Here is a 57,671-nt window from a genome sequence, read left to right on the forward strand (position 1 = left end):
AGTTTACCTATCAACAAGATTTAACAGCGTTACTTGATGCAGATCAAAAAGCGTTTGATCAAAATAAGCTCAATGAAATTGTGCTTTGGAAAGTTAATCGGTATGCTGCTTTTGATGACAAATTAATTGCGCTGATAAACTCTGTAAGGCCTACGGATACTGAAATAGACTTGGATAAAACCAGAGAGCTTTTAAAGCTTCTATTAAAAACAAAAGGAGTACAGCTGGCAATGGCTTCGACAATATTGAGGTTTAGAAATAAATTTATTTATCAAATCATTGATCAGCGTGTGTATCGAATAATATACCCTGAGCAAACATTAAAAATTAGTAGCTACCCTAGTGAAACTAATATTGATAAACAAATAGACCTTTATATCAAATACTTAAAGGATTTACATTCGGTTTGTGATAATTTAAAAATACCTTTTGAAGAATCAGATCGTATACTATTTATGGCAGATAAGCGAGTAAATAAAAGGCATAGGTTAAGTAATTATGGAAATTCTAAATCTTGAAAAACAGGACTTAAACAATCTTTTTCCTAAAGGAGACATCCGTCACCTTGAGCTTGTCTCAGGGTCTCATAAGCAGCGTTTTGCAAGCATGTTTATGGGATGCTGAAACTCCCGATAGTATCTCTCCCGATAGCTATCGGGATGCGCTCAGTGTGACACGCTCGACAGCAAACAGTAAACCGAAAACTACAACTTTGAATTTTAGCCTTTGAATTTTAGCCTTTGAATTTAGCATAGCGCAATACACCACCCCGTCATTCGCTTAACGCCTTTAGGCTTTTAAGCGCCTCCCACCCCTCCTCCGTAAGGAGGGGAGCTTTTTGTTTTTGTTGGCTTTTAGTCTTGAATTTTAACCAGCATCTCTCCCGATAGCTATCGGGATGCGCTCAGTGTGACACGCTCGATGTGACAGGTTCAACAGAAAACAACAACCAAAAACAACAAACCGAAAACCGTATTAGCCCTGAACCTTCAACGCACTCGCGCGTTTCCTTAGGTCGCGTTTTTTAAAGTAGCGTAGCGAAAAGAAGATCACAACAGCCAGTGGGGCGGCGATGAGCAGGTAGCGAAGGGCCATATCTAAGGTGTTGGTGATGCTTCCGGAGTGGGAGATCACAAAACTACCCATCGAGGTAATGATGTACAGAAGCCCGCCCATGAGTCCACCGGCGATGCCTGCGTTTCCGGGAAAGAACACCATATTCTGCGTAAAGTAGTTAGTAAACAAAAACCCGGAACAGATGTGCACGATAAAGGCAAAACCTACGAGCAATACGAGGTTGTCGATCATACTTCCTAAGCCGATAAAGAGGACCATCAATACAAGTTGCGTCAGTGACACCAGACGGATCTTTTTAGTAAAGTTCACCGGTGTAAAGCGCTTGCTTAAGATTCCACCGATCATCCAGGCAAAGCCTAAAACGAGGGTGCAATACCCAATGATCACGGCGTTGTAGTTAAAATGCTGTTCTACCACAAACGGCCCTGCGATGTTAAACACCATCACTACCGAATAGGCGCAGCCCAATACCGCGATGCCTAAGATAAAACCGGGGTTCTTAAGCATTGCCATATACAGCAAGCCGGTTTTCTTGAGGTTGAATTTCTTGTAGTTGCGTATGGTCTCCCCACTGAATACGAGTTCGCCTACAAACAAGATGGCCGCATAGATCGCGAGGAAGTAAAAGTTAGACTGCCAGCCCAGATGCTCTTCGAGGAAACCACCCAAAAAAGGCGCGATGATAGGTCCGCAGCTCCAGACGATGGTAAAGTAGCTGAGGTAGTGTTTACGTTGTTCATCATCAAAAAGGTCTACAAAATAGGCGCGTTTGGCCACGACAATAAAGGCGGTAGCGATCCCTTGTACGATACGCAGCAGACTGATCACCAGCACTTCGCCGGTAAAGGTCACGGCAAGGCTGCTCAACAGCAATACCGCCAGCGAGATCAGCATAGGTTTGCGCCGGCCTACACTATCGGCTACGGGGCCTACAAACAATTGCGAGAACCCGTAACTCAGGAAAAAACAAGTGAGCGTTAATTGAATACTTTGTTCTGAAACGCTGAGGTTACGTGCCATTGACGGAAACGACGGCAGGTAAATGTCGGTCATAAAGCCCGAAAGCGGAATCGACAAAAAGGTAAGTATCGTAGCGATCTTTTTACGTTGGGGTGAAGCGTCGCGTAAATGCATGAATAAAGGGTGTATTGACGTTAGGGTGCCACAAAGCTACTACATAAAGAAGAAGGAAGTGTTGATCGTCTTAAGCTTTGTAGGCTTTTGGAGGACTCGCCTCGTGCCTGTCTGGCGGTGCCATTACACTACCTCAGGGCAGACCTATGAGGCGTTGGTTGGAAACGAATTTTTAAATTCGACATAAGCCTCGGAGTATTAAACCCTTTGGCGGCGCCAATCAAAAAAGCCCTATCAGTGTAGAAAGGGCTTGGGTCTTCTTTTTCTTCTTCATAGTTCAGCCTAGTGGCTGTTAGCTTTTAAAAGTTCGGGGAACTTTGCTTTAAATCGGTTTAAACGGGGTATCGACACGTTTTGGATATACGGGTTTTCCGGATGCTGCACCTCGTAGTTTTGGTGATAAGCTTCCGCGATCCAGAACTTCTCAAAAGGCTTGACCTCAGCAGCTACCGATTCGCCTAATTCTTTTTCAAGTGCCGCTTTCTTTTGCTCAATGACCTCCTTTTCAGCATCATTCTGATAAAAGATGATCGAGCGGTATTGCGAACCTTGGTCCGGTCCCTGACCGTTTACCTGTGTTGGGTTTTGTGAACCAAAATATACATCTACGAGTTGGCTAAAGCTGACCACGCTAGGATCATAGATCACCTTAACCGATTCGGCGTGCCCGGTACGGCCGGTGTTGCTGTCTTCGTAGGTTGGGTTTTTGGTATGCCCTCCTGCGTAGCCCGAAACGGCTTCGTCAACGCCTTTTACACTTTCATAAACTGCTTCGACACACCAGAAGCATCCGCTGGCAAAATAGGCAGCAGCACGGTCTTGAGGCACCGGTATTTCGGCAGGAACTGCAGCTTCTTCGGCAGTGCCCGTGGTGTTGAGTGCAACAGCATTAGTAGTCTGTGCGGTATCGTTAGATTTCGTCGCATCAGCACAGCCGTTAAACAACAAGCTCAAAGCGATCGTTGCGGCCAGTAATGCGGAAAGAATGATTCTGTTTTTCATAACACTATAAAATATACGAAAGTTGTACTTCGCTGGTTTTATAGACGCAAAGGTGCAGCTAAACTTTCTTAATAGGGTGCTAAAATTTGAGGTATAATGATAAAGTGTTTTTAAAACATGTTTTGTTCATTTTCTTTGCTAGTACTAATCCGACTACCAGTATTACTTAGCACAACAGGTGCATTCCTCTCCCTACGGTCGTCGGATGCAGGGCTTCACTGCCCACCGCTGCGACGCCTGCTAGTTTTACTACAGATCTAAAAAGTAGGCCGGTACTGACGTTAGAATAGACATGAGATTTTAGAAGTGAGACAGAAGATAAATTATTAATACCCGAAGGGTTTGGTATCTTTTGCTTCAGTATAGCAAGAAGGCTCCGTTAAGAATTTTTGAAGCCTTGGAGAAAATTTAGGAGCCTTGTTGCGGTTTTGCCTGATAAGGCAAAAATACCTAAGAAAAAGGCTCTTTTCTTTTGATTCGTTTTCTTTGGAGAAGCAAAGAAAATGAATGAACATGATTTGAAGTTACTATTACTCAATCTACATTAAAAGCAAGTAGGGGATGAGGAAAAAGATTAAGAAATTAATGGAGAGTGCGATTTTTCCCGATGGTCGAAATGACTGCCTGATTAAGAGGTTGTTTCAAAAAGAATCCTCGATTTAAGATCTAACGCACACGCGATGCAATCGCGCGAAAACAAGGGAATTCGTGTAATCCTTCGGGTACGAAGACTGTCACTTCGAGTGACTGAATACCAGCGGTAGCAGGGATTCAGTTGTATCGAGAAGTCTTTGAAGTCAGTGAGTTTATAGTTACCCTTATTGCTTTTTCGAAAACTTCTCGATACAATCCTTTCGCGCTAAGGTGCTCAAGCATCACTCGAAGTGACAGGGCGAAGCGTATTTTGTATTTCCAATTTCTACTTTCGTATTTGATGCTGTCTTTACTCTTTGTTCTATTCTCTTTGGTCTCCCGTCTATCCACTGCAAACTGCAGACTGCTACTGCCAACTGCTTATGATTTAAAGTTACTATCACTCAATCTACGTTAAAAGCAAGTAGGGGATGAGGAAAAAGATTAAGAAATTAATGGAGGGTGCGATTTCTCCCGATGGTCAAAATGACCGCCTGCTTCAAGAGTTTGCTTCAAAAAAATCTTCGAGTTGAGATCTAACGAACACGCGATGCAATCGCGCGGAAACGTTGTGGACAGGCAGCGCGAAAACCTGGGAATTCGTGTAATCCTTCGGGTAAGAAGACTGTCACTTCGAGTGACTGAATACCAGCGGTAGCAGGGATTCAGTTGTATTGAGAAGTCTTTGAAGTCAGTGAGTTTATAGTTACCCTTATTGCTGTTTCGAAAACTTCTCGATACAATCCTTTCGCGCTAAGGTGCTCAAGCATCACTCGAAGTGACAGGGCGAAGCGTATTTTGTATTTCCAATTTCTACTTTCGTATTTGATGCTGTCTTTACTCTTTGTTCTATTCTCTTTTTTCTCCCGTCTATCCACCGCCAACTGCAGACTGCTATTGCCAACTGCTTATGATTTAAAGTTACTATCACTCAATCTACGTTAAAAGCAAGTAGGGGATGAGGAAAAAGATTAAGAAATTAATGGAGGGTGCGATTTCTCCCGATGGTCAAAATGACCGCCTGCTTCAAGAGTTTGCTTCAAAAAAATCTTCGAGTTGAGATCTAACGAACACGCGATGCAATCGCGCGGAAACGTTGTGGACAGGCAGAGCGCGGGAACATTGTATTTTGTATTTCTACTTTCGTATTTCTAAGGATTTACTGCAAATCCTTACTGCAACTCCTCCAAATACTCCCTGAATGCTTCGGTATCATAATCAGCCATACCCATATGGGTGAGCGCCAGTTGGCCTTGGGCATTGATCAGGATGGTGGTGGGCAGGCTACCGGTGTTGTACATTTCCGGCAGGTCGTAGGCCATGCGGTAGATGGGAAAATCAAAACCTTTTTTCGCTTTAAAGGCTTTCGCCTTTTCAAAATCGGTATCAAAAGAGACCAGCACAAAGTTCACTTCGTCTTTGGTATCAGCATACAGCTTGGCGATGCCCGGCATTTCTGCAACGCAAGGCGGACACCACGTAGCCCAAAAGTTAATAAAATAGGGTTGCTTCGGCATATCTTTTAGTGAAACGAGTTGGTCGTTCTCGTCAAAGAACTGCACATTAAGGTCTGCAAGGTCGCCCGGTACTACAGCCTCACTTTTAGTGCCTTTTACGCGGGTTTTTCCGTTAGTATCCGGTACTTCCTTAAGCTGCGGATTCATAATACCCGTTTTTAGAATGCCGCGTTGCAACGTGGCCACCACAGGTTTGTGCCATCCTTGGGTATAAACCAAGACCAGAATACCCACAAACAAGGCATAGCGTAAAATACGTTTTAGACGTGTGCTCATAGGCTCAAAAGTAGCAACTCTCGTAGATTCTTTGCGTAACCTAAGTAACAAAAAACCCTTTCATTGCTGAAAGGGTTCTCCGGTGAAGATAAACAGTTTCTGGTGATGGGGCGGCTGCTGTGAAGGTTGCGGCCGCCCCAATTGTTTATCCCTCTTAAACACACACGAATAATTATTGTTACACGCCGGGCGTGTGTATAGTTTAGTACTACGATCCTTTTACTGAAAATTTATAGACCGAAGTCGTCGCATAGGTTTCATTGGGTTCCAAGACAATACTTGGAAATTCCGGTTGATTAGGCGCATCAGGAAAATGCTGAGTCTCTAACGCAAATGCGGTTCTAAAGTCGTCTTTAGCACCGGTTTTAAAAGTATTTTTACTTTCCATAAAATTCCCGCTATAAAACTGCAGGCCGGGCTCTTCGGTAAAGACTTCCATCACGATCCCGCTTTGGTCACCGCTGATCTTTGCCGCCGGTTTGAGTGTTCCTGAAGCTTCTTTCAGTACATAATTATGATCATAACCCTTACCAAAGGTAAGTTGCTCATTAGCCGTTGCTATACGCTCCCCAATGGTATGCGCCTGGGTAAAATCAAAAGGTGTTCCCGCCACCGAATCTAAAGTCCCGGTAGGGATGAGTCCGCTATCTACGGGGGTATATTGATCGGCGTGAATCACAAGGCTGTGTTCCAGGATGCTCCCGCTGCCTTCGCCGTTCAGATTAAAAAAGGCGTGATTGGTAAGGTTCACCACTGTTTTTTGATCGGTAGTCGCCTCGTATTCCATCTTGAGTTCGCGATCTGCCGTCACGCTATAGGTCACCTTTACGTCCACATTCCCCGGAAAGCCCATTTCCATATCAGGAGAGCGGTAGGTGAGAATTAAGGTCTGTGCATTGGGTTTACGCGCGTCCCATACTTTATACTGAAAGCCCTGGTCACCCCCGTGTAAAGCATTGTCGCCGTTATTGGTAGGTACTTGATATTCTTTACCGTCTAAGGTGAATTTACCATTGGCGATACGATTGCCCACACGCCCAATGGTCGCTCCGAAATACGGTTCGCTTGCATCAGCAAAAGCTTGCACCCCGGCCATACCTACGACCACGTCGGTCATCGCGCCCTCTTGGTCAGGCACCCAAAGCCCTACGATGCGTCCGCCGTAGTTGGTAAAGGCCACTTTGATGTCTTTATTCTCGATCCAATATAAGTTGGTTTTCTTTCCGTTTATTGTCTGCTCAAATGCAGCAGCGTCCAGAAGGCTTGTTTGCGTTTGCTCTTCTACGAGGTTCTGGGGTTCGGTGGTCTTGTTTCCCGATTCTTTGCAGGAATACAGACCTACGCCTAGTGCTGCGATCAGGCAGTAACGTAGTACGATGGTCGTTCGCTTAGTAAGCATCGTTCAATTTTTTGATGAGATCTACTTCATCCTGACGGTAAGGCGTACCGTCTTTTCTGAATACATCGTGAAACCATTCTACCGGCTCTTCGCCAGAATCTATTGGGGTATTCCACGCATAGATGGTATTGGTCTTTCCGTTTACGAGTCCCCAGTTGATCGCGCCAATGTTGTTCTCGGCAAGCATAGGAAGTGTGGTCGAAAAACGGCTGTCGTTTGTGCGCGCCATATATTCGGTACAGATCATTGGGCGGTCGTGGGTTTTTAAGAGTTCGATTACGCGGCGGTGCATATCAGCATTTTCATAATCATGGTAGGTGATGATGTCTGAGTGCTGCGCCTGAAAGGTGTTCAACTCTTTATATCCCCAACTCCATAAACCGGCAGAAAGCGGCTGGCTAGGGTTGATCTCTCGTGCCCACTTGAATACATTGGTAAGCAGCGGAAGACTCTCGGTATTCTTACCGTTGTTTCCGGGCTCGTTATACAAGTCCCAAAATAAGATGCGGTCGTCGTCTTTAAAAGTTTTGATGATGTCTTGCACATACGCTTTAAGCTCAGGTGAATTAGCCATCTCGTTAGAGGCAGGATAACCGGGATCTTGCATCCAGCCGCTGTTGTGCGTTCCCGTTTTGGGGTCGCGCTGTGTTCCTATTTTAGGGTTCGCATCCCAAACGTCGTCAAAGATCACAAAGATGGTTTTGATATCGTGATTATCGGCAATACTCAGGTAGTCTTCCACACGCTTTTTAAAGCCTGTTTTATCTGCCTTATAGGCTAGACTGTGCAGGTACACCCGCATGGTATTAAAACCAATACCGGCGGCATAACCCAGTTCGCGGTCTATGGTCTCCGGGTCATAGGTAGCTTCTTGCCACATTTCCAGCTGGTTGATGGCGGTACTCGGGATAAAATTGGCTCCGCTGATCCAGTCGTGCTCGGCATACCAGGCCTTTGCTTTTTCTTTAGACCATTTGTTGGCGTCAAGATTTGCCCCGCTCTGGCTAAAGCCAAAAAAACCAAGAGCGAGTGCAAATACTAAAAGTGTTTTTTTCATAATAGGTTTGAATTATACGTTTTAAAATTTTTCAGATGGAATAGGTAAAAGCATTGTAGTAGGAAGCGGTGTACCTATAAAGGGTGTGCCATCTTCGTTCCAATACAGGCGTTGCATGCGTGGTGCACGTTTATTGCCACAGCCTTCTCCAGGATTGGAGTTGGCGTGGTATAAGATCCAGTCTTCCGTACCGTCAGGAGATTTAAAAAAGGAATTATGTCCCGGCGCATACACGCCGTTTTCCGGTGTTTGCTGAAAGATGGGTTCTTCTTTTTTGGTCCAGGCCGAAGCATCCATAGGGTTCGTTCCTTCAAGGCTCAGCAAGCCCAAAGCATAGTGATCGGTCCAGCAGCCACTTGCAGAGAATACGATAAAGAGCTTACCATCGTGTTCTAAGAATTGCGGCCCTTCATTCACAAAAACCTGCTCAGGATTGCCATCTGTGCCCAGATCGCCGTTACGTTCCCAAGGGTAGGTAGGCGAACTGATCTTTACACGTTTTCCTGAAATGCTTGTGGGGTCGCTCATTTTGGCAATAAAAATATCTTGTTGTCCGTTAGTGTCGCCTTCCCAACCGGACCAAGCCATATAGAGTTGGTTGTTGTACTCAAATACATTGCCGTCGATCGCCCATTTGTCGGAGGGCGCAGCGAGCTTTCCTTTAAACTCCCATTGGTCATTCAGTGGATTGGTAGACGTATTTTGCAACACGTACATGCGGTGGTTTTCATTGGTGCCGTTATCGGCTGCGACATACACATACCAGGTATTGTTGATGTAGTGAATCTCCGGAGCCCAGACGTTCTTGCTGTACATCGTGCCTGCCGGTGGCGTCCAGATGGTCTTGGATTCAGCCTCGCGTAAGTTGGCCAGATTCTCAGTCTTCCAAAGCACTACACGATTGCCCATTGTATGCGTATAGTAATAATGGCCGTCTACATACACACTAAACGGATCTGCACCCGAGTCTAACAACGGGTTCTGAAACTGCTGCGCAGCAAGCGTACTGCTGCATAGCAACATACACAGGAATAGGTATTGAAAAATGGTCGTTTTTAATAAAGCGTTGATCATCATAGGTAACCGAAAACGTTATAGTGACGAAATTGAGAAAAGTGCTTTCAAAAAATAAGTTGGCTTAGCTCATTCTTGCGATATATCGTTTCAAAATGACCGTTTTTTTGCTGCTGCACGTGCCTTGAGACAAATTGATGAAGTTTGGGATGTTCCTTTTTTCAAAAAATATAGGAGAACTGACAAAAGTCATAAAATAGGAATCGTGCTCCCGGTACTTTTACCCTGTAATTTGATAATCATTAAATTTTTCAGGTATGACAACGCTATCAAAACTCCAAAACGATTTTACCAACAACATCATTGGCTATTCGGCTATAGGCATTATTCTAAGCACCTGTTTAGGAGCTGTAGCAATTATGACGACTTTAATGCACGGACATACATTACTACAAATGCTTTTTGTAATGATCACAGTGGTTTTTTGCAGCCTGCACAATGCGTCGATTCTAACGGTGCAAAAGCCGCAGCTTATTTTTAAACTCTTAGTAGCAAGCACGGTGGTGAACACCTTGATCATTGCAGGAGGGATGCTGCTTTAAGCGCTTAGCAACCTACGGTGAGGTTTTACAAGAACCGCAATTCAATTCTTAACCAATGCTTCCGGAATCTTATATATTAGGTTTCCGGGAGTTTTTTGATCAGTAGCAATGACAAGTCTAGTACGTAAATACAATGTTCCCGGCCCGCGGTATACCAGCTATCCTACCGTGCCGTATTGGGATCAGAAAACCTTTAGCCTTAAAGAATGGAAAGCCACCTTTAAAGCCAGTTTTTTAGAAAGCAATAAACGCGAGGGCATCAGCCTGTACATTCACTTACCCTTTTGTGAGTCGATGTGTACCTTTTGCGGTTGTACCAAACGCATTACCAAAAATCACAGTGTCGAAACGCCATACATCGATGCGGTGCTAAAAGAGCTCGCACTGTACAGAAGCTTTGTAGGGGAGCGACCTGTACTACAACAAGTGCATCTAGGTGGGGGCACCCCCACCTTTTTTTCAGAAACGAATCTTGCTCGTCTCATCAATGGCATCTTTAAACACGCTGATAAGGCGCCGCAATGCGAGATGAGTTTTGAGGGACATCCCAACAATACCACGCTTGAGCATCTAGAGACCTTGGCTTCGTTTGGTTTTAAACGGGTGTGTTACGGGGTTCAAGATTATAATGAGACTGTGCAAAAGGCCATCAATCGCATCCAGCCTTTTGAGTACGTACAACGCGCTACAGATCAGGCACGACAGGCGGGATATACCTCTGTGGGACACGATATTATTTTCGGTTTGCCTTTTCAAACGCTGGAACACGTAAAACATACGATAGAGAAAACCATTCAGCTGTTCCCGGATCGTATTGCGTTTTACAGTTATGCACACGTACCGTGGATCAAAGGCAACGGGCAACGCGGCTATGATGAAGCCCATTTGCCTACGGCGGAAGAAAAGCGCAAGCAGTATGAGGTAGGCAAACAGCTGCTTGCCGAAGCGGGCTATGTAGAGATCGGGATGGATCACTTTGCATTACCTACAGACGATCTGTATCACGCACAGCAGCAAGAGCGCATACATCGCAACTTTATGGGCTATACTGCTTCTAAAACTCAGGTGATGTTGGGACTGGGCGTGTCGGCCATTAGTGATAGCTGGTATGGTTTTGCACAAAACGTAAAAGGCATCAATGAATATTATCACCTGTTAGAAAATGAGATCCTACCCGTGTTTCGAGGACATATTCTTACTGAAGAAGACTTAACAATACGGCAACACATCCTCAACCTGATGTGTCATTTTAAAACCAGTTGGGAGACTCCGGCGCTTTATTTTAACGAATTGCCCGAAGTACTGATCAAACTGAAAGAATTAGAAAGCGACGGACTGCTCATTTTTGAGCATAAAGGCTTACGCATAACCGAAAAAGGGAAGCCGTTTGTGCGCAACGTGTGTTTGCCTTTTGATTTGCGCTTGCAGCGTAACAAACCTGAAACTAAACTCTTTTCAATGACCATTTGAGTCAGGCCAGGCTCATTTGATTTTTTTTGATTGGTGAAAGCCTGCTCCTGTGACCGGAGCAGGCTTTTTTCTTTAAGTGCTTTTGTTCATTTTTTCCATCGATGAAAAAACGAACCAAAAAAATCTAGGCTTATTTTTAGACCCTTGAAAACTACGCAAACGCCTTTGCCTGCGGATGGCAAACCGCTGCGCTAGGCCATCCTCCACTGCCCACCGCTGCGGCGCCCGCTTGTTTTACTACAGCTCTAAAAAGTAGGCCGGTGCTGACGTTGAAATAGAAATGAGATTTCAGAAGTAAAACAAAAGATAAATTACTCATATCCGAAGGGTTAAACGAATTCAAAATTCCCTCGGTTCAGAATAGGCGCAGGACGTTCCGAAGGACAGGAGCGATAGCGACGCGGAACGTACAAGACGGTTTTCGGCCGTAAAACGGCTTTTAAAAAGAGTGCCGTTTTCGCTCAAGGACTTAAACAAGTCTAAAAACCAGATCATTAGCTGTTAATCTCGATTATCGAGCAAAAAATTCCTAAGCGAGGGGGTCTTTTCTTTTGTTACTTTTCTTTGGACAAGACAAACCGAGGATACGAGGTTCACGAGCCCCCATGAAATAAACATTACGTGAGTAAAGAAAAGTAAGGAGTCTATTGATGTGAAGGATTATACAAACCGACTTTAGAAGGTTCCTAACTTACTTAGCATAATAAAGAAATAAATTTAATGACAACTATGTGTTGCTGCGACTTCTGCTACGGCGACTTGATTGGAGGGAGAGATGTAAGGAATGCCGAGTCCCAGACCGCGTAGGATAAACAGGCAGCCCATAAGCACTACGGCTACGGGAATGGCTTTAACGAGCAGCTGTTTGGTTTTTCCCTTTAAGAAATTACCAAGGTAAATGGCGGTGGTCATAAGCGGTAGGGTGCCCAGTCCAAAAAAAAGCATATAGATGCCGCCTTGTACCCCACCACCGGAGGCGATGGCTCCAAAGATCGCCATATAGACCAATCCGCAGGGAAGGAGACCGTTTAAGAGGCCCAGCGTGAAAAAGGTAGCAGCCTTCTTCTTTTTTAACTGAACGCCCAGCGCGGTTTTGAGTCGGTTTACCAGGCGGTAAGCAGGTTTAGAAAAGCTGTAGGTTCCCATACGCTTGTGGGGTATCAGGATCACGAGGATCATCGAAACCCCAACAGCGATAGAGACTTGTTGTTGCAGGCCAAAAAGTTGGAGTCCGCGCCCCAGATAGCCCAATACCAATCCCAGCATCGCGTAAGTGAAGAGTCGGCCGCTGTGGTAGCTCAGCACCTGAAAAAAGCGTTTCACAGGATTGTTGCGATCTACCGGCATAAGAAAAGCGATGGGACCACACATACCTACGCAGTGAAAACTACCCAAAAGTCCAAAAAGTAATGCCGTCCAGATCATCGTTTAATAGGTTATGGCTTTCTCAAAGCGGTATTTTTTGCCTTGATACGCCCAGTTTACGGTAATGTTCCAGCGACCGTCGAGCAAGCGGCTGTCAGGTATGAGCAAAGTAGAAGTTGACAAGGCTATCGGAATGTCAAAATCAAGTTGCTTGCCAGACGGTCTGTATAGGAACACTTTTCCGGTTATTTCTTTAGGATCAAATGTTTCAGGAAACTGAAGCTCGTAACCGGCTTCGGTTTTTTTACCGGTCACCGGAGTTTCCAATTGTGCCTCATTGGTAGCGGCATCAATAGTTTCCTGCAATTGCATTTCTTGTTTATAATAATCTTCGGCCACCAGGTCGTGGCTGTATTTATCGTCTGTGGTCATGGTGATCACAAAAAACATGATAAAGCCTATAAATAAGACCATACCCATGACCAGACCGGTTCCCCAATTGATTTTCATAGTGCTAATTTTATAGTTGATATATAAGCGACCCCGTGTGGGTTAGGCATATTTTTCTGCCAATTCTTCCTGACTCAAGGCTTTGCGTTCTTCGGCTTCCTTAAGCAAGCGCACTTTACAATTGTGGTTTTGTCCCGGATAGCCATTTTTACATCCTAAGCAGCAGTTTTGGTTTGATTTTGTACTCATAATTCTAATTATTTATAACTGCGGGGGCCTAAAAACACCGTAGTCGTGGTTTCAATAAGTTGGTCTTCACTATAGACCCCTATTTTCAGTTGTTCCTTTTCGTCTTCGAGTTCGTGACTGTCTACTTCTATAAACAGCGTTCCTTCGGCAAGGCCTTGCTCAGGCACTTGAATGCGATCGTTTGACACGACGCGTATGATTCCTTTATGAGAGATCAATTCAAAATGCACCTCAGGAATCTTTTTGGTGGTTTTATTGATGAGTTTGTAGGTATACACATTGCTGATGAGGTCTTCACCTTTATGCTCATACAATTGCCCCGGAAGTCGCAATACGGTTGCTTCAACATCATTGCGCAAAAACAACATTCCTGTAAGTACGCCCAGCAGGATCAGCAATACCGCGGTATAGCCTTTTAAGCGGGCATTAAAGGTGAACTTGGTCTTCTTCTCAATATTCTCTTCACTCGCATATCGAATGAGATCTTTAGGCAGATTTACTGCTTCCATCATCTGGTTACACGCATCGATACAAGCGGTACAATTCACACACTCCAGCTGGGTGCCGTTGCGAATATCGATACCCGTAGGACATACCTGTACGCACTGTGCACAGTCGATACAATCCCCTTTTCCGGTTGCAGCGCGATCTTCAGACTTTTTAAATTTGGCTCTGCCGGCTTCTTTTTCTCCGCGCTTGTGGTCATAGGCCACAACAATAGATTTGTTGTCGAGCAGTACCCCTTGCAGCCTTCCGTAGGGACAAACGATGATGCACACCTGTTCTCTAAACCAAGCAAACACAAAGTAAAATACACTGGTAAAGATGAGCAGCGAGATCAAGGTGCCCACGTGATTGGCCGGCCCGTCTGTGATGTACTGCATAAGACGATCACTACCTATGAGATACGCAAGAAACACATTGGCAATAAGAAAGGAGATTATAAAAAAGATGCTCCATTTAATACTGCGTTTTCTTAGTTTCTCTGCATTCCATGGCATTTTATCCAGACGCATTTGTTTCCCGCGGTCGCCTTCGATCCAGTATTCAATTCTGCGGAAGACCATCTCCATAAAAATGGTCTGTGGACAAATCCACCCACAAAAAAGCCTTCCGAAAGCGACCGTAAAGAGTACCACAAAGACCACGCCCGTGATCATAATGATCACAAACAGATGAAAGTCTTGTGGCCAAAAGGGAAACCCAAAAATATTAAAGCGGCGTTCCAGCACATTGAACATCAAAAACTGATTGCCATTGATATGAATAAAGGGTGCGCCAAATAAAAAGATCAAGAGCACATAGCTTACCAGCTTGCGGTACTCATAGAGGTTACCCACCGGTTTTTTAGGATACACCCACGAGCGTTTTCCTTCCTCGTTGATGGTTCCTATACTGTCTCTAAAATGTTCTTGATCCTGAGAAGCCATGGCTTATTCTTTAGTCTGAATGATATCTCCGGTTACGGTCTCTGTTTCTAACAACACTTCGATCTGTGTAGCGTCTTGCGTTACCTGAGCTTCTTCAATGGGAGCGTTCTCATCAACCCAAAGGTCTCCCTGAGGCTCTTTAGCATCTGCTGGGTTTGTACCGTGCAGACTCAATACATAACTGGCTACCTGAGCGATCTCACTCGGTTGCAAGTCGGTTTTCCAAGCGATCATCCCTTTACCGGCACGACCTCCTTCAGAAATGGTATGAAATACATTTTTGATGCCTCCACCTAAGATCCAGTAATCGTCGGTAAGGTTAGGGCCGATACCGCCGCCACCGCCGGCTTTATGACATGCCACACAATTACCGCTGAATATATTCTCCCCGGCTTTGATGTCTGAAGCATCGGTAAGCAGTTCTACTGTGTTTTCATCTACAAGATCTTTTGCGGTTTTCTTGTATGCTTCGATCTCTATTTTTGCCTGAGCCACAGCTTGCTCATACTCGTCGATCTGGTTGTCGCCATCCAGCACTTCAAAACGAATGAGGTAAATGGCCGCAAACAGCATAGTAGCGTAGAACCCGTATACCCACCACGGCGGAAGGTTATTGTCAAGTTCCTTGATGCCATCGTAGTTATGGTCTAGGATGATCTCGTCTTCCTCTTCAATAGCTTTTACTCGGGTGAGTTTTGCATAAAGACCTTTTAACCAGGCGGTGCGTTGTTCTTTTTTTGCAGCAACTTCTGCCTGATAGTGTGCTTGAGCTTCCGGTTTTAGGGTTTTAAAGAGTACAGCGCGTAGGCTTTCTATACAGATCTCAAAAGCGATATACATAAAAACCAGCACGGCATAAATGGCCCACAACCAGTTTTGTGTGGTGAATACCGAAGCTTCGTCTTCAGGCGTTCCTACATAATTTAAAAAGAGGTAGGCAAAGCCGGCGAAAACCAGAATGCGTATAAGTGATGCGATACTTCTCATGAGTGTTCAGATTTTAGTTGCTCGTCTAACGGAATATTACTCACTTCGTTGATGTGCTCTTTTTTGGCTGTAAATACCCATAAGAAGAGCGCTACAAAAAAGAGGAAAAAGATGAGTAGGGAGATGATGGGGTAGATGCTTACCCCATCAATATTTTCTAGATTCTGTTTTACAAATTTCAACATGGCTATTCGGTTTTAGCAGCGCTTACTTCAGGGCTGTTTTTAATTTTAATATCGGTTCCTAAGCGTTGTAGATACGCGATAAGGGCAACGATCTCCCGGTTGCGCATTTCTACGAAATCTTCACCGTTTTCTTGCGCATAGGTTTTATCAGACTCGTAGGTGTCTGCAAAATCAGGATCGCTATAGAGGTTTTGCTCTATTTGGGTTCCCTGCTCCAGCATCCAGTGTTGTGCGCGTTCGATATCTTCAACCGTGTATGGCACGCCCAGTTGTTGCATCGCTCTCATTTTATCTTCGGTCTTCGACTTATCGAGTTCGCTGCGTATCAACCAACTGTAAGAAGGCATTATCGAACCGGATGAGGTACTCTGCGGATCATACATATGATTAAGGTGCCAGTTGTCTGAGTACTTTCCACCTACACGTAACAGGTCGGGCCCGGTACGTTTACTACCCCATAAGAAGGGATGGTCATAAACATATTCTCCTGATTTGGAATACTCGCCATAACGCTCAACTTCACTGCGGAACGGTCTGATCATTTGTGAGTGACACGAAACACAACCTTCTCTGATGTAGAGGTCACGACCTTCTAACTCAAGTGGGGTATAGGGTTTTACGGTGGAGATTACCGGTACATAATCGTCAACGATCAAGGATGGAATGATCTGAACCATACCTCCGATCAAAATAGCGATGGTTGCAAAAATGGTAAGTTTTACCGGGCGACGCTCTAACCAGGTATGATAGCCTTCTTTTGCAGTACGCTTGCTGGTCACGCGTTGTAGCGGTGCAGCTTCAGCGAGTTCGTCAGTTACTTTGCTTCCGCTTTTTACGGTTTTAAATACGTTGTACAGCATTACAAAAGCACCCAGAATATATAAGCTACCTCCTATGGCACGCATCCAGTACATTGGGATGATCTCGGTTAAGGTTTCCAAGAAGTTTCCGTAGGTAAGCGTTCCGTCAGGATTGAATTGTTTCCACATAGACGCTTGCACAAATCCTGCAACATACATCGGTAGCGCGTACATAATGATCCCTAAAGTCCCTACCCAGAAATGCACGTTAGCCAATTTGGTAGACCAGAGTTTGGTTTTAAACAAGCGCGGTACTAACCAGTAAACCATACCAAAGGTTAAGAAACCATTCCACGCCAAAGCACCTACGTGTACGTGTGCGATCACCCAGTCGCTAAAGTGTGCGATCGCATTTACATTTTTGAGCGAAAGCATAGGGCCTTCAAAGGTGGCCATCCCATAACCGGTAATGGCAACTACCATAAACTTCAAAACAGGATCGGTACGTACTTTATCCCAAGCACCACGAAGGGTTAATAATCCGTTGATCATCCCACCCCAAGACGGTGCGATCAACATTACTGAGAAAGCTACCCCAAGGTTTTGTGCCCAGTCGGGTAATGCAGAATATAATAAGTGGTGTGGTCCTGCCCAGATATAGATAAAGATGAGCGACCAGAAATGCACGATAGAAAGACGGTACGAATATACCGGGCGGTTTGCCGCTTTAGGCACAAAGTAATACATCAAGCCTAAAAACGGAGTCGTTAAAAAGAAGGCTACCGCGTTGTGGCCATACCACCATTGTACCAGTGCATCTTGTACACCAGCATAAACCGAGTAACTTTTAAGAGCGCTTACCGGGATCTCGATGCTGTTTACAATGTGCAGCACCGCTACCGTTACAAAAGTTCCCAAGTAAAACCAGATCGCAACATACAGGTGACGCTGTCTACGTTTTAAGATCGTACCGATAAGGTTGGCACCAAAAGCCACCCACACCAGGGCGATAGCGATATCAAAGGGCCACTCGAGTTCTGCATATTCTTTTGAAGTCGTATAGCCTAACGGAAGCGTTAGCGCAGCACCTACAATGATGAGCTGCCAGCCCCAGAAGTTAAAGTTACTGAGCCAGTCTTGCCACATACGTGCTTTAAGCAGGCGCTGGGTGGAGTAGTAGACCCCGGCAAAAATGGCATTCCCTACAAAGGCAAAGATCACCGCATTGGTATGTAGGGGACGTAGGCGCCCAAAGCTGAGCCACGAGATGCCATCTGTAAGGTTGGGAAATAAAAACATAAAGGCGAGCAGTAGTCCTACGCTCATACCAATGATCCCCCAGAAGATGGTGGCATTGATAAACTTTCTTACGATCTTATTATCGTAATAAAACTGTTCTGTTTGCATAATTACTTCAGTTTGCGATTAGCGTTGTTTTGGGTTTTAGGTTGTGGTGTAGCTTTTGAAGTTTTAGAAGCAGCTTTTACGAGTTCGTCTTCAAAAAGCATACGTACAGATGGGGTATAGGTGTCATCGTACTGTCCCTTTCTTACCGAGAGAATAAAGGCCACAAAAAAGACCACAGCCACCACCACGCTTATCGCGAGAAGCATATAAATGATACTCATACCTACCTGATTTTATATTGTAAAATTACCGGGGTGTGTTTGCTTAAAAGATGACATAAATCAGCTTTTAGAAATTGCTTCGGTTTTTTCTTGTTGTTTTAGTTTACTTCCGTAGAAATAGGAGCTAAGCGTAGTGAATACCACGATGCTTATAGAACTCAGCGGCATAAGAATAGCGGCATACACCGGTTTTAAATTACCCGAGATCGCCAGAACCAGTCCGGCTAAATTGTAAAGCAATGAGCATACAAAACTCCATTTAATGATACGTTTTCCTCGTTTTGCCAGTTGAATAAATTGGGGCAGATCCTTAAAGCGCGAAGCGTCGAGAATTCCGTCACAAGCCGGTGAGAATACATTGATGTTTTCTGAAATAGCGATACCTACATCACTTTGCGCCAAAGCGCCGCTATCGTTGAGACCGTCACCAATCATTAACACCCTTTTGCCCTGTTGTTGTAAGCTTTTGATAAAGTTGAGCTTGTCGTCTGGTTTCTGATTGAAATGCATCTGCACGGGTTGTTTTATGAGACGTTCTAATGTTTGTTTTTCGGCGGTGTTGTCACCAGAGAGAATTGCCAGATCAGCGGTGGTTGAAAGTTCCTCAAAAACAGCAGGTAAACTTTCGCGGAAGCGATTATAAAAAACATAGCAGCCCTTGTAAGTGGCATTGGTACTGATGTGCACCACCGTGCGTTTGCCATTTTTGAAGATCCAATTGGCGTTTCTTCCGCCTACAAAATCATACGAACCTATTTTAACGCTGTTGTGGTTTGCTGTCCCATAAATCCCGTGTCCTACTTCTTCTTCAAATTCATCAAGCGTCAGAATATCATGATTTTTAAGAATGGTATATAAGCTGCGACTCAGCGGATGGTTTGAAGCTCTTAGGGTACTGGTGACCAGCGATTCTTCATCTTCGGTTAAGGCCAAGCCTTCATAACGAATAGCCGTTTCGGCAGAAGTGGTAAGCGTGCCCGTTTTATCAAAAACAATATGGTCTACGTCTGCCAGCTGCTCGAGGATGGCTGCATCTTTAAGATAGAGCTTGTGCTTACCGGTGATGCGCAGCAAATTGCCCAGCGTAAATGGTGCCGAAAGTGCCAAAGCACACGGGCAAGCCACAATGAGAATTGCGGTGAACACATTAAGCGCCATAGACGGGTCGTAAATCAGCCAGAACAAGCCGGCTACCGTAGCAATACTGAGCACGCCCCAAGTAAAGTGCTTACTTATTTGTGCCGTAAGACTATTCAGGTGAGTTTGTTTCTCTTTTTTAAAGGCTTCGTTGCTCCATAATTGCGTGAGGTAACTTTGCTCTACGGCTTTGGTTACGCGCATTTCAATGATACCGCCTTGTTGTCTTCCACCCGCAAAAAGCGTGTCTCCGGCATTTTTAGCAACGGGTTCCGCCTCCCCAGTAACAAAACTGTAGTCGAGTAAACCTTCTCCATTTAGCAGTATTCCGTCTACGGGTATGAGTTCGCCATTGCGAATAAGAATACGGTCATCCGGTTTAAGTTCGTATACAGGAACTTGCTGTTCTAAATGCCTGTTTTTAAAATGCTTTGCCGGCTTCAGAAGGGTGACAGCGATGGGGAAATAGGACTTGTAATCGCGTTCAAAAGACAAAAACGCATAGGTTTTTTGCTGAAAGAATTTCCCCAGTAAGAGAAAGAAAACCAGACCGGCAAGACTGTCAAAAAAGCCCGTTCCGGTTTGAGTGAGCACTTCGGCGCATGAGCGTACAAAGAGTACCAGAATACCCAATGCGATGGGTACATCAATGTTGAGCAGTTTTGAGCGTATGGATTTATACGCAGCGCGGAAATAATCCTGAGCAGAATACACCACCACAGGAATCGAGAACGCCAGCATTAAGCCCCTGAAAAGATGCTTGTATTGGTCGAGCCAGAATTCTTTAACCTCAAAATATTCCGGAAAGGATAAAAACATAATATTCCCAAAAGCAAAACCGGCAACGCCAAGTTTATAAATCAGGGAGCGGTCTGTTTTCTTTTCTTTTTTATGAAAATCCTCAAGAGAGATCGCCGGTTCGTAGCCCAGCATACAAAGCAGTTCTACCACCTGTTTTAGAGCGATCACCGAAGCGTCATATGTAATACGGATGCTTTTCTCCGGGAAATTGACCTGCGTATTTTTTATTGCAGCGTTGAGTTTGTTGAGGTTTTCTAGTACCCAAATGCATGAGCTGCAATGTATTGCAGGAATCGTAAAAGAAACGATCTGCGTGTTTTGCTCGTTAAACTCCAGGAGCTTCTCAAGAATGGTTTCGTTGGTGAGGAAGTCAAACTTGCCTTGCACCGCTTTAGGTGAGATCCCGGGATTTTGGTCAAGGTTGTAATAGTATTCCAGATCATTCTCATGAAGAATGTCGTACACCGTTTTACAGCCGTTACAGCAAAACATCTTGTCTTGATGCGTTATGCTGTCGCTTAAACACGGGTCACCACAATGATAGCAGTTTTCCATTTTAATCTAATTTGCTCAAATACCTGATACAAAGGACTAAAAGAAGGGAGGCTTAAAAGATGACTTTTGTCAGTTCTCAAAAAAATATTGGTATTTTTGAAGTATGGCTGCACACGAAGAATCCAGATGCGAAAACTGCATTATCAGACAGTTGAATTCGCTAAAAGCTCTTAAAAAAGAAGAGCTTAAAGCCATATCTGATAGTAAGGAAACCCGTACCATTAAAAAAGGCGAACCGCTTTTTAAAGAAGGAGAAAAACTCAATGGGGTTTTTTGCGTGCGTAACGGGGTTTCTAAACTTTCTAAAATAAGTGACAACGGAAAAGATCAGATTGTCAAGATCGCTTCTAAAGGAGAGGTGATGGGGCAACGTTCGGTGATTGCTGAGGAAGCTACCAACCTCAGCGCGGTTGCACTCAATGATATGGAAGTGTGTTTTATTCCTAAGACTAACATCACTGCACGTATAGAAGACAATCCGGCTTTCACTCAGGCTATATTAAAATATATGGCTCAGGAGCTCAAACTCGCCGATGATGTGATTGTAAATATGGCGCAGAAAACGGTTAACCAGCGACTGGCTGAGGTTTTGCTGTATTTAGATAAAACCTTTGGTCAAGACGATGAAGGTTATCTCGCACTTATTCTATCACGCTCTGATATTGCTGATGTGGTGGGCACCGCCACCGAACTCTGCATACGTACCCTTGCTAAATTTAAAAAAGAACAACTGCTTGAGACCAAGGGAAAACGAATAAAGCTTCTGGACAAAAAAGGCCTAACCCAGATCAAAGAAGGCTTCTAATAGCTTTTCGCTCTATTATAAAAGAAAGGTTTTTATACTGTAACCTTAAAACTATGCTTCTGTAAAGCTAAGATTAACTCCAGAGCGTGCTATGTTACTAAATCTACAATAACACGGGATGATGCTTTTAAGTGTGAAAATGTCATTTATTCTGTCTTCTGAATGAATTTGCCGGCTTTTCTGAGAATACCTTTAAAAGTAGTTGCTAGAATCAATGATTCTTTAAAAACCTGCGTGCTTGCTTCCTTACCTTTCTTACCGGCGACTGTTAAAGCTTACTTAATACTTACGTAAAACCTTTTATCGGGAAATTCAATTATTTAGCGGCTTGAAATAAGCATCCCTAAAACGAATTTCTATGTAACACTCCCAACAAAAAACGCAGCTGCTACCAACAACTGCGCCGTACATTATTAAGCATTGTGTCCAATCAATTACTTAACCATGAATTTTAAAAATAATACTATTACGTATAAAAATATAGTTGCGTTCGCTTCAATTGTATTTTTTTCTACACAAACTCAAGCGAAGACGCCATATTTGGCACTTAAAACGAGTATAGCTTCTGTTGCAAGCGCAACCCTACAACAAACGATAACCGGTACTGTAACTGATAGTGACGGGGTATTATTACCCGGAGCTTCAGTAATGGTGCAAGGAACCTCTATAGGAACCACCACAGATTTTGACGGAAATTTTAGCATTGATGCCAGTGCCGGCGATGTGCTTGAAGTCTCTTATGTGGGGTTTGAAACGCAAACCATCACGGTTTCTCAACAAACCAATTATAATATTCAGCTTGCCGCAAATACTTCAGAATTAGATGAAGTCCTTGTTGTAGGTTATGGTACTCAAAAGAAATCAGACTTAACCGGAGCGGTAAGCTCTGTAGTTGCCGATGAGTTTAACAAAGGGGTGGTGAACAACCCGGGGAACTTGTTACAAGGTAAAGTGTCTGGTTTAAACGTTACTAACGCAAGTGGTGAGCCGGGAGCCGGGCAAGACATCATCATACGTGGTGTGGGAACTCTACGCTCCGGAACTTCTCCACTTTATGTGGTTGACGGTTTTGTCCTAGACAATTCCGGGAATGGTCTGGCAACAAACCCGCTGAACTTTATCAATACTCAGGATATCGAATCGATTAACGTGTTGAAAGATGCTTCGGCAGCTGCGATCTACGGTTCGCGTGCAGCAAACGGGGTGGTGGTGATCACTACCAAAAAAGGTAAAGCAGGAAGAACACAAATGAACTTTTCGGCTTCTACCGCTATTGCAACCATCGCTAATAAAATTGATGTGTTCTCAGCAGATGAGTTTAGAACTATTGTCCCGCAAATAGGCGGAAGCCTTAGTGATAATGGTGCAAATACAGATTGGCAAGATGAGTTGACGCGTACAGCAATTACCAACAACATCAATTTTTCGATGAGTGGTGGTACGGCGACAACCTCATATTTTGCGTCTATTGGGGTTGATGATCAAGAAGGTATTATCAACAACAGTGATTTGAAGCGCTATTCGGCACGCGCTAATGTAACCCAGAAAGGCTGGGATGATCGTTTGCAGATCGATCTGAACCTTACCGCAACCCGCACCGAAAATACGCGCCCTAACATCGGCACCATGGTGAGCAATATGTTGAGTCTAAACCCAACAACGCCGGCGTATACTAACGGTGAACCTACTGTGTTTGGTACCGGGATTAACCCGCTTATCATTGAGGATATCTACGGTGATTATTCTAACAATAACCGTATGATCGCTAACATCGCACCTTCGTTAGAATTTGTAGATCATCTAACCTATAAATTAAACTTAGGTGTTGATTATTCTACTACAGATCGTGATATTCAATACATTCCGTATTCTACAGATCCTGATTATGCACAAGGTTCGATCACAACGTCGTTTACGATAAATAGAAATACGCTGGTTGAAAACACGCTAACCTACGATAATACGTTTGGCGATCACGGATTAACCGTATTAGCCGGACATTCGTACCAGAAGTTCTACATACACGAAAAAGGATTCTATTTTGAAAACTTTCCAGACAATGGTATCGAACCGCGTTACCAGCTTGAAGCAGCGCGTGGTGAGAATGCAACGCAATATTCAGATGCGGTTAGTAACGAACTCCAGTCGTTTTTTGGTCGTGTAAACTATACCTTTCAAGACAAATATCTGGTAACCGCAACCTTACGTTCTGACGGTTCGACTAAGTTTGGTGAGAATAATCGTTATGCGACTTTCCCTTCCCTAGCCTTAGGATGGAATATCTTCAAAGAAGATTTTATGGCAGACTCAGGAATCAACAACTTAAAGTTGAGAGCGAGTTGGGGTAAATCAGGTAATCAGGAAATTCCATCTAAACAAACCCGTTTAAGCTATGGCGAAAGCTTTGCAGATGATGATATCTATCCTTTAAACGAAGGGATCACCACACGAGAAGGCTACGACTACGGTTTAGTATTCGCACGTACGGCAAACCCTGATCTTCAGTGGGAAGAAACTACGCAGACAAATATTGGTTTAGACTTCGGTTTTCTGGATTATAAATTGAGTGGTTCAGTAGATTATTTCTTAAAGGAAACCAATGATGTATTGCTTTATTTTTCTACTCAAGATCCTATTGACGAAGTAGGTTATAAGTGGCAGAATATTCCTGATATGAAGATCAAAAACAGCGGTATTGAAGTCGCTTTAGACTACCAAAGTGATCGCAGCCGTGATTTTTCATTCAATATAGGAGGAAACATTTCCTACATCAAAAATGAGATCACAGATTCTCCTTTTACCATTGTAACCACAGGAACCGCAAGTGGTGCAGGGCAAACCGGAGCGACCATCAACGGATATATGAACAATCAGCCAATAGGTAATTTCTTCTTGCGCGAGTTTACAGGAATTGGTGCTGATGGATTGAGTACCTATACCGATCTTAATGGTGACGGTCAAATTGATGATAGCGATCGTATCTCTGCAGGAAGCGCAGTACCTGATATTCTTTATGCATTCTACCTGAAATTCAAGTACAAGAACTTTGACTTAGGCTTGAATTTTAACGGGGTTAGTGGTAATGAGATCTACAACCATACCCGTATGAGTTTGTTCAATAAGACACAATTATCAAACTCCTTGAATACTACAGATCAAGCGATAGAATTCGCAAATGAAGATCCAAGTAACACCAATACCGTTTCTACTCGTTTTCTTGAGAATGGTGCGTTCTTACGTCTTAATAATGCGACACTCGCTTATAGTTTAAATCCTCAAGTGATCGGGATGGATAAGTGGTTAGACAATGTACGCCTATCAGTAACCGGGCAAAACTTGTTTATCATTACAGACTACACCGGTTTTGATCCTGAATTGAACACCGGGAGCTCTACCGATTCAAAATCCTACGGTATCGATTACTACACCTATCCAAAAGCACGAACGGTGGTATTTGGTTTAAATGTATCCTTCTAAAAAATTAAAAATTGTTTACAATGAATTATAGAATTTTTACACTGGTTGTAGGGCTTAGTGCTTTACTCTTCAGTAGTTGTACAGACCTTGAAGAAGAAATATTAGATGAATCCCTAACGGGAACAGACGGACTCGCAGAGCCTGTTACAGGATCGATCTCTGCGGCTTACGGTATTTTACCACAAACCTTTAGACATACGCGTTATTTTGGGTTACAGGAAATTCCTTCTGATGAAGCAATCCTTCCTCCGCGTACCGGTCTTGGTGGAACGCAATGGGCAGATAACGATACCTATACCACAGCACACAGACATCTGATGTCTTCTAGCAATAGTTTGGTTACAGAATCTTGGAGTTACCTTACGACCGCATTGTTTAGAACGGTAGCAGCAATAGATGTATTAACACCGCTTGCGGAAGCTGGTGATGCTGAGGCGATTCAGGGATTGGCAGAAATGCGTGCGCTACGTGCGTATGAGAACATGTTGTTTCTAGACAGCTGGGGACTTACTTTTAGAAAGGAAGCCACTTCAGAAACTTCAGAAGTTTTAAGAGGTGCCGAAGCGATAACCTATATCGAAGAAGAATTTCTTGCTGCTCTAGAAAACCTGAGTACTACTAACGGTCCCGGGCGTATGACGCAAGATGCGGTTTATGGCTTTTTAGCAAAATTATATCTGAATGCAGGCGTTTATAGAGATCCTTACGGAACTCCGGTATTTACTGATGAAGATATGGCTAATGTGGTAAGTTATACTGATCGCATCATCAATAACGGAAGCTATGCGCTTTCACCGGAATATTTCGATCTTTTTAATGACGAGAATCACGACAATGCTGAGCTTATTTTTGCGCTTGATCTGCGTGGTGTATTGAACAACGATCACAACCGCTGGGCATACTGGTCGATGTCTGGCTCGTTGTTCCCGAGACCCGGTGATTTTTATTTAAGTATGGACGGTACCGATGGTCCTGCCGCTACGCCTGAGTTTTATCAAAATTGGGTAGATGCTTACGGTAGTGTAGATCCTGCAGATGCAGATGCGCGCTTTTATCAAAAGAATGCGCAGGTGCCCGCTGAACTAGAAGATATTTCAGGTTTGACCCCGTATTCTAAAGATACCTTAGGCTTAAGCACAGATAAAGACCATTACTTCATTGCCGGAGAAGATTTTGAGATCGACCGTGGAATCATTCGCGGTACGATGTGGGCGCCACGTAAAGAAAACTTTAGATCAGGAAGCTTTATGACCGGTACCGATGGTAACGGTAACAGCGGATTTAGAATTTATCCGCTTGCTGAAGCGCGTGAGAATGGTTCAGATCCTGAAGATATTGTGTATTATGTTGACCACACGTTAGACATTAGCCTAGACGGAAGTGCAGGTTATGCAAGCGGCTATCGTTTTGCCAAGTGGCAATTCAGTAAAACTTCAGATGATGGAAACAATTACAGCAGTGTAGACTTGGTTTTACTACGTCTTGCAGATGTGTATTTAATGCGTGCTGAAGCTAAATTGAGAATGGGCGATGCGGCAGGTGCCTTAACCGATGTAAATACCGTACGTACCTCTAGAAATGCACGACCAGAGCAAACTCCGGCTGCTCTTACTCAAATCACCTTGCCTACATTATTGCGTGAGCGTGGCTTTGAGTTCTACTGGGAGATGTCACGTCGTAGCGACCAAATTCGTTTTGGCACTTATGAAGATTCGTGGACCTCAAAAACAGACAGTGATGTACATCACAGATTATTCCCAATTCCTCAGGAAGCGATAGACGGAGCGTCAAACACTCCGGGATATCTAGAGCAAAACGCAGGATACTAAATTTTAAGTGTGTGTTAGTAACAGCGGCAAGAGGCAACTCTTGCCGTTGTACTTTTTTAAAAAATATACCATGAAAAACTATTTAATTAGCGCAAGTGTGGCAATCAGTGCATTGGTAATGCAGGGTTGTGGGACTGCGCAAAACATAAAACAGGAAGCCTCAAGTGACGAACCTTTAAATGTCATTTTAATGATAGGGGACGGGATGGGAATTCCGCAGGTGTCGAGTGCTTTTTATTTTGGAGACCGAAATTCAAACTTTGAACGTTTTGAGACCATTGGCTTGCATAAATCGTATTCCACAAGTCATTTGATCACCGATTCTGCCGCGGGAGCCACAGCGTTTTCTACAGGAGAGAAAACCTATAAACGTGCGATTGGTGTTTCAAAAGATAGCATTCCGCAGGAGACGATTCTAGAAAAATTGAAAGCAGAAGGTTACCAGACCGGACTCATCAGCTTAACGAGTATTACGCATGCTACGCCCGCAGCATTTTATGCGCACGTAAAGGATCGCGATATGCACGAGGAGATCGCGGCGCAATTGGCTACGGCTGATGTAGATTTTTTAGCCGGCGGTGGTCGTAAATTTTTCAGTCAGCGTAGTGATGATCAAGATTTGTTTCAAACGCTTTTAAACCGAAATTATAACCTAGATACGCTAGCGCTTAGCAAATCAAAACCTGATATGCGCAACGCTTTTATTATCGAAGATGAAGGCCTTCCATCTAAAACCGAAGGGCGTGGGGACTTTTTAAAAGACGCGAGTTTAGAAGCACTGTCGTATTTTGACGCCAACAACAAACCTTTCTTTTTAATGATCGAAGGTTCGTATATCGATTGGGGCGGACACGCCAAAGATGCCGAAATGATGATACAGGAAGTTGCTGATTTTGATCAAACCATCGGTGCGGTTTTAGACTATGTAGAAGCACACCCAAACACGCTTTTGGTCATCACTGCAGATCACGAGACCGGCGGGGCGAGCATTGGTAAATATTATGAGGTTGATGAAGAAACCGGTAAGAAAACCGAAGTGCCAGAAAAAGTCGCAGTCTATTTCATTACAGACCAACACAGCGGGGAGCTGATCCCGGTTTTCGCTGCTGGAAAAGGTGCTGATAATTTTAAAGGAATTTATCAAAACAGTGCGATTTACCACAAAATTTTAATTGCCATCAAGGCTCAAAACTAAGAATATGAAAAACAGCATTTTAATCATTTTCCTTTGTCTGTGCAGCCTGAGTTTTGCACAGAAGAAGACCAACTATAAAGTGCACGCGCATAACGATTATGCACAGGAATTTCCGTTTTGGGAAGCGTATATTGGCGGTGCCAGCAGTATCGAAGTGGATGTGTTTTTAAAAGAAAACACCCTTTTTGTAACGCATAGCGAAAATGAAATCAAGAAGGTCAATACGCTTGAAAAACTGTACTTGCAGCCACTTAAACAATTGCAAACAGAAGGCCGCCTGAGAAGTCTTCAATTGTTGATCGATATAAAATCTGATGCTGAAACTACGCTGAAAGCGATCACAAAAGCTATCAAAAAGCAAAACTTAGATGAGGTTGAAGGGCTGCGTTTTGTGATTTCCGGCAACAGACCTGAGGCAACAGACTATTCAGAGTATCCTGATTTTATTCAGTTTGATCATCAAAATCTAGACGATTTGGATAGTATTGATTTAAGCAAAGTTGCATTGGTAAGCGTGAATTACAAAAACTATTCTGTTTGGAATGGCTTTGGAAATATGGTTGCTCCCGAACTTGAAAAGGTAGAGGCAGCGATTGCAAAAGCTCACGCAGTGAAGAAGCCGTTCCGTTTTTGGGCAAGTCCGGATACCAAAATTGCTTGGACGCGTTTTGCAAATTTGGGTGTGAATTTTATCAATAGTGACAAACCTGCTGAAGCCGTGTCTTACCTGAAAACGCTTGATCAAAATACCTATGTAAATCCACAGAAAATAGAAGTATATCAACCGGAATATCTGTTTGACTATGAGGGTACGCCGGTAAATGTGATTTTGATGATCGGCGATGGTAACGGACTAGCGCAGATTACTTCCGCGCAGGTTGCTAACGGCGGAAACCTCACGGTAACGCAGTTAAAAGACATCGGTTTTTCTAAAACAGCTGCGACAGACGATCTGGTTACTGATTCTGCTGCCGGAGCAACGGCAATGGCCACCGGAGTTAAAACGCATAACCGTGCGATTGGCGTAGATCCTGACGATCAGCCACTTCAAAACATTACAGAGCTTTTGGGCAGAAAAGGTTTTGCTACAGGCTTGATCACTACAGATGCGATCGATGGGGCGACTCCGGCTTCGTTTTTTGCCCACCGTAAAGAACGTGATGATGCAAAAGGTATTCTTTCAGATCTGGAAGGAAGCGAAATTGACTTTTTCATCGCCGGAGGAAAATCTAAAGCAGGCTTGGTTCCTGACTCGTATCAAGTGAAAAGCTTATCCGATTTCAGTTCCATCGAAGAAAAAACCGCAATTTATGTGGGTGATGGGAAGGCACCATCGATTGCTGATGGTCGCGGACCGCTATTACCTAACAGTGTAAAACAATCGCTTGAAATTCTGGAAAACAATCAAAAACCCTTCTTTATGATGATCGAAGCGGCACAGATTGACAGCAATGGGCACGCTAACAATACCAGCGGAATTGTACAAGAAATGCTTGATTTTGATCAAACCATTGCCGAAGTTTTAAAGTTTGCTGACAAGACTAAGAATACGCTAGTGGTGATCACCGCCGATCACGAGACTTCCGGGTTTGGGATCATTGGTGGCGATCTGGATAAGGGAGAACTCCACGGCGAATTTTTAACTACCAACCACACGGGAATTATGGTTCCGGTTTTTGCCTATGGTCCGCAAGCGGAAAAGTTTAGAGGAGCATACGAAAACACAGAAATCTTCCATAAAATTCTAGCAGCTTTAGAATAAAAACTAGGATCAAATTTAAATAAAGAAAGCCCGTCATTTGATGGGCTCTTTTGTTAAACAAAACACGTCTTCTGTTTAACGATTTGACGTCTTTAAAGCGCTTCGGCGGAAATTTTAACAATTAAATCGTGTAGTTTTTTGGTCAGAAAAACGTTTTAATAGCAGTATTTAAAGGGCTTAACGATAAATGCTTAGGAGTGTTATTTTTATTTGTACTTAGTCTAAATAGGTTTTATTTTGCGCCTTCAAGTTTTACTGATGAAGCAAAATTTACTCATTCTTTTTCTCTTACTCCCTGTAATTGCTGTTGCTCAATATTCATTGAGCGGTATCGTAAAAGATGCTAACGGCTACCTAGTAGAAGGTGCGCAGATTAAACTAAGTAAAGGTTCTTTTAAAAAGGAAGTCCGTACCAATAGTGCAGGTTTTTACAATTTTAAAAACCTCGCTACCGGAACCTACCTCCTCGAAATTGCAAGCGGAGATTTTATTGCATTTGATCAGGCCTTTATTGAAAGTGCCAGTTTGCGTAAAGATATTCGGTTAGATAATGCGAAAGATTATGAGCTAGATGAGGTAGCGGTACGTGCAGAATCTATTAAAACCACTATGGAGAAAAAAGGTTTTGCAGTAAACGTAGTCAGTACCGAAGAAGCTGCACAGCGCAATATTCAGACAAACGAATTACTAAATACCACAGTAGGTGTAAAAATTCGCCAGAATGGTGGTCTGGGCTCGCAAGTGCAGTACAGCCTCAACGGACTTTCAGGAAGTGCGGTGCGCATTTTTATAGACGGGATCCCTATTTCAACCTTTGGGTCTGCCTTTAATTTGAACAGCATTCCACCATCGATGATTCAACAAATCGAAGTTTACAAAGGGGTGGTTCCCGGGCATCTTTCTGACGATGCTTTAGGAGGAGCCATAAATATTGTTTTAGATAAATCTGCCGGAACCAATCTTAATGCTTCGGTATCTTACGGATCATTTAATACGTTGCAAGCCAGTGTAAATGGGCTGTATCGTTTTGAAGATTCAGGATTTACAATTAAGGCTTCCGGTTTCCATAACTATTCAGATAACGATTATAAAGTATCGGGTAGAAGCATTGTAGTGACCGGTTTAGGTGGTGTGCAAACGCCTATTACCGCAAGACGTTTTAATGATGCTTACAGATCTACCGGTGGTGTTGTACAGGTGGGTTATACTAATGTAGATTGGGCAGACCAGTTTTACCTTGGGTTTACCGGTTCTGACGATTATAACGAAGTGCAACACGGTGCCTTTATGACGATTATGCCGTATAAAGGAAGATTTTATGAGTCTGATGTGGCGCTTGCAAATTTAACCTACCAAAAGAAAGACTTATTTACCAAAGGTTTTGAGGTCAATATCAATGGATATTATGGTACGCGTAATCGGCAATTGAGCGACACTGTTGCTGCAGCGTATAGCTGGAATGGGGAACGCGCGATCGACTTTAGGGGAGACGAGTATGAGTATACTTGGGGTTCTCAGCAAGAAGGCGGGCCAACCCTAGCTAAGATCAGCAGAAACGTAGCCTCTATCAGAACCGGTTTGGCGTATGCGTTTAACGACAATCACAAAGTACTGCTTAATCATGTTTACAGCGGTATTGATCGGGAGGACAGTGATGCGCTGCGTCCCTTGCTTGAAAATACGTTTGTAGGAACCCGCGACCTGCATAAGAATATCGTGTCTTTAACCTATGAGGTAAATGCCTTTAATGATCGGTTAAAAGCGAGTTTATTTGGAAAATACTACCAGCAAAAAACCATAAGCAAAGATCCCGCGGTAGTGACCAATGAAGCAGGCGAGCGTGTGATTGTTGATGAGGTCGTGAGCAGCAATAAAGAGTTTCAAGGCTATGGCTTTGCAGCATCTTACGGTTTAACACCAGAAGTTTTCTTACTGGCTTCTGCCGAAAAAGCAATACGCCTACCTAACGAAACCGAAATCTTCGGAAACGACGGAGATAACGTGGTGGCCAACTCAAGTATCAATCCCGAACAAAGCAATAATTACAATCTTGGTTTTAGACTAGGTGCCTTTAACTTCAATAAGCACCGGGTGACTTTATCTACCAATTTTTTCACGCGCAATATTAAAGATCGCATAGGTTTACCTATTGAAACTTCGCTGAATGTTGATGATGAACTTATCGTTTATGTGAATCAGGGTAGTGGTACCTCGCAAGGTTTTGATGCGCAGGTAAATTATGTGTATAACAATAATCTTTCGGCGAATTTCAATATCTCAAAGTTTGATTTAGAAATTGAAAACCGTGGTACTTCTGTAGCTGTGCCCAACACTCCGTTTTTGACGATGAACGGAAACTTGCGCTATTCTTTAAAAAATTTGTTGCAGAAACAATCTCGTGTAGATCTATTCTATACGCTGTATTATACCGGTGAATTCTCCTATTTGGTTCCGCAGGGATCCAATACAGTTGGAGATGATTTCTTTAAAGTGCCTGAGCAATTGGCGCAAGATTTTGGGGTGAGTTACTTCTTTCCCAACAAGAGTTTTGTACTCAGTTTTGATGTCAAAAACATTTTTGACAAGCCGGTGTATGATAACCTTTCGGTACAAAAACCGGGAAGAGCATTCTATTTAAAACTTAATTATTCATTCAATAAATTTTAACCGTTTAACACAATAAATAATGAAACGCGTATATCTAAATTTTAAAGCTTTTGCTGTTGTGACTTTAGCAATGGGTCTTATGACAGCATGTAGTACAGACGATAGTGCAGATGCCGGAGGAGAAGAACCTGAGGAAGAGGCATCACGATGGATCACCGTAGCAGCCGCCAGAATGGGAGACAATCCCGGCGACGGTAACGGAGGGACTTTGATCTATGCTTTAGATAGTGAAGAAGCAAAAGATCCTACTGTTTCTATAGAACCTTTTGATAATGGCTTTATCGTACCTTCTAACCGTACAGCTCGATTACAAGCATCAGAAGATGGTACTACCATTTTTAACATCAGTTATGCCGGTGATACCGGGGGAAATTACACAAAATACAATGTAGAAGGTGGTCAGGATTTCGTACAAACCGGGTCAGAGATCAGTATCGCTCCTTATGTAGGTTCTGCGCCACGCTGGATCAAGTTATTTGATGGTGATCAAACAGGAGCAGCAGTTTATGTTTCTACTGAAAATCAATTTAACGATAACGGAACTCCAGAAGACGAAACTGATGATTTTTACGAGCGTACTGAAGCAACTATGGGGATCGTGACTTTAGATTTAGTGAATTCACAAATTCTAGAATTTCAGGAGCACAGTGTGCCGCTTTCTGCTGAAGAAGAAGCACAGGGGTATTATATTTCAAGAATTGATATGCCAACTTTAAATGCTGCCGGTGATAAATTATACATCGGAGCCCGTTTAAGCAAAGTGGATCCTGAAACAGGTGAACGTGATAGTAATGGTGAAACTCTGGCATCAAAGTCTATAGTTTTAGATTACCCTTCTTTAATGAATCCTGTAGTGATCACTTCAGGCGTTGGTCTTGGGAATACTAACGGTTACCGAAGCATCAATGCTTTTGAATATAACGGTGCCGTATACCAGGCAAATCAAGGAGATCCACAAGGGTCGCACATTTTAAGAATTGGTTCAAATAACCAATATGATGATTCTTACGAATTCAATCTAGACGAGGCTTTAGGTGTTGAGGAAGCCTATATTTTAGCTTGGAGACCCGCAGCCAATGGTAAAGCTGTTTTGGCGTATCGCCACGCAGGTTCTGCTGAAGGTGTTGCAGGAGCACAAGGGTTCTTCGCATTAGTAGATCTTGAAGCGAGAACGGCACAGCAAATTACTGAGATTCCTTATGATCCTGATTTTTACTTATTCCAGTATCAAGGATTTGCCGTAAACGGTGATGAGATCTATGTAACTCAAGCGCCTGTTGGACAAAACGGAAATATTTACGTAGTTAATACTGCTACTGGTGAAGTAACTAAAGGAGCAGAATTAGTAAACGTTGAAGGAAGCCACTTTATTGGTGCTTTCTAATATCAGAAACATACACAATAGGAAAGCCTCGAGAGATCGAGGCTTTTTTTTGGCACTGCCAAAAGGCGAAATGCTCAGGTAGACTATGCCTTATTTCAGAATTGTAGCGTAAACTCGGTTCCCGTATCTGGTTCACTTTTAAGCTGAATTTTTCCTTTATGTAAGGTCATAATCTGTTTACTTAAACTCAGACCGATACCGCTACCGGTTTTTTTGGTGCTGAAAAAAGGAATAAAAATACTTTCTTTAATTTCCTCAGGAATACCGCTACCGTTATCTAAAACTTTCAGTTGTACACGACCTTTAGCATTTTGCGTGGCGTTGACATAAATTTTAGGTTGTGCCACCGTTTTTGTGGCGTCAATAGCATTGAGAATAAGATTGATTAAAACCTGCTCGATGAGGTAACTGTCGATTTCTAAAAGCATTTCCGGCTGATCCATGGCAAAGCTTAATTCCACAGGTTTGTCTGCAAGTGTGGGCTGCATCAGGTCATTTATGTTTTTAAAAAGTTCGTTGACACTTACCGTTTCTAGATTGAGGTGTGTGACTTTACTCAGGCTGCGATAGGTTTTAGCGAATTTCATCAAGCCTTCACTACGCTTTTTGATACTGCTGATACCGGCGTGCAGATCATCAAGATCAATTGTAGTTTCTTGATTGGTTTTTGAAGCTGCGATATGCTGTTGTAGGGTTTCGGCAAGGGAAGAAATGGGAGCGATACTATTCATAATTTCGTGGGTCATCACACTAAGTAATTTCTTCCAGGCATCAGATTCATTCTGATTGAGTGTGTCTTCAATATTTTGCAGCACAACCAGTTTAAAAGCATCTTCCTCTACCTGAAAAACCGTTTCAGAGATCAAGACTTTTAGATGTTCATTTTTCAGCGTAATACTTATGGAAGTCGCTTCGGTACGATAGGTATCAAAAAGCTCCTCATAAAGTTTTGGTCTTCTTTTTTCAACAAAATGAATGTTTTTAAACGCCGGAAGATCAAGCGTACTCAGTATAGATTCGTTGGCCCAAAGAATAGCGCCTGAATCTAAATTGTAGGCGATAATGCCCACATCAACCATCTCCAGTATTTTCTGAAGATATACAAATTGCGCTTGACGCTCATTGTTGATGGCTTTGATGGTTTTGTTTACCGAATTAAAGCCTTTATGCAAATTTCTAAGATCCTGCGGACCGTGTTTTTCTGAAAACCATCGTGAAAAGTCGCGGTACTTGACGGCTTCAAAAAAATCATCCATCGCTACAAAACGCCTGATGAGAAACTTATGTAAAAAATAGAGCAAAACGATGCTTGAGAGACTTCCTGCCAGTATCGCATAGGTATTCAACTTTACGACGCCAAAAGCCAACACCACCAGCGCTGCCAGTAAAAGCAACACCCTTAGTAAGAGTCCGGCGGTATAGCGTTTATAGGTCATATTTGTTGAGTCTGCGGTATAAAGCCGTACGCGTGATACCCAATTCTTTAGCCGATTTTGAAATGTTGCCTTTGTTTTTCTCGATCACCTTTAGGATAGTGTTTTTTTCAACCGCATCCAGATTGGTCGTTTTTAATTTGAGCTCAGTTTCGGGCTGCTGCTCGATGGGGGAAAAAGCAAGGTCTTCAGCGTGTAGAATTCCTCCTTCGGCCATAATAACAGCGCGTTCTAATGCATATTGCAACTCCCGTACATTACCAGGAAACGGATGATCTTTAAGCTTTTTGATAAAGCCGGGATCAAGCTCAAAAGAAGCTTTGCCATATTTTTCGGCATACACTTTTACAAAATAATGCGCGAGTAAGCTAAGGTCTGATTGGCGTTCCCGCAACGGCGGAATGATCAAATCGACTGTATTGATGCGGTAGATAAGATCTTTTCTAAACGTGTTTTCATCCGCGAGATCCTTCAGGCTAAGATTGGTTGCACAAATCAATCTGATGTCTATGTTTACAGACTCATTAGAACCTAGCGGAGTCACCTGCCGGTTTTGCAAAACTGTGAGCAACCGCGCTTGTTGCCGTAAGGGAATATTACCAATTTCATCAAGAAATAAAGTTCCGCCGTGGGCGGCTTCAAAACGTCCTTTTCGGTCTTCGCGCGCATCAGTAAATGCACCTTTTTTGTAACCAAAAAGTTCGCTTTCAAACAAACTTTCGGTGAGCGCACCCACGTCAACTTTTACAAAAGGTTTGTCTTTGCGCAACGAATTTTCGTGAATAGAACGTGCGATCAGATCTTTACCGGTACCGTTTTCACCTAAAACCAAAATATTAGCATCGGTGGGCGCTACTTTTTTCAGCTTTACAAAAACCTCTTGCATAGGTTCGCTTTCCCCAATGATCTCTGTCGCCGAATCTAGCTTGATTTTAAGGTTTTTGTTCTTGCGTTTTTTAGTTAGGATTTCACTGATCGCATCAAGAAGCTTTTCGTTTTTCCAAGGTTTCACGAGAAAATCAGAAGCTCCTTCTTTAAGCGATCGTATGGCAAGATCAATATCGCCATAAGCAGTGATGAGAATCACGTCTGTAGCCGGTTTCCAGGATTTGATTTTATTTAGCCAAAATATACCCTCGTTGCCGGTATTTACCAGTCCGTTGTAATTCATATCGAGAATAACAACATCAAAATCCTGCGCATTGAGGAGTCCTTGCAGCGCATTAGGATTTTTCTCCACGACCACCTGTTTTACTTTGGGTTTGAGCAAAAGGCGTAGCGCGGTGAGCACATCTTCGTCGTCATCAATGACTAATATATGGGCGTCTTTGAGTTGCATACGTACAATATTACAATTTATAAGGCTTCAGTTTTTGGGATTAAAAGACTTATTTCTGCAGGTTAACAAACTGTATCACAGCCGTACATGAAGTGTATCGAAACCGAACACTTTAAAATCGCACTCATCGATTAAAACACTGTAAATCAAGTTTTTGAACTTTTGGCACAGTATTGCTTAACTAGAAGGTGCAAACAATTTATTTATGGACATCCCTTTAGAAAAAAAGCGTTTTACAACTTCTAAAATACTGATGATCGTTGGTGCTATGAGTATCGTGGTGCTTATCCTTTTTGTGATTCTATCCACTACCGGAAATGCAAAACTCAATGTGCAAAAAGAACGCATAAGTATTGCCACTGCGACGCAAGGTGTTTTTCAGGAAAATATCCCGGTGAATGGGGTGGTGATGCCTATCACAACTATTTATCTCGATGCCTTAGAGGGTGGTCGCGTGGAGGAAAAGTTTGTTGAAGATGGGGCGATTATGAAAAAAGGCGAACCCATTTTACGGCTTTCGAATACCGATTTAGAATTGAGTTTGGTCAATCAAGAAACGCAGGTGTATAATTTGCTGACGCAGATGCAGATTTCGCAGAACGCAGCGCGCCAAAATACCATCAATAAACTCAATCAATATACCGATGTTGAGAACAGTCTTATTGAAGCCAAGCGTTTATACGAACTCAACAAAAAACTTTACGATAAGGATGCGATCGCGCGTCAGGATTTGATTAAATCTGAAAATGATTACAACTACCAGAAAGAGCGTATGCAACTTGCCAAGCAGATTTTGGAGCAAGATTCATTGGCGGTAAAACAGGAAAAAAATCAAGTGAGCAGTTCGTACCAGCGTACACAAAACGCCTTGGAGTTGATGCGTCGCAAAGTAGCCGATCTTGTGGTGAAAGCGCCGGTTGATGGGCAATTAACTTCGCTGGATGCTGAAATTGGTCAGTCTAAAAATAAAGGAGAGCGTCTGGGGCAAATAGATGTGTTGAGCGGGTATAAGGTGCGTGTAGATATCGATGAGCATTACATTTCCAGAATTTACACCGGTCAGACCGGAAGCTTTGATTTTGACGGAAAGAGCTACACTTTGGTCATCAAAAAAGTATACACGCAAGTAACAAACGGAAGGTTTCAGGTAGATATGGAATTTGAATCTGAAGTTCCTGAAGGTATTCGTCGCGGGCAAACGCTGCAAATTCGTGTAGCTTTAAGTCAGGAAAAACAAGCGCTGTTAATCCCGAAGGGCGGCTTTTTTCAAGAAACCGGTGGAAATTGGATTTTTAAAGTAAGTGAAGACGGAGCTTCCGCGTATAAAGCAGACATTTCGCTAGGCAGTCAAAACACCGAATATTACGAAGTCTTAAGTGGCTTAGAACCTGGAGATCGCGTGATCACTAGCAGTTATGACAACTACGAAGAAGTGCAAGAATTGGTACTTCAGGATTAAAATATAAACCTATGACAACACTAATCATCACAGTATTAACACTAATCGTTTCCTAATGATAAAAATTACAGACTTAGAGAAATACTACGCCACTGAAGAAGTGCGTACCATCGCCTTAAACAAATTGTCTTTTCAAGTTCAGGAAGGTGAATTTGTAGCCGTGATGGGGCCTTCGGGTTGCGGTAAATCAACTTTGCTTAACATCCTTGGTTTGCTAGACGATCCTGACGGTGGAAGTTTCATTTTCAACGGAATTGAAGTAGCAGGATTTAATGAGCGCAAACGTGCCGATTTGCGCAAACACAACATCGGTTTTGTTTTTCAAAGCTTTAATCTCATTGACGAACTCACCGTTTTTGAAAATGTAGAGCTTCCGTTGATCTATACCGGCGTAAAACCTGCAGAACGTAAAAAGCGTGTAGACGAAGTTCTCGAAAAAATGCAAATCATGCACCGTCGTAAACACTTTCCGCAGCAATTATCTGGAGGGCAGCAGCAGCGTGTGGCCGTAGCACGAGCCGTGGTAAATAATCCTAAACTCATACTTGCCGATGAACCCACCGGAAATTTGGACAGCAGCAATGGTAATGAAGTAATGGATCTGCTCACCGAACTCAATGAAGCCGGGACGACGATCATTATGGTTACGCACAGTGAGCACGATGCCAAATACAGCCACCGCATCATCAGGATGCTCGACGGTCAAAAGGTAACCGAAAATGTGCTGACCGAGTATAAAAGCAAAACATTAGAAGTTTAAAATTCCTTACGGGGATTCATTCATCAATCGGCAACTGCCGAAAATCAATCAAATAAACGGGACTTCATCACTCCCAATATAACATCAGTTATGCTTAAAAACTATTTCAAAATCGCCTGGCGGAATTTCAAAAAAGACAAATCCCTGTTCTTTTTGAATAGCAGTGGTCTTGCCATTGGGATTGCTAGTTGCTTGATGATCTCGCTTTATGTTTGGGATGAGTTGAGCTACGAGCAGTCTTTTGATAATGCCGATCGTTTAGCGCGTGTTGTGCTTCGCGGAAACGTAAACGGAGAGGAACTCAAAGAAGCCATGGTTGCTGCTCCGGTGGCCAAATCCTTTAAAGCAGATTTTCCGCAAGTAAAAAATGCCACGCGATTGAGTATGGTGTACAATCCGCAGGTGCAATACAAGAATACCAGCTATGAAGAGTTGAAAGCCGCTTATGTAGATCCTAATTTCTTTGAATTATTCCATTTGAATTTTCTCAAAGGAAATCCTAAAACAGCGCTTGAAAATCGCAACAGCATTATACTTACCGCATCTGAAGCTAAGAAGTATTTTGGCACAGAAAATCCTATAGGGAAGCGCATCCAATTTCAAGATATTGAAGCAGCGCTCGAAGTAACCGCAGTGCTCGAAGATCTTCCACAAAACACCCATCTGCAGTTTGACGCTTTTATACCGATGCAGCACAATACGCGCAGCACATCAAATTCGTGGGTAACCTCAGGTTTTGCGACTTATTTAGAGCTTCAGCCGGAGACCGACTTGGCACAGCTGGAAGCACAAATTCCTGCGCTTTTAGAAAAATATATAGGGGATCAGGTCAAGCAGGCTATCGGGATTTCTTATGAAGAATTTCAGCAGAACAATAAGTTGGGCTTGTTTTTACAGCCACTTACTGATATTCACTTACACTCAGATTTTAGTCCGAACACCGAGCTGTCTCCCACTGGAGATATCAAATACGTCTATATTTTTAGTGCGATCGCGTTATTTATGTTGTTGATTGCCTGCGTTAATTTTATGAATCTCGCTACGGCAACTGCAACAAAACGCAGTAGAGAAGTAGGTATTCGTAAGGTGTTAGGTTCGGCAAAAAAGCAATTGATCACGCAGTTTTTAACCGAATCTATACTCACTACAACTTTTGCAACGCTTCTGGCGATAGGCATCATCGTCTTGCTTTTACCTGCGTTCAATACGCTGGCCGGAAAAGAACTTGCGCTGCTCGATTTTATTTCGGTTCAAAACATCCTGCTGCTTGTGGTTTTCATCATTGGTATAAGTCTTTTTGCAGGGGCGTATCCGGCGTTTGTGTTGTCTGGATTTAAACCGCTGGCGGCCATCACCAATAAAATTGCGCGTAGCGGTCGCAGTACTAGCTTGAGAAGCGGGATGGTGATCTTTCAATTTGTGATTTCGGCTTCTTTGATTCTTGCTACGATCGTGGTATATAAACAGATGCAATTCATTCAGCACAAAAAATTAGGCTATGAGAAAGGCCAAGTGATCGTGCTGAGAGATGCTTATAAAATGGGATCAGAACGTGTAAATGCGTATAAAGAAGAATTACTTCAAAATCCCGGAATTGCCAGTATAAGCAGATCGGCTTTTGTTCCTGCGGGAGAAACAGACAATCATTTGCGCGGAATTTTTAAGAATAATACCTACCTGAGAAAATTCTTCTTTTATGATGTAGATGAGCAGTATATCCCCACGTTGGGACTGGAATTGATTGAGGGACGCAATTTTTCAACGGAATTAAAAAATGAATCTGATAAAGTAATCTTGAACGAGCAGGCAGCTAAAATTTTAGGGCTAGGCGAAAATCCTATAGGTGCAACTTTTGAACGCGCAGCCGATGCAGAAAATGAACGTTTAACGGTAGTAGGAATTATTAAAGATTTTCATTTTAAATCCTTACACAGCAAGATCGACCCTTTGGTCTTGGCGTACAATCCTTACGGCGGTTTGATCGTAAAAACCAAGAATGCCGACGTCGCGGGAGTTCTCGATTTTGCAGAAGACAAGTGGACAACATTCAATCCTGAGCAAGCTTTTACCTATTCGTTTTTAGAAGATTCTTTTGAGGAAACCTATCGCAAAGAAGAAAAAATGGGAGTGATTCTAAGCATCTTCACGATGCTAACCATTTTTGTGGCCTGTCTGGGCTTGTTTGGCTTGATCACCTTTGCCACCGAACAACGCTTTAAAGAAATAGGTATTCGTAAAGTGTTGGGTGCCAGCGTTGCTGAAATAGTTGGTCTGCTTGCCAAAGACTTTATCAAGTTGGTTGCCATCGCCTTTCTGATCGCGTTTCCGATAGGATATTATTTAATGCAAAAATGGCTGCAGGATTTTGCATATCGCGTGGATCTTGAGTTGGGTCAATTTGTGCTAGCCGCGTGCATCACGCTTTTTATCGCAATGGCTACGATAAGTTTTAAGAGCATAAAAGCCGCACTTCAAAATCCTACCCAATCGCTAAAAACGGAATAGGAAATCAATCAACAGAAAACCAACAAACATGCTTAGAAATTATATCAAAATCGCCTGGCGGAATCTTAAAAAAGATAAGTTCTACAACCTTATAAGTTTGTTGGGGCTCACGATAGGACTTACCATTGCCATTTTTATCGTAATCTGGATTCAGTCAGAATTGAGCTATAACAGTTTTGTCGGCAATCATGATCAGGTCTATAGAGTTTCGAGTAACATCAAAAGCGGTGGTACTGTTCAAACCTGGGGCTCTTCAACAGGTCCGGTGGCAGCGTATGCTTTAAGCGATATTCCTCAGGTTAAACGTGCAGTTCGACTTCGGCAAAATTGGTCAAACCGACTCTATACTGTAAGTAATACCGATTATGAGCTCACCGGAGCTTACGTAGATGCGGCGTTTTTTGATCTTTTTGAGCGGAAACTTTTAGCAGGAAACAAAGGAGATCTGCTTAACGATGCCAATGCAGTGGTGCTTACAAAAGCTATTGCTGAAAAGCTTTTTGGAACCACTGATGTCGTTGGTAAAACCATAGAGGCAGATCATCAAGAAAACTACATTATTACCGGTGTGGTTGAAGATATACCGGAAAATTCGAGCGTTGCCTATGAGCTGTTTTTTTCGATGGAATCGCTTAAAGCCGGTTACGCGAACAGCAAGTATTGGAAATCTTTAGATACCGACTGGGGAAACTTTAATTATATCACCTATCTCGAGTTGCGATCTGTAGATGATGTTGCTGCAGTTACCCAAAAACTTACGCAAATTCAACAACAAAATGATCCTAATGCCGACTTGTTTGATGATAAAGCAGCCTATTATTTACAGCCTATTACCGCGATGAATCTGTATAATTCAGCAGGCGAACCACGAGGAATCAACACGGTTAAGATTTTTGGTATTGTTTTGTTACTCATTCTAGCGATTGCCTGTATCAATTATGTGAATCTCGCTACTGCAAGAGCTCTTCAGCGGGCACGAGAAGTGAGCATTCGTAAGATCATAGGTGCAGGTAAACGCAGTTTATTTGGGCAGTTTATTGCAGAGTCGATCTTGTTTTTCAGTATAGCGATCTTTTTAGCTATTGGGCTCGCTTTTCTTTTAGCACCTAAGTTCACCCAGCTTTCCGGAAAGTCGTTGCATTTAGAATTGATTCAAGGGCCACTGCCACTGTATATCTTGGGGATTTTTATAATCACGTTAGTGGTTTCTTCCATTTATCCTGCACTGATGCTTACCTCTTTTAAACCTTTAGAAGCCATAAAAGGGAAAGTAGGAGGCGTTAGCCGCGGAACGCTAAGGAAAGTTTTGGTTACCGTGCAGTTTGTGTTTTCGGTGATGCTTATTATAGGTACGCTGGTTATAGGCCGTCAACTTGATTTTTTAACCGAAAAGAATCCCGGTTATGATCGCAGTCAGGTGCTTAACTTTTGGATGAGTGGCAGTATGCAAGAACACGCCGAAACGGTAAAGCAACGTTTGACTAACATTCCGGGAGTCACAGGTGTTTCATTTGCTTCTAATCCTATTATTGATAATCAAAATTCTACTGGAGACATCAAATGGGGCGCAGGTGAAGTCGATCACGAGTTGGTTGTAACACCAATGGCGATAGATGAGCAGTTTATTCCGCTTTTAAAGATGAATCTGATCGCCGGAGAAAACTTTAAAGGCATCAGTACAGATTCTACACATTTTATCATCAATCAAACCGCGGCTAAAGCGATGGGAATGACCAATCCCGTGGGTCAAAATTTAGAGTTATACGAAACCAAAGGCACCATTGTAGGCGTTGTTGAAGATTATCATTTTAGAGATTTAAAAAGCGATATTGGCCCAGCAGTTATGTATTATGCTCCCGACGCCTATCGTGTATATCTCAAAACTTCAGGAACGAACACTACAGCGACTATCGCCGCGCTCGAAGAACTATGGAAAGAATATACTCCTGATTTTCCGTTAGACTATTCCTTTTTAGATGCGTCCTATGAAAAGATGTACCGCGAAGATCAACGCACCGGAAAACTGTTTAACATCTTTTCGGTGATTGCGATCCTGGTGTCTTGTTTGGGACTTTTCGGACTAACCACTTATGCGGCGCAATTGAAAAAACGGGAGATAGGAATTCGTAAAGTTTTAGGAGCTTCTGTGTTTCAGGTCACGCGTTTGTTGTCGAAAGATTTTCTAATTCTTGTGATTGTAGCGGCAGTAGTGGCGATCCCATTAGCTTGGTATGTAATGCAATTGTGGCTTCAGGATTTTGTGTATAAAACAGGTATGAGCTGGTGGATTTTTGCATTAGCCGGCGGAATCACCTTGCTCATAGCGATGCTTACTGTAAGCTTTCAAGCCATAAAAGCAGCAATCGCTAATCCCGTAAAATCACTCAGAACAGAATAGTAATAACAATAATATGCTTAAAAACTATATCAAAATCGCCTGGCGGAATATCCTAAGATACAAGACTAACAGTTTCTTGAATATTTTAGGGTTGACTATTGGTCTGGCATCTGTGATGCTTATTGCGCTGTATATTCAAAACGAACTGAAATACGACACTGTATTTAAGGATTCAGAGCGTATTTACCGTGTAAATATGCGAGGGAAAATGGGCGACAACAGTTTTTATGCCGGGTATACACCACCACCTGCAGGTGAAGCTTTGGTAAACAATTTCCCCGAGATTGAAAGTGCTACGCGCATTTTTCAGCCAGATGATGCTACCATTGCGTATACACAGGGTAACAGCCCAAAAGTTTTTAATGAGTCAGAGATTCTAGCCGTAGACCCTAATTTTTTAGAGGTGTTTAATTATCCATTACTTTTTGGTAATGCCAACACTTGCTTGCAGCAACCCAATAGTGTAGTAATCACGCCTCAAATTGCTGAGAAATATTTTGGCACAGAGAATCCACTAGGAAAAACCCTGCTGTACGGAGAGGAGCAAAAACCGCTACAAGTCACCGGCGTACTCACCGATTTAGAACACTATCCTGCATCAGTGAAGTTTGATATGTTGATGCCTGTTGCCAATTTTGAAGCGGTGAGTTATTTTAATTGGAGTTGGGTCTGGCTCAATATGGCTACCTATATAAAACTTACAAAACAGGCCAGCGAAAAACCTGAGGGTCTAGCTAAACTTGAGGCTCATTTGCCGGAGATGCTTCGTGTACAGGCAGCGCCGGCTTTTGAACGCATTGGTCAGCCATTTGATGCGTTTTTGAAAAAAGGAAATTACTGGGAATTACACTTACAGCCGCTTGCAGATATTCATTTGTATTCTCAAGATATAACTTCATCAATCACCGAGCAGCACGATATCAAAAGCCTTTATGTTCTAGGAATCATCGCTCTGTTTATTGTGATACTTGCTTGCGTAAATTTTATGAACCTGTCAACCGTACAATCGGTAAAACGCAGTAAGGAGATCGGGATACGTAAAGTTTTAGGTTCGCAACGGTCTCAACTGATAAAGCAATTTATGACCGAAGTAGCGTGCTACACTTTTTTTGCAACGCTTCTTGCATTTGCGATTGTCCTTCTGATCTTACCAGGTTTCAATGCACTTACGGGAAAAGCAATTTCTATCAACGCTTTTTTCAATGCTGAATTACTGCTGCTCGTTTTGGCGATAGTTCTCTTAACAGCATTTTTAGCAGGAAGTTATCCTGCATTTTTCCTGACTTCTTTTAATCCTATCAGGGCTTTAAAAGGGAAAGGAAACATTTCTAAAAACACAGGATTGGTACGTAACGGACTTGTAGTTTTTCAGTTTTGTATTGCTATCGCACTTATTAGTTGTACGCTTATTGTTTTTACGCAGCTGCATTATACGCAACAAAAAGACCTAGGTTATGATAAGGAAAATATTTTGGTGATTAATAATACAGAGCGCTTAGGTACTGTTGTGACTTCCTTTAAAAAAGAACTTGCTACCATTTCGGGAATACAGCATGTGAGCATTTCGTCAAATATGCTGACCCGTGGAGCATTTGGAGATTTTTATGTGCCGAAAGCCACACCAGATGAACCTCATATAGCGTCCGATATTTCTTTGGGCTCTTATCTTGTAGATGATCAGTTTATTGAAACACTAGATCTCGAATTGGTTGAAGGAAGGGCTTTTCAAGAAGAATTTAATGATTCACTTTCTGTACTTCTCAATGAAACTGCTGTGGCTCAAATAGGATGGGAAAATCCAATTGGCAAGCAAATCCGTTACCCGGGCGGTAATATGGAATATTACACGGTGGTAGGGGTTTTAAAGGATTTTAATCTTGAGTCTCTACACAGCGCCATTCAGCCATTTGCCCTATTTTCTGAAGCTTCACAAAGTTACGATTCAGGAGTGTCGTATATCACGCTTAAAGTTTCAGGAGAAAACATCATAACTACCCTAGATCAAGTAGAGCAACTTTGGAAGCGTTATTCTGAAAGCGCTCCGTTAGAATACAGCTTTTTAGATGAAGATCTGGCATTTGCATATCAGGAAGATCAGCGTTTGGCTTCACTGTTTACCGTATTTGCATTACTAGCGATCTTCGTGGCCTGTTTAGGGTTATTTGGTCTCATTGCATTTTCAGCACAGCAGCGTACTAAAGAAATTGGCGTGCGCAAAGTACTAGGCGCTAGTGTGCAAAGCATCGTACGTTTACTGGCGATGAACTTTTTAAAACTTGTTGTAATAGCCTTGGTACTGGCAGTGCCTATTGCGTGGCTGGCGATGAATCAGTGGCTTCAAGATTTTGCCTATCGAATTGCGATTCCGGTTTGGGTGTTTTTTGCCGCGGGTGCCTTGGCGCTAGGAATTGCACTAATCACCCTAAGCTTTCAAGCCATAAAAGCCGCAATCGCTAATCCCGTAAAATCACTCAGAACAGAATAGTAATAACAATAATATGCTTAAAAACTACATCAAAATCGCTTGGCGCAACATCTGGAAAAACAAACTTTTCTCAGCGATTAATGTCATTAGTCTGGCCATAGGCCTAAGTGCTTCGTTTGTGATCGGACTCATGGTGTATTATGACTTTAGCTTTGATACCTTTCACGAAGATGGCGATCGCATTTATCGTGTGGTAACCGATTTTGAAACACCGCAGGGCAGCTTAAAAAATGGAGGGGTAACCCCGCCGATGCGCATCGCTGCTAAGGAGCAACTCACAGGTGTTGAGCAATCGGCTTATTTTTATAATTGGTGGATTTCGGAAGCAAAGGCAGAAACAAGCAAGCAGGCTTTTAAAGATCCAGAACACATTATTCTTACCGAAACAAGCTATTTTGACATTTTTCAATACAAATGGATCGCCGGTTCTAAAGCAGCGGCACTGCAGCAACCCAATAGTGTGGTGTTAACCCGAAAGCGTGCTGAAGCATATTTTCCGAATATGCCTTTAGCAGCTGTAATGGGACAAGCTTTGGTTTATAACGGAACCATTTTAGCAACTGTTTCCGGGATTGTTGAAGATTATGATAAGCGTACCGACTTGAACTTTAATGAATTTATTTCGCTAGAAACCGCAAAGCAAACCGAAAGCAGCGATGAGATTTTAGGAGATGAATGGGGAAATACCAATAATGCTTCCCAATTGTACATCAAGATTGCGCAGAACAGCACGCCTGAGCAAATCAAAACACACTTAGCCGCTTTAAGCAAAGCGCATGTTGATGATGATATGGTCAAGTACAAAAATAAGCGAACGTTCAACCTACAAGCCTTGTCTGACCTGCATTTTGATCACGAGTACGGTGCCTATAACTATTCGGGTTATGAAGCTGATAAAGGTATTTTGATAAGCCTGGTTTTTATGGCGCTTTTCCTGTTGCTTTTGGGAAGCATCAATTTTATCAATTTGAACACGGCCCAGGCAGCAAGCCGTGCTAAAGAAATTGGAGTTCGCAAAACTATGGGAAGCTCTAAGCGTCAATTGGTGCTTCAGTTTTTAGGCGAAACCTTTCTGCTCACGCTTATAGCCGCTTTAAGTTCTATTGTTTTTTGCGTCTTAGCGCTTAAGGCTTTTGATAGTTTTATGGCAGAAGGAATTGAGCTGAGTCTTATGCTGACTCCTTGGTTTGCGGCACTAGTTGTCGTACTTGTCATCGTGATCACCTTATTGTCGGGTTTCTATCCCGGCGTCGTGTTGTCCCGTTTTAAACCGGCACGCGTGCTTAAAGGAAGCGTTTCGAGCAGCAAAGAAAAGGGCGTTTTGCGTCAGGTGTTAACCGTTTCTCAGTTTGCGATTGCACAGGTTTTTGTGATCGCCACACTCCTTGTAGGTAAGCAAATCTATTATATGCTGCATCAGGATCTAGGGTTTAATACCGAAGCTGTTGCTTATCTGCAAACGCCTTGGGATGATTTTTCAATAGATAAACGGCTTGTTTTAGAACAAGAATTGAAGCGTATTCCTGAGATCCAAAACGTGAGTCTGGGTGGAATGCCGCCTGCTTCATTCAATATGGCAACTAGAATGGGAATTTTTAAAAAAGACGGTCAGGAGATTATTCAGGAACTACAAATTCTAAATGGCGATACCGAATATCTGAAACTTTATGATATCGAATTGCTTGCCGGAAGACCAGCGCTTAATGATACCATCGAAGAATATGTGATCAATGAAACCGGAATGCGTGCTTTTGGTTTTAAAGATCCGGAGGAAATTGTTGGTCAATATCTTGAACTCAATTCGCATCAACGATTGATCGTTGGAGTGATGCAGGATTTTAATCAGCGCTCGCTGAAAGATAAAGTGATGCCGCTGATGCTTACCGGTGATACCAGCCGAGATCGCCGAACCAACTTTAGAACGCTGCACGTTAAACTTACCGGTACATCTTCTAGTTGGCAAAATACCAGCGCAAAAGTAGAGCAACTTTATCAAGAGGTGTATCCCGGAGAGGAGTTTAGGCTCACGTTTGTAGATGAGAGCATTTCAAGATTTTATAAGCAAGAGCAACGTATTGCAACCTTACTCAACTGGGCCACCGGTCTTGCTGTGCTCATCAGTTGCCTGGGATTATTGGGATTGGTGATTCATACTACGACGCGGCGCACCAAAGAAATTGGGATTCGCAAAGTGCTGGGAGCTTCCATTTTACAAATTAACGCCTTGCTGTGTACCGACTTTTTAAAACTGGTCGTCGTAGCCTATGTGATCGCGCTGCCTATCGCTTGGTGGGGATTGCATCAGTGGCTTGAAGATTATGCCTATAAAACCGAAATGAGCTGGTGGGTATTCGCCTTAAGCGGATTAGGAATGATGGTCCTTGCAGTACTCATTATGAGTTTTAAAACTTTAAAAGCCGCAATCGCTAATCCCGTAAAAGCACTGAGAACCGAATAATCATAAGGACAGAACTAATAATATATTATGCTTTTACAACTCAATCATATTTACAAGTGGGTCAAACAAGGAGGAAAACGTGTTTTCCTTTTAAATGACATCAGTCTTCAGGTAGAAGAAGGCGAATTTATCTCGATAATGGGACCTTCGGGCTCGGGAAAGTCAACCTTGCTCAACGTCATCGGGATGCTTGACGAATTTCAGGAAGGGGAATATAATTTCCTGGACGAGTCGGTACATACACTAAAGGAAAAGCACCGCTCTAAACTTTATAAGGAATACATTGGTTTTGTGTTTCAGGCCTACCATTTAATTGATGAATTGACGGTTTATGAAAACATAGAAACGCCACTTTTGTACAAAAATATCAAGTCTTCAGAGCGCAAAGCTTTGGTAGCAGATATGCTCGACCGCTTTAATATTGTCGGTAAAAAAGACCTTTTTCCCAGTCAGTTGAGCGGCGGTCAGCAACAGCTAGTGGGAATCGCACGTGCCTTGATTGCAAAACCCAAACTCATTCTGGCAGATGAACCTACCGGAAACCTCAATTCTAAGCAAGGGGAAGAAATTATGCAGCTTTTTAAAGAACTGAATCAAGAAGGGGTGACGATCATTCAGGCCACGCATTCTGAAGCGAATGCCGAATATGGCAACCGAATCATTCACCTTTTAGACGGAAGCAAAACCAAGGCCTAATCAACCTTTTCCGAATATTACAGACCAACAGTCTTAGGCATATTTAGGGCTGTTGGTAAAATTCATCATCAATCAATTTTAGTATGTTTATCAAATCGCTAAAGCTCGCCTTTATAGCTTGTGCTTGCAGCTACACGTTAACTGCACAAGAAACGCAAAACATCAGTCTGCAAGAGTGCGTAGAAATCGCGCTGACTCATAATCTGGATTTAAAAGCTGCCGGGCTACGCGCAGAAACCGAAACCATTCAGTTTAAGCAAAGCCGCAATGCGCTGCTTCCGTCAGTAAATGCCAATTATAATTTGGGGCTGAGCAACGGGCGAAGTATCGACCCGTTTACAAACAGTTATGTGAATGAGGAGCTGACTTATTCTAACGCCGGACTTGGTATTAATACAACCCTTTTTGACGGTTTTAGAATTTTAAATACGCTAAAGCAAAACCGACTCAATAAGGCTGCCGCCGAAATGGAAATTGAAGAAGCACGCCAGAATTTAGTGCTAGATGTAACCTTAAATTTCTTGCAGGTGCTCAATTTTAGAGAATTGGTAAAACTCGCCGAAACACGTTTGATCACTTCAAAAGAACAACTTAACCGACTTCATAAATTACAAGAAGAAGAAACCGGTGATCCTGTGGCTTATCACGATTTGCAGGGTCAGGTCGCTTTAGATCAAAGCGCGGTAAATGATGCTAATAACAGTCTGAACAATGCACTTACAGATCTAAAATTTTTACTGAGCACAGAGCGCTCTATAGAAGCTTCTCAACTAGTACTTTTACTCGACTTTGAACCTCGGGAAAAAACTGCAGACGGCGTTTATGAAGCAGCTTTACGACATCTCGCTTCGGTGAAATCTAAAGAATTACGCGAGGAAGCAGCAGCAAAAGGAGTTGCGGTCGCTCGCGCTCAATACACTCCGCAGATCAGTTTGTTTGCAAATTTTGGCACTAATTATTCCAGCGCTGCGCGTTTGTTTCAGGATGCCGGAACGCAAACCGTACAAACCGGAGATTTTGTAACCGTTACGGGAACAGATTATGCTGTTTTTACACAAGAAGGTTTATTTGATGCGTTGCCTATTTCATACACTGATCAGTTTAATAATAACCTGAATAGTACCGCGGGTGTTTCGGTGAGTATTCCCATTTTTAATGGATTTCAGGCAAAGAATGCGGTGCAATTGCAAAAAGTAAATCGCGATCAAGCTTCGGTGGTTTTAGAGCAGACCAAACGTGCCTTAAAACAGAACATTTCAAAAACCTATGCTGATCTACAAGCAGCGTCTAAAAACTATCATTTTTTAGAGGATCAAGTAAGGGCTTATGAAGAATCTTTCCGCATTAATGAAGTGAAATTCAATCTGGGAGTTTCTACCAGTGTGGCCTATATCACGAGTAAAAACAATCTTGACAACGCCCGTATAAACTTAACAAACGCCAGATATGCTTATCTTTTGACATCAAGAGTGCTTGATTATTATAGCGGGGTGATTCCTTTTTAGTAGCTTTAGACTAAAATTAGCCCCTTTGTTTAGACTTTTACTTTGTTTGCCCCTGATTTGGATTTGTGCCTGTACCCAATCTAATGAGCATTTAGATCCTACTTCTAAAAACAAAGACTCCATTGCTTTTTATAACAATGAAGCCCGGGAAGCGCAATACAGCATGCAAGAGCGTTTGGAATTTGCCAATCGAGCATTTGAAGGTGTTCGAGAACAACCTAAGCACCCACTTTATACTAAAATTCTCTATAACAAAAACTGGTTGCATTATACATTGGGACAGTATGATAGCTTGGTGTATTATGATGCTGTAATGCAAAAAAATGCGGCTGTTAATACTGCGCCCAAAGAAATGGGGATGCAGCATTACCTTTTAGGATATTACTTTGAGTTAGTAAAACATCAATCAGATAGCGCTTTTAAACGCTATAACCGGTCAAAAACCTATTATCAACAGGCGGAAGACAGTAGTGGAACAGGAACTGCACTCTTGAATATGGGGGGTATACAATATAAGAAACGTGATTATTTTGGCAGTAAAGAAACCCTGACCGAAGCTTTAAAGTACATAAAAAAAGAAACTGATTCTGTGACGTATTGGTCTGCGATGGATAGAATAGCTCAAAGTCACAGACATTTGCATAACTATGAGGAAGCTTTGGCATTTTACGCAAACATCACAAAAGAGGCGCCTAAAGCCAATCTTTCTGTTTATAAAAATAACTACGCTACCGTTTATATTGATTTAGAAAAGTATCAAAAAGCGATTGCAATTCTAGAACCTCTTGTGCTAGATACGCTTGCAAATTCAGAAACCACTCAAGCCAGAGTTCTGGACAATCTCACTTATGCCAGATGGTCTTCAGGAGTTTTTGTAAAACCACAGGATTTTCTAAAACCGCTAGAAATTCGAAAATCTCAAGATGATAAGCGCGGGATCATTTCTAGCTACCTGCATTTAAGCGAGTTTTATCTCAAGCCTCAACCTGAGCTCGCACGGGCATATTTAGATAGTGCTAAAATTCAGGCTAAAGAGATTAATTCATCAGGAGGCGAACTCGAGGTTTTAGTGTTCAAAATGCAATTAGAGCCTCAAAATGCCGCACTTAAGGAACGCTATATCAAACTACGAGACAGTTTGTATGAGAGCGAGCTTAAAGTAAAAACGCAATTTGCCAAGTATAAATATGACGATGAATTAAAAGAACAGTCTATTTTACGCTTAGAGAATGAAAAAAATCTCAGAGAATTAGAACTCGCTCAAGAACGGTTTACTAAACTTTGGATCATCGCGGCCTTAGTAGTTGCGATACTACTGATTTTATTGATTTATTACGTACAGCGCTACAAAGCGCGCCAACTCAGAATTCAGCATAATATAGAAAGGCTTAGCGCCATTTATGATACGGAAGCCGCTATTTCCAGAAGACTGCACGACGATTTTGGATCTGGACTCAATACTGCAATGCTTTTGCTGCAGCGGCAAGAAAATATAGATGCCATTTTAGATCAGCTCGAAAAGCTCTACAATCAAAGTCGGGATTTTTCCCGAAGCCTCAATGATATTGATACGGGCGCAGGTTTTAAAGACGCTTTGTCGCTGATGCTTCGGTCTCAAGTTCCGCAGGACACTAACTTGCTGCTTTTAGGTTTTCACAAGATAGACTGGGACTTGGTGCGACCGGTAAATAAGATCACGTTATACAAGATCTTACGGGAGTTGATGTTGAATATGCGCAAGCATAGTGCGGCAAAACGCGTGACATTAAAGTTTGAAATGCACTCCAAACATCTAAAAATCATGTATTCAGATAACGGTAAAGGAGCAAGCCACGAAGCGCTTCAGCTTAAAAACGGGTTGCGCATTACGGAAAAGCGTATTGAAGCCATAGGAGGAAGCATTAGTTTTGAGACCGAAGAACAATCTGGGTTTACTTCCCACATAAAAATTCCGTTTTAAAAGCCGCTGTTGATGTTTAAAAAAATACTGATTGCCGAAGATTTTCAAGGAGATAATAAGAGTATTGTAGATACCCTTAAAGAGCGTATGGCCATTAGTGAAATTCAAGAGGCATTGTATTGCGATACTGCATTTAGCAGGGTGCAAGTGGCTTTAAACGAAGGCGCGCCTATAGAACTTTTGATTACAGATCTGTCATTTAAACCCGGTACGCTGCCTCGTAAACTAACTTCTGGGTACGAACTTATAAAGGCTGTGAGAAAGGTTGACCCTAACCTTAAGATCATTGTGAATTCGGTTGAGGATAATCCGGTGAGAATAAAAAAATTGGTTGAAGAAGATCAGATCAATGGTTATGTCTGCAAAGGGAGAAAAAGTCTTAACGAACTGGTAGAAGCGGTTTATGCGGTTTGTAATGATGAGATTTTTATTTCTCCTCAGATCGACTGGAATACGCAGCATAATGTGGTAGAATTAGAAGAACTAGATCTTCTTGTGATCAAAGATATGGCCGAAGGTTTTAGTAAGCGTGAAATACGTGATCGCCTCATTAAAGCCGGCGTAAAGCCAAATAGCGAGAGTTCGCTTGACAAGCGCGTGAGTAAACTTTTTGTACAGTTTGATGTAAAAAACTCAACCCATCTTATCGCAAAACTTACGCGACAGGGAATCATATAATTTTAAAAGCACCCATCGATTTAAGCGGAATGCTGTTAGGGTTTTAATCCATTCTTGTTTAGTTTTAATACTTCAGTAGTATTTAAATTAAATAAAGAAAAAATGCAATCTAACGTTGGGCTGGTCATCGAAGAGAAAGCGGCCGATATCGGGAATTTTATGGTGGGGCGTTTGCTTCCGTTTAGAAAAAAGCGTGCGGTAGGTCCGTTTTTATTTATAGATCATATGGGGCCTGCGTGTTTAAAAGAGTATCAAAATCTTGATGTTCCACCGCATCCACACATTGGGCTTTCCACATTAACGTATTTATTTGAAGGAAGTATTTTTCATCGCGACAGTTTAGGAAATGCTGTGGAGATTAAACCGGGCGCGGTAAACTGGATGACCGCCGGAAAAGGAGTGGTGCATTCTGAACGTACCCCGGAATATTTAAGAGACGAATCAAAGTTTTTGCACGGTTTTCAGCTTTGGGTAGGCTTACCCAAAGCTCTGGAGCAGGGAGCGCCATCCTTTTTTCATATTGAAAAAGAAGCCTTACCTGCTTGGGAAGAAAACGGAATACACTACAAATTAATTGCTGGAAAAATCAAGGATAAGGAAGCACCCGTGCCGGTGCATAGTCCGTTGTTTTTTATCGAAATACAAACCGAAGATGCCGCGCGAATAGCTATTGGCGATCGGCTTTTTGGCGAAGTCGCGATGTATGTATTGTCAGGGGAAGTGCGTATTGAAGGAAATACCTATGGAACCAAACAATTGCTCGTGGCGAAAAAGGCTTCTTTATGTGCTTTTGAGACTACTCAAGCAACGACCTTGTATTTGTTTGGAGGTACGCCCTTTGAAGAAGAACGCTTTATGTTTTGGAATTTTGTGAGCTCAGATAAAGCCGTGTTAGAGCAAGCGAAAACCAACTGGAAAGAACAAAATTTAGAAGCATTCCCTAAAATACCAGGAGATTCAGAAGAATACGTTCCGCTTCCGGAGCCTAAAAGATTTAAATAAAATTAATTCTCTTTTTTTTAAAGAAGCTAGCATTCGTATTGCATATTCAGCATTCTTAAGTCACAATATTTTTTGATGCAATCAGTTAAGCTATAAACTTACAATCCTATAATACCAATGACTTTAGAGCAACGCATAGCAAAAGCCGAATCCCGAATATTTAAAGCGGTTTTTCCGAATACTACAAACCATTACGATACGCTTTTTGGAGGCACTGCGATGCAGCTGATGGATGAGGTGGCCTTTATTACGGCTACCCGATTTACACGGCAAACTGTGGTAACTGTAAGTAGTGATAAAATCGACTTTAATAAGCCTATTCCTGCAGGGACTATCATTGAGCTTGTAGGTCAGATCATTCATTTAGGAACCAAAAGTCTAAAAGTAGGCGTCTCGATCTACGTAGAACAAATGTATTCTGAACATCGTGAAAAAGCCATTCAAGGCGAGTTCACATTTGTTGCAATTGACGAGCAGAAAAACCCGGTCAATATTCTGAAGTAGCAGAATTCAAATAGGATTAAATTATCTGAAATAGGTGTAAATAAAAAAAAGCGCTTCAAATGAAGCGCTTTATGCGGTCTGGACGGGACTCGAACTAATCTGTGAGCACCAGTATTTTCAGGGCCTAAGAATTGCCAATTTTTAATGACTCACCGAATCGTACACCTGATTTAAAAGTTTAACATTTTTAACTTTTAAACTTACTATAATTATATTTCAATAATTGGCTTTATTTTGAAATATTAAAAACTATTATAAGTTTCATAGTTTCTGTTTCAGATAAATTAAAATTATATTACTCTCATTAATAAACGTATTTCCAGTTTACTTATATGAACGCATCTCAAATAGAAAAAAACGTAACGGCTCTAGTTGAAAACTTTGAGAAAGAAGAATTTATTTTTGATTTATTAAAAGCCTACGGGATTTCTAAAACATCAATTACTCGTTTAAAAAAGGGTGATTTCAATTTATCTAAAGTTAAAGGCGAGGTACTTTATAAAAGTAAAATGCTTTTTAAAGAAGTGGCTTCTGGTTCACTATTAAATACAATTGATGAATTAACTAAAGACCCTGATTCCTTAAAGCACAATCCTCGCTTTGTAATTGTAACAGACTATAAAACGCTATTAGCAAAGGATATTCGTACCGGTCAAACTCTGGACACTACCATTCTTGAAATTTACAAGCACTTTGGTTTCTTTTTACCCTGGGCAGGACAAGAAAAGTATTCTCAAAAAAATGAGAATTATGCTGATAGAAAGGCTTCCTATAAAATGGCTAAGCTCTATGATATTCTGGTAACAGAAAACGCTAACATTTATAATGATGGTGGTCATAACTTAAACATTTTCTTATCACGTTTACTTTTTTGTTTTTTTGCGGAAGACACGGGCATTTTTCCTGTTGAGGGAATGTTCACAGATACACTTGCTCAACACACTAAAGAAGATGGCTCTGATGTCAATTGGTTTTTAGATAAACTATTTAAGATTTTAAATACCGAAAACAACTCTCAAGAAGCAGCACACTTTGAAGAGTTCCCTTATGTAAACGGTGGTCTATTTAGAGATACTATTGTTTCTCCAATGTTTACAAAGGAAGCCCGTAAAATAATTTTAGAATGCGGTGATTTGGACTGGAGTGAGATCAATCCAGATATTTTTGGATCGATGATACAGGCAGTTGTAAATCCTGCTTATCGTAGTGGTTTGGGTATGCATTACACCTCAGTACCAAACATTATGAAGGTTATTGAGCCTTTATTTTTAAATGAGCTTTATGAAGAATTAGAAAAGCATCGAGGTAATGACAGAAAGCTACGTGAATTAATTTTTAGAATATCGAAGATTAAAATTTTTGATCCTGCTTGTGGTAGTGGAAACTTTCTAATTATTGCTTATAAAGAATTACGCCGTCTGGAGATAGAAATAATTAAAGAAATAACGGGTATTGCCGAGCCAGATTCTTACAATCCCAGCCAATCTAGAATTTACTTTACCAAAGATGGTCATCAAATCATTTCAGACGCTCCACAGTCTAAAATGAATTTTAACGGTAAACAAACGCAACTTTGGTTTACAGAAATCAAACTCTCTCAGTTTTACGGTATTGAGTTAGATGATTTTGCCCACGAAATGGCAATTTTATCATTATGGCTTGCGGAGCACCAAATGAATAAAGAGTTTGTAGATGAGCTTCACGATTTTGGTAGAGCTAAACCTATTCTACCTTTAAAAGAAGCTGGTAATATTACACAAGGGAATGCCACACGTTTAAATTGGGAAGATACCTGTCCTAAAAAGAAAGATGATGAAATTTATATTTTAGGAAATCCACCTTATTTGGGTTCAAGTATGCAAGATACTGAACAAAAAAATGATATGGCATTTGTATTTAAAGGAGGTTCCAACTATAAAAAACAAGATTATATTTCTTGTTGGTTTTACAAAGCAGCTCTATTTATAGATACCAATCAAAAATACGCTTTTGTTTCTACCAATTCGGTTAATCAAGGAACGCAAGTAGAAATGATTTGGCCATTAATTTTTAATAAAGGTCTAGAAATATTTTTTGCCCATAAAGATTTCAAATGGACTAATAACGCAAAAGGTAATGCTGGAGTTATATGTTCTATTATAGGAATAAGAAAGGTATCAAATAAACCTAAATATCTTTTCTCGAATGAAATAAAGAAATTAGCTCAAAATATCAATGCTTATTTAGTTGATGGTAAAAATATCATCGTATTTAAGAGTACAAAACCTATTTCGCAACTACCCAAAATGACATCAGGAAATAAACCTTTGGATGGAGGGAATTTGATTTTAGATCACAATGAAAAAGAGCAACTGTTATTTGAAGCTCCAAATTCGGAAATATTCATTAGAAAATTTATTGGATCAAGTGAATTTATAAGGGGAAATCAAAGATGGTGTTTATGGATTAATGATGAGGATTTAAATGAGGCTGTAAAAATTAATCAAATTAAGAATAGAATTGAAAAAGTAAGAACAGTTAGATTAGCAGGTGGCAACAATGCTCGGAATAAGGCAAATTCTCCACATAGATTTGAATTTGCGAATGAACCAAATATATCACA

The 57,671-nt window shown here is 42.1% G+C and carries 41 protein-coding genes (2 of these 41 only partly in view); 23 read left to right on the forward strand and 18 right to left on the reverse strand.

What is annotated here, in order from left to right:
* Positions 1-518 carry the 3' portion of a hypothetical protein gene (locus HCN54_RS16570; RefSeq protein ID WP_167598666.1) on the forward strand. It extends 55 nt beyond the left edge of the window, so only the last 518 of its 573 coding nucleotides appear in the window; the start codon falls outside the window, past its left edge; its stop codon occupies positions 516-518.
* Positions 519-975: 457 nt separating this feature from the next.
* On the opposite strand, the gene HCN54_RS16575 is transcribed toward HCN54_RS16570, so the two are convergent.
* The 6 genes from HCN54_RS16575 to HCN54_RS16600 all read right to left on the reverse strand — a co-directional run bounded on the left by HCN54_RS16575 (position 976) and on the right by HCN54_RS16600 (position 9,172).
* Positions 976-2,211, reverse strand: a complete 1,236-nt coding sequence (locus HCN54_RS16575) for an MFS transporter (protein ID WP_167598667.1) — start codon at positions 2,209-2,211, stop codon at positions 976-978.
* 282 nt (positions 2,212-2,493) lie between these two features.
* Positions 2,494-3,213 (reverse strand): peptide-methionine (S)-S-oxide reductase MsrA, encoded by a 720-nt coding sequence (msrA, locus tag HCN54_RS16580; protein WP_167598668.1) that lies wholly within the window; start codon positions 3,211-3,213, stop codon positions 2,494-2,496.
* Between the two features lie 1,805 nt (positions 3,214-5,018).
* Positions 5,019-5,639, reverse strand: coding sequence for a TlpA family protein disulfide reductase (locus tag HCN54_RS16585; RefSeq protein WP_167598669.1), 621 nt, complete (start codon positions 5,637-5,639; stop codon positions 5,019-5,021).
* A 208-nt stretch (positions 5,640-5,847) separates the two neighbouring features.
* Positions 5,848-7,038 carry an aldose epimerase family protein gene (locus HCN54_RS16590; protein ID WP_167598670.1) on the reverse strand — a complete coding sequence of 397 codons (1,191 nt, stop codon included), beginning with the start codon at positions 7,036-7,038 and terminating at the stop codon, positions 5,848-5,850.
* The gene (locus tag HCN54_RS16595) at positions 7,028-8,095 is read right to left on the reverse strand and encodes a cellulase family glycosylhydrolase (protein WP_167598671.1); all 1,068 of its coding nucleotides are present in this window, start codon (positions 8,093-8,095) and stop codon (positions 7,028-7,030) included. Before HCN54_RS16595 ends, HCN54_RS16590 begins: the two co-directional genes overlap by 11 nt.
* Positions 8,096-8,116: 21 nt before the next feature.
* Complete coding sequence (locus HCN54_RS16600; RefSeq protein WP_240924910.1) at positions 8,117-9,172, reverse strand: family 43 glycosylhydrolase; 1,056 nt, start codon at positions 9,170-9,172, stop codon at positions 8,117-8,119.
* Positions 9,173-9,426: 254 nt separating this feature from the next.
* Between HCN54_RS16600 and HCN54_RS16605 the strand changes: the two genes are divergently transcribed.
* Positions 9,427-9,711, forward strand: a complete 285-nt coding sequence (locus HCN54_RS16605; RefSeq protein WP_167598672.1) for a hypothetical protein — start codon at positions 9,427-9,429, stop codon at positions 9,709-9,711.
* Positions 9,712-9,819: 108 nt separating this feature from the next.
* Entirely contained in the window at positions 9,820-11,181 is a 1,362-nt protein-coding gene (gene hemN, locus HCN54_RS16610; protein ID WP_167598673.1) for an oxygen-independent coproporphyrinogen III oxidase, read from the forward strand.
* Positions 11,182-11,332: 151 nt separating this feature from the next.
* Here the strand turns inward: hemN and HCN54_RS16615 are convergent, their stop codons facing one another.
* The 10 genes from HCN54_RS16615 to HCN54_RS16660 form a co-directional block, all read right to left on the reverse strand.
* The gene (locus HCN54_RS16615) at positions 11,333-11,500 is read right to left on the reverse strand and encodes a hypothetical protein (protein ID WP_167598674.1); all 168 of its coding nucleotides are present in this window, start codon (positions 11,498-11,500) and stop codon (positions 11,333-11,335) included.
* Between the two features lie 398 nt (positions 11,501-11,898).
* Positions 11,899-12,606 carry a sulfite exporter TauE/SafE family protein gene (locus HCN54_RS16620; protein ID WP_167598675.1) on the reverse strand — a complete coding sequence of 236 codons (708 nt, stop codon included), beginning with the start codon at positions 12,604-12,606 and terminating at the stop codon, positions 11,899-11,901.
* A 3-nt stretch (positions 12,607-12,609) separates the two neighbouring features.
* Positions 12,610-13,056 carry a FixH family protein gene (locus tag HCN54_RS16625; protein WP_167598676.1) on the reverse strand — a complete coding sequence of 149 codons (447 nt, stop codon included), beginning with the start codon at positions 13,054-13,056 and terminating at the stop codon, positions 12,610-12,612.
* 42 nt (positions 13,057-13,098) lie between these two features.
* Positions 13,099-13,245: a hypothetical protein gene (locus HCN54_RS16630; protein WP_009778695.1), complete on the reverse strand. Its 147-nt coding sequence runs from the start codon at positions 13,243-13,245 to the stop codon at positions 13,099-13,101.
* An 8-nt stretch (positions 13,246-13,253) separates the two neighbouring features.
* Positions 13,254-14,675: a cytochrome c oxidase accessory protein CcoG gene (gene ccoG / locus HCN54_RS16635; RefSeq protein ID WP_167598677.1), complete on the reverse strand. Its 1,422-nt coding sequence runs from the start codon at positions 14,673-14,675 to the stop codon at positions 13,254-13,256.
* Between the two features lie 3 nt (positions 14,676-14,678).
* Positions 14,679-15,662 (reverse strand): cbb3-type cytochrome c oxidase N-terminal domain-containing protein, encoded by a 984-nt coding sequence (locus HCN54_RS16640; protein ID WP_167598678.1) that lies wholly within the window; start codon positions 15,660-15,662, stop codon positions 14,679-14,681.
* A complete protein-coding gene (locus tag HCN54_RS16645; RefSeq protein ID WP_167598679.1) occupies positions 15,659-15,847 on the reverse strand; it encodes a CcoQ/FixQ family Cbb3-type cytochrome c oxidase assembly chaperone in 189 nt (62 codons plus the stop codon). Before HCN54_RS16645 ends, HCN54_RS16640 begins: the two co-directional genes overlap by 4 nt.
* A gap of 2 nt (positions 15,848-15,849) precedes the next feature.
* Complete coding sequence (gene ccoN, locus HCN54_RS16650; protein WP_167598680.1) at positions 15,850-18,054, reverse strand: cytochrome-c oxidase, cbb3-type subunit I; 2,205 nt, start codon at positions 18,052-18,054, stop codon at positions 15,850-15,852.
* Positions 18,055-18,056: 2 nt separating this feature from the next.
* A complete protein-coding gene (gene ccoS / locus HCN54_RS16655; protein WP_167598681.1) occupies positions 18,057-18,275 on the reverse strand; it encodes a cbb3-type cytochrome oxidase assembly protein CcoS in 219 nt (72 codons plus the stop codon).
* 60 nt (positions 18,276-18,335) lie between these two features.
* The gene (locus HCN54_RS16660; protein WP_167598682.1) at positions 18,336-20,768 is read right to left on the reverse strand and encodes a heavy metal translocating P-type ATPase; all 2,433 of its coding nucleotides are present in this window, start codon (positions 20,766-20,768) and stop codon (positions 18,336-18,338) included.
* A 103-nt stretch (positions 20,769-20,871) separates the two neighbouring features.
* On the opposite strand from HCN54_RS16660, the gene HCN54_RS16665 reads away from it, so the two are divergent.
* From HCN54_RS16665 to HCN54_RS16695, 7 genes are all read left to right on the forward strand, one after another.
* Positions 20,872-21,573, forward strand: a complete 702-nt coding sequence (locus HCN54_RS16665) for a Crp/Fnr family transcriptional regulator (protein ID WP_072981458.1) — start codon at positions 20,872-20,874, stop codon at positions 21,571-21,573.
* 444 nt (positions 21,574-22,017) lie between these two features.
* Entirely contained in the window at positions 22,018-25,050 is a 3,033-nt protein-coding gene (locus HCN54_RS16670; RefSeq protein WP_167598683.1) for a SusC/RagA family TonB-linked outer membrane protein, read from the forward strand.
* A gap of 20 nt (positions 25,051-25,070) precedes the next feature.
* Positions 25,071-26,879 (forward strand): RagB/SusD family nutrient uptake outer membrane protein, encoded by a 1,809-nt coding sequence (locus HCN54_RS16675; protein WP_167598684.1) that lies wholly within the window; start codon positions 25,071-25,073, stop codon positions 26,877-26,879.
* Between the two features lie 70 nt (positions 26,880-26,949).
* Positions 26,950-28,074 (forward strand): alkaline phosphatase, encoded by a 1,125-nt coding sequence (locus HCN54_RS16680; RefSeq protein ID WP_167598685.1) that lies wholly within the window; start codon positions 26,950-26,952, stop codon positions 28,072-28,074.
* A 4-nt stretch (positions 28,075-28,078) separates the two neighbouring features.
* Positions 28,079-29,836, forward strand: coding sequence for an alkaline phosphatase (locus HCN54_RS16685; RefSeq protein ID WP_167598686.1), 1,758 nt, complete (start codon positions 28,079-28,081; stop codon positions 29,834-29,836).
* Positions 29,837-30,094: 258 nt separating this feature from the next.
* Positions 30,095-32,503, forward strand: coding sequence for a TonB-dependent receptor (locus HCN54_RS16690; RefSeq protein WP_167598687.1), 2,409 nt, complete (start codon positions 30,095-30,097; stop codon positions 32,501-32,503).
* 19 nt (positions 32,504-32,522) lie between these two features.
* Positions 32,523-33,887, forward strand: coding sequence for a hypothetical protein (locus HCN54_RS16695; RefSeq protein WP_167598688.1), 1,365 nt, complete (start codon positions 32,523-32,525; stop codon positions 33,885-33,887).
* 95 nt (positions 33,888-33,982) lie between these two features.
* Here HCN54_RS16695 and HCN54_RS16700 read toward each other — a convergent pair whose 3' ends face one another.
* Together HCN54_RS16700 and HCN54_RS16705 are read right to left on the reverse strand one after the other, a co-directional pair.
* A complete protein-coding gene (locus tag HCN54_RS16700; protein ID WP_167598689.1) occupies positions 33,983-35,323 on the reverse strand; it encodes a sensor histidine kinase in 1,341 nt (446 codons plus the stop codon).
* On the reverse strand, positions 35,313-36,659 hold the full coding sequence (locus HCN54_RS16705) for a sigma-54-dependent transcriptional regulator (protein WP_167598690.1): 1,347 nt from the start codon (positions 36,657-36,659) through the stop codon (positions 35,313-35,315). Before HCN54_RS16705 ends, HCN54_RS16700 begins: the two co-directional genes overlap by 11 nt.
* A 205-nt stretch (positions 36,660-36,864) precedes the next feature.
* Here HCN54_RS16705 and HCN54_RS16710 point away from each other — a divergent pair, with 205 nt between their 5' ends.
* The 13 genes from HCN54_RS16710 to HCN54_RS16770 form a co-directional block, all read left to right on the forward strand.
* Positions 36,865-38,118: an efflux RND transporter periplasmic adaptor subunit gene (locus HCN54_RS16710; RefSeq protein WP_167598691.1), complete on the forward strand. Its 1,254-nt coding sequence runs from the start codon at positions 36,865-36,867 to the stop codon at positions 38,116-38,118.
* Positions 38,119-38,173: 55 nt separating this feature from the next.
* Positions 38,174-38,878 (forward strand): ABC transporter ATP-binding protein, encoded by a 705-nt coding sequence (locus HCN54_RS16715; protein ID WP_009778714.1) that lies wholly within the window; start codon positions 38,174-38,176, stop codon positions 38,876-38,878.
* A 90-nt stretch (positions 38,879-38,968) separates the two neighbouring features.
* Complete coding sequence (locus HCN54_RS16720; protein ID WP_167598692.1) at positions 38,969-41,383, forward strand: ABC transporter permease; 2,415 nt, start codon at positions 38,969-38,971, stop codon at positions 41,381-41,383.
* A 28-nt stretch (positions 41,384-41,411) separates the two neighbouring features.
* Entirely contained in the window at positions 41,412-43,781 is a 2,370-nt protein-coding gene (locus HCN54_RS16725) for an ABC transporter permease (protein WP_167598693.1), read from the forward strand.
* A 13-nt stretch (positions 43,782-43,794) separates the two neighbouring features.
* Complete coding sequence (locus HCN54_RS16730) at positions 43,795-46,266, forward strand: ABC transporter permease (RefSeq protein WP_167598694.1); 2,472 nt, start codon at positions 43,795-43,797, stop codon at positions 46,264-46,266.
* Between the two features lie 13 nt (positions 46,267-46,279).
* Positions 46,280-48,724 (forward strand): ABC transporter permease, encoded by a 2,445-nt coding sequence (locus HCN54_RS16735; RefSeq protein WP_167598695.1) that lies wholly within the window; start codon positions 46,280-46,282, stop codon positions 48,722-48,724.
* Between the two features lie 27 nt (positions 48,725-48,751).
* On the forward strand, positions 48,752-49,420 hold the full coding sequence (locus HCN54_RS16740; RefSeq protein ID WP_167598696.1) for an ABC transporter ATP-binding protein: 669 nt from the start codon (positions 48,752-48,754) through the stop codon (positions 49,418-49,420).
* 83 nt (positions 49,421-49,503) lie between these two features.
* Complete coding sequence (locus tag HCN54_RS16745) at positions 49,504-50,925, forward strand: TolC family protein (RefSeq protein ID WP_167598697.1); 1,422 nt, start codon at positions 49,504-49,506, stop codon at positions 50,923-50,925.
* A gap of 25 nt (positions 50,926-50,950) precedes the next feature.
* Complete coding sequence (locus tag HCN54_RS16750) at positions 50,951-52,885, forward strand: ATP-binding protein (protein WP_167598698.1); 1,935 nt, start codon at positions 50,951-50,953, stop codon at positions 52,883-52,885.
* Positions 52,886-52,897: 12 nt separating this feature from the next.
* The gene (locus HCN54_RS16755) at positions 52,898-53,563 is read left to right on the forward strand and encodes a response regulator transcription factor (protein WP_167598699.1); all 666 of its coding nucleotides are present in this window, start codon (positions 52,898-52,900) and stop codon (positions 53,561-53,563) included.
* Positions 53,564-53,665: 102 nt separating this feature from the next.
* Entirely contained in the window at positions 53,666-54,565 is a 900-nt protein-coding gene (locus HCN54_RS16760; RefSeq protein WP_167598700.1) for a pirin family protein, read from the forward strand.
* A gap of 117 nt (positions 54,566-54,682) precedes the next feature.
* Positions 54,683-55,069 carry an acyl-CoA thioesterase gene (locus HCN54_RS16765; protein WP_167598701.1) on the forward strand — a complete coding sequence of 129 codons (387 nt, stop codon included), beginning with the start codon at positions 54,683-54,685 and terminating at the stop codon, positions 55,067-55,069.
* A gap of 332 nt (positions 55,070-55,401) precedes the next feature.
* Positions 55,402-57,671 carry the 5' portion of a class I SAM-dependent DNA methyltransferase gene (locus tag HCN54_RS16770; protein ID WP_167598702.1) on the forward strand. Its footprint extends 529 nt past the window's final position, so the window shows 2,270 of its 2,799 coding nt (coding positions 1-2,270); the start codon lies at positions 55,402-55,404; its stop codon lies beyond the right edge, outside the window.

The organism is Leeuwenhoekiella sp. ZYFB001 (assembly GCF_011784865.1).
GTDB classification, from domain to species: Bacteria; Bacteroidota; Bacteroidia; order Flavobacteriales; family Flavobacteriaceae; genus Leeuwenhoekiella; species Leeuwenhoekiella palythoae.

Bases quoted from the DNA above. Each gene is read 5' to 3' on its own strand.
- HCN54_RS16575 (WP_167598667.1), bottom strand. From the start codon at position 2,211: ATGCATTTACGCGACGCTTCACCCCAACGTAAAAAGATCGCTACGATA.
- msrA (WP_167598668.1), bottom strand. From the start codon at position 3,213: ATGAAAAACAGAATCATTCTTTCCGCATTACTGGCCGCAACGATCGCT.
- HCN54_RS16585 (WP_167598669.1), bottom strand. From the start codon at position 5,639: ATGAGCACACGTCTAAAACGTATTTTACGCTATGCCTTGTTTGTGGGT.
- HCN54_RS16590 (WP_167598670.1), bottom strand. From the start codon at position 7,038: ATGCTTACTAAGCGAACGACCATCGTACTACGTTACTGCCTGATCGCA.
- HCN54_RS16595 (WP_167598671.1), bottom strand. From the start codon at position 8,095: ATGAAAAAAACACTTTTAGTATTTGCACTCGCTCTTGGTTTTTTTGGC.
- HCN54_RS16600 (WP_240924910.1), bottom strand. From the start codon at position 9,172: ATGATGATCAACGCTTTATTAAAAACGACCATTTTTCAATACCTATTC.
- HCN54_RS16605 (WP_167598672.1), top strand. From the start codon at position 9,427: ATGACAACGCTATCAAAACTCCAAAACGATTTTACCAACAACATCATT.
- hemN (WP_167598673.1), top strand. From the start codon at position 9,820: ATGACAAGTCTAGTACGTAAATACAATGTTCCCGGCCCGCGGTATACC.
- HCN54_RS16615 (WP_167598674.1), bottom strand. From the start codon at position 11,500: ATGAGTAATTTATCTTTTGTTTTACTTCTGAAATCTCATTTCTATTTC.
- HCN54_RS16620 (WP_167598675.1), bottom strand. From the start codon at position 12,606: ATGATCTGGACGGCATTACTTTTTGGACTTTTGGGTAGTTTTCACTGC.
- HCN54_RS16625 (WP_167598676.1), bottom strand. From the start codon at position 13,056: ATGAAAATCAATTGGGGAACCGGTCTGGTCATGGGTATGGTCTTATTT.
- HCN54_RS16630 (WP_009778695.1), bottom strand. From the start codon at position 13,245: ATGAGTACAAAATCAAACCAAAACTGCTGCTTAGGATGTAAAAATGGC.
- ccoG (WP_167598677.1), bottom strand. From the start codon at position 14,675: ATGGCTTCTCAGGATCAAGAACATTTTAGAGACAGTATAGGAACCATC.
- HCN54_RS16640 (WP_167598678.1), bottom strand. From the start codon at position 15,662: ATGAGAAGTATCGCATCACTTATACGCATTCTGGTTTTCGCCGGCTTT.
- HCN54_RS16645 (WP_167598679.1), bottom strand. From the start codon at position 15,847: ATGTTGAAATTTGTAAAACAGAATCTAGAAAATATTGATGGGGTAAGC.
- ccoN (WP_167598680.1), bottom strand. From the start codon at position 18,054: ATGCAAACAGAACAGTTTTATTACGATAATAAGATCGTAAGAAAGTTT.
- ccoS (WP_167598681.1), bottom strand. From the start codon at position 18,275: ATGAGTATCATTTATATGCTTCTCGCGATAAGCGTGGTGGTGGCTGTG.
- HCN54_RS16660 (WP_167598682.1), bottom strand. From the start codon at position 20,768: ATGGAAAACTGCTATCATTGTGGTGACCCGTGTTTAAGCGACAGCATA.
- HCN54_RS16665 (WP_072981458.1), top strand. From the start codon at position 20,872: ATGGCTGCACACGAAGAATCCAGATGCGAAAACTGCATTATCAGACAG.
- HCN54_RS16670 (WP_167598683.1), top strand. From the start codon at position 22,018: ATGAATTTTAAAAATAATACTATTACGTATAAAAATATAGTTGCGTTC.
- HCN54_RS16675 (WP_167598684.1), top strand. From the start codon at position 25,071: ATGAATTATAGAATTTTTACACTGGTTGTAGGGCTTAGTGCTTTACTC.
- HCN54_RS16680 (WP_167598685.1), top strand. From the start codon at position 26,950: ATGAAAAACTATTTAATTAGCGCAAGTGTGGCAATCAGTGCATTGGTA.
- HCN54_RS16685 (WP_167598686.1), top strand. From the start codon at position 28,079: ATGAAAAACAGCATTTTAATCATTTTCCTTTGTCTGTGCAGCCTGAGT.
- HCN54_RS16690 (WP_167598687.1), top strand. From the start codon at position 30,095: ATGAAGCAAAATTTACTCATTCTTTTTCTCTTACTCCCTGTAATTGCT.
- HCN54_RS16695 (WP_167598688.1), top strand. From the start codon at position 32,523: ATGAAACGCGTATATCTAAATTTTAAAGCTTTTGCTGTTGTGACTTTA.
- HCN54_RS16700 (WP_167598689.1), bottom strand. From the start codon at position 35,323: ATGACCTATAAACGCTATACCGCCGGACTCTTACTAAGGGTGTTGCTT.
- HCN54_RS16705 (WP_167598690.1), bottom strand. From the start codon at position 36,659: ATGCAACTCAAAGACGCCCATATATTAGTCATTGATGACGACGAAGAT.
- HCN54_RS16710 (WP_167598691.1), top strand. From the start codon at position 36,865: ATGGACATCCCTTTAGAAAAAAAGCGTTTTACAACTTCTAAAATACTG.
- HCN54_RS16715 (WP_009778714.1), top strand. From the start codon at position 38,174: ATGATAAAAATTACAGACTTAGAGAAATACTACGCCACTGAAGAAGTG.
- HCN54_RS16720 (WP_167598692.1), top strand. From the start codon at position 38,969: ATGCTTAAAAACTATTTCAAAATCGCCTGGCGGAATTTCAAAAAAGAC.
- HCN54_RS16725 (WP_167598693.1), top strand. From the start codon at position 41,412: ATGCTTAGAAATTATATCAAAATCGCCTGGCGGAATCTTAAAAAAGAT.
- HCN54_RS16730 (WP_167598694.1), top strand. From the start codon at position 43,795: ATGCTTAAAAACTATATCAAAATCGCCTGGCGGAATATCCTAAGATAC.
- HCN54_RS16735 (WP_167598695.1), top strand. From the start codon at position 46,280: ATGCTTAAAAACTACATCAAAATCGCTTGGCGCAACATCTGGAAAAAC.
- HCN54_RS16740 (WP_167598696.1), top strand. From the start codon at position 48,752: ATGCTTTTACAACTCAATCATATTTACAAGTGGGTCAAACAAGGAGGA.
- HCN54_RS16745 (WP_167598697.1), top strand. From the start codon at position 49,504: ATGTTTATCAAATCGCTAAAGCTCGCCTTTATAGCTTGTGCTTGCAGC.
- HCN54_RS16755 (WP_167598699.1), top strand. From the start codon at position 52,898: ATGTTTAAAAAAATACTGATTGCCGAAGATTTTCAAGGAGATAATAAG.
- HCN54_RS16760 (WP_167598700.1), top strand. From the start codon at position 53,666: ATGCAATCTAACGTTGGGCTGGTCATCGAAGAGAAAGCGGCCGATATC.
- HCN54_RS16765 (WP_167598701.1), top strand. From the start codon at position 54,683: ATGACTTTAGAGCAACGCATAGCAAAAGCCGAATCCCGAATATTTAAA.